At 38.4% G+C, this 57,671-nt stretch carries 44 protein-coding genes, 5 tRNA genes and 1 pseudogene (2 of these 50 running past the window's edge); 26 read left to right on the top strand and 24 right to left on the bottom strand.

Going from position 1 to position 57,671, the window contains the following annotated elements:
- Both J678_RS07995 and J678_RS07990 read left to right on the top strand, forming a co-directional pair.
- A protein-coding gene (locus tag J678_RS07995) for an acyl-CoA dehydrogenase (protein ID WP_017393157.1) crosses the window boundary here: on the top strand, positions 1 to 682 show its final stretch. 1,784 nt of this gene lie to the left of the window's left edge; only the last 682 of its 2,466 coding nucleotides appear in the window; the start codon falls outside the window, past its left edge; the stop codon is at positions 680 to 682.
- Between the two features lie 103 nt (positions 683 to 785).
- Positions 786 to 1,169 carry a carboxymuconolactone decarboxylase family protein gene (locus J678_RS07990; RefSeq protein WP_000043121.1) on the top strand — a complete coding sequence of 128 codons (384 nt, stop codon included), beginning with the start codon at positions 786 to 788 and terminating at the stop codon, positions 1,167 to 1,169.
- Between the two features lie 38 nt (positions 1,170 to 1,207).
- Here J678_RS07990 and J678_RS07985 read toward each other — a convergent pair whose 3' ends face one another.
- A complete protein-coding gene (locus tag J678_RS07985) occupies positions 1,208 to 1,744 on the bottom strand; it encodes a cysteine peptidase family C39 domain-containing protein (protein WP_017393158.1) in 537 nt (178 codons plus the stop codon).
- A 221-nt stretch (positions 1,745 to 1,965) separates the two neighbouring features.
- Between J678_RS07985 and ahcY the strand changes: the two genes are divergently transcribed.
- The 6 genes from ahcY to J678_RS07955 all read left to right on the top strand — a co-directional run bounded on the left by ahcY (position 1,966) and on the right by J678_RS07955 (position 11,820).
- Positions 1,966 to 3,348 carry an adenosylhomocysteinase gene (ahcY, locus tag J678_RS07980; RefSeq protein ID WP_002052729.1) on the top strand — a complete coding sequence of 461 codons (1,383 nt, stop codon included), beginning with the start codon at positions 1,966 to 1,968 and terminating at the stop codon, positions 3,346 to 3,348.
- A gap of 71 nt (positions 3,349 to 3,419) precedes the next feature.
- Entirely contained in the window at positions 3,420 to 4,256 is an 837-nt protein-coding gene (gene metF, locus J678_RS07975) for a methylenetetrahydrofolate reductase [NAD(P)H] (RefSeq protein WP_004707740.1), read from the top strand.
- Positions 4,257 to 4,274: 18 nt separating this feature from the next.
- Positions 4,275 to 4,997 carry a 16S rRNA (uracil(1498)-N(3))-methyltransferase gene (locus J678_RS07970; RefSeq protein WP_017393159.1) on the top strand — a complete coding sequence of 241 codons (723 nt, stop codon included), beginning with the start codon at positions 4,275 to 4,277 and terminating at the stop codon, positions 4,995 to 4,997.
- A gap of 134 nt (positions 4,998 to 5,131) precedes the next feature.
- Entirely contained in the window at positions 5,132 to 7,984 is a 2,853-nt protein-coding gene (locus J678_RS07965) for a putative bifunctional diguanylate cyclase/phosphodiesterase (protein WP_006580666.1), read from the top strand.
- Between the two features lie 236 nt (positions 7,985 to 8,220).
- Positions 8,221 to 10,491: an NADP-dependent malic enzyme gene (locus J678_RS07960; RefSeq protein WP_002052468.1), complete on the top strand. Its 2,271-nt coding sequence runs from the start codon at positions 8,221 to 8,223 to the stop codon at positions 10,489 to 10,491.
- A 90-nt stretch (positions 10,492 to 10,581) separates the two neighbouring features.
- Positions 10,582 to 11,820, top strand: coding sequence for a multifunctional CCA addition/repair protein (locus J678_RS07955; protein ID WP_017393160.1), 1,239 nt, complete (start codon positions 10,582 to 10,584; stop codon positions 11,818 to 11,820).
- A 50-nt stretch (positions 11,821 to 11,870) separates the two neighbouring features.
- Here J678_RS07955 and J678_RS07950 read toward each other — a convergent pair whose 3' ends face one another.
- Positions 11,871 to 13,046 carry a S1C family serine protease gene (locus J678_RS07950; RefSeq protein WP_002052780.1) on the bottom strand — a complete coding sequence of 392 codons (1,176 nt, stop codon included), beginning with the start codon at positions 13,044 to 13,046 and terminating at the stop codon, positions 11,871 to 11,873.
- 193 nt (positions 13,047 to 13,239) lie between these two features.
- On the opposite strand from J678_RS07950, the gene J678_RS07945 reads away from it, so the two are divergent.
- From J678_RS07945 to J678_RS07915, 7 genes are all read left to right on the top strand, one after another.
- On the top strand, positions 13,240 to 13,998 hold the full coding sequence (locus tag J678_RS07945) for a Nif3-like dinuclear metal center hexameric protein (protein WP_004886136.1): 759 nt from the start codon (positions 13,240 to 13,242) through the stop codon (positions 13,996 to 13,998).
- A 147-nt stretch (positions 13,999 to 14,145) separates the two neighbouring features.
- Positions 14,146 to 14,772 carry a superoxide dismutase gene (locus tag J678_RS07940; RefSeq protein ID WP_000208083.1) on the top strand — a complete coding sequence of 209 codons (627 nt, stop codon included), beginning with the start codon at positions 14,146 to 14,148 and terminating at the stop codon, positions 14,770 to 14,772.
- 146 nt (positions 14,773 to 14,918) lie between these two features.
- Positions 14,919 to 14,994 (top strand) — tRNA-Asn (locus J678_RS07935).
- An 8-nt stretch (positions 14,995 to 15,002) separates the two neighbouring features.
- Positions 15,003 to 15,078: transfer RNA gene (locus J678_RS07930), tRNA-Asn, on the top strand.
- Positions 15,079 to 15,259: 181 nt separating this feature from the next.
- Positions 15,260 to 15,335, top strand: a tRNA-Asn gene (locus tag J678_RS07925).
- 181 nt (positions 15,336 to 15,516) lie between these two features.
- A tRNA-Asn gene (locus tag J678_RS07920) sits at positions 15,517 to 15,592 on the top strand.
- 56 nt (positions 15,593 to 15,648) lie between these two features.
- Positions 15,649 to 16,092 (top strand): DUF2726 domain-containing protein, encoded by a 444-nt coding sequence (locus tag J678_RS07915; RefSeq protein ID WP_017393161.1) that lies wholly within the window; start codon positions 15,649 to 15,651, stop codon positions 16,090 to 16,092.
- Positions 16,093 to 16,102: 10 nt separating this feature from the next.
- Here the strand turns inward: J678_RS07915 and J678_RS0103945 are convergent, their stop codons facing one another.
- The 5 genes from J678_RS0103945 to glnA form a co-directional block, all read right to left on the bottom strand.
- Positions 16,103 to 16,303 (bottom strand): hypothetical protein, encoded by a 201-nt coding sequence (locus J678_RS0103945; protein WP_025466124.1) that lies wholly within the window; start codon positions 16,301 to 16,303, stop codon positions 16,103 to 16,105.
- 107 nt (positions 16,304 to 16,410) lie between these two features.
- Complete coding sequence (locus tag J678_RS07910; RefSeq protein WP_017393163.1) at positions 16,411 to 17,868, bottom strand: alpha/beta hydrolase family protein; 1,458 nt, start codon at positions 17,866 to 17,868, stop codon at positions 16,411 to 16,413.
- Positions 17,869 to 17,983: 115 nt separating this feature from the next.
- Positions 17,984 to 18,862 (bottom strand): 4-hydroxybenzoate octaprenyltransferase, encoded by an 879-nt coding sequence (gene ubiA / locus J678_RS07905; protein ID WP_004707723.1) that lies wholly within the window; start codon positions 18,860 to 18,862, stop codon positions 17,984 to 17,986.
- Positions 18,859 to 19,368 carry a chorismate--pyruvate lyase family protein gene (locus tag J678_RS07900; RefSeq protein ID WP_004707720.1) on the bottom strand — a complete coding sequence of 170 codons (510 nt, stop codon included), beginning with the start codon at positions 19,366 to 19,368 and terminating at the stop codon, positions 18,859 to 18,861. Before J678_RS07900 ends, ubiA begins: the two co-directional genes overlap by 4 nt.
- A 125-nt stretch (positions 19,369 to 19,493) precedes the next feature.
- Complete coding sequence (gene glnA / locus J678_RS07895; protein ID WP_002052696.1) at positions 19,494 to 20,909, bottom strand: type I glutamate--ammonia ligase; 1,416 nt, start codon at positions 20,907 to 20,909, stop codon at positions 19,494 to 19,496.
- Positions 20,910 to 21,612: 703 nt separating this feature from the next.
- On the opposite strand from glnA, the pseudogene J678_RS07890 reads away from it, so the two are divergent.
- The 3 genes and pseudogenes from J678_RS07890 (at position 21,613) to J678_RS07880 (ending at position 25,852) form a co-directional block, all read left to right on the top strand.
- Positions 21,613 to 23,174, top strand: a pseudogene (locus tag J678_RS07890) (peptide MFS transporter).
- Positions 23,171 to 24,973, top strand: a complete 1,803-nt coding sequence (locus J678_RS07885) for an aminopeptidase P family protein (protein ID WP_017393165.1) — start codon at positions 23,171 to 23,173, stop codon at positions 24,971 to 24,973. Before J678_RS07890 ends, J678_RS07885 begins: the two are co-directional and overlap by 4 nt.
- Positions 24,974 to 25,267: 294 nt before the next feature.
- The gene (locus J678_RS07880; RefSeq protein ID WP_000925673.1) at positions 25,268 to 25,852 is read left to right on the top strand and encodes an anthranilate synthase component II; all 585 of its coding nucleotides are present in this window, start codon (positions 25,268 to 25,270) and stop codon (positions 25,850 to 25,852) included.
- A gap of 95 nt (positions 25,853 to 25,947) precedes the next feature.
- Here the strand turns inward: J678_RS07880 and J678_RS07875 are convergent, their stop codons facing one another.
- Positions 25,948 to 28,713: a M1 family metallopeptidase gene (locus J678_RS07875; protein ID WP_017393166.1), complete on the bottom strand. Its 2,766-nt coding sequence runs from the start codon at positions 28,711 to 28,713 to the stop codon at positions 25,948 to 25,950.
- A gap of 13 nt (positions 28,714 to 28,726) precedes the next feature.
- On the bottom strand, positions 28,727 to 31,459 hold the full coding sequence (locus J678_RS07870; protein ID WP_017393167.1) for a TonB-dependent receptor plug domain-containing protein: 2,733 nt from the start codon (positions 31,457 to 31,459) through the stop codon (positions 28,727 to 28,729).
- 356 nt (positions 31,460 to 31,815) lie between these two features.
- Between J678_RS07870 and trpD the strand changes: the two genes are divergently transcribed.
- Genes trpD through J678_RS07855 form a run of 3 tightly spaced genes read left to right on the top strand, consistent with a single transcriptional unit; the run spans position 31,816 to position 34,386 of the window.
- A complete protein-coding gene (gene trpD / locus J678_RS07865) occupies positions 31,816 to 32,865 on the top strand; it encodes an anthranilate phosphoribosyltransferase (RefSeq protein WP_009498528.1) in 1,050 nt (349 codons plus the stop codon).
- A 9-nt stretch (positions 32,866 to 32,874) separates the two neighbouring features.
- Positions 32,875 to 33,681 (top strand): indole-3-glycerol phosphate synthase TrpC, encoded by an 807-nt coding sequence (gene trpC, locus J678_RS07860; protein WP_000608301.1) that lies wholly within the window; start codon positions 32,875 to 32,877, stop codon positions 33,679 to 33,681.
- Between the two features lie 9 nt (positions 33,682 to 33,690).
- The gene (locus J678_RS07855; RefSeq protein ID WP_017393168.1) at positions 33,691 to 34,386 is read left to right on the top strand and encodes a Smr/MutS family protein; all 696 of its coding nucleotides are present in this window, start codon (positions 33,691 to 33,693) and stop codon (positions 34,384 to 34,386) included.
- A 10-nt stretch (positions 34,387 to 34,396) separates the two neighbouring features.
- Here J678_RS07855 and xdhC read toward each other — a convergent pair whose 3' ends face one another.
- The 3 genes from xdhC to xdhA are packed head-to-tail and all read right to left on the bottom strand — an operon-like array spanning position 34,397 to position 39,263.
- Entirely contained in the window at positions 34,397 to 35,380 is a 984-nt protein-coding gene (gene xdhC, locus J678_RS07850; protein ID WP_017393169.1) for a xanthine dehydrogenase accessory protein XdhC, read from the bottom strand.
- 6 nt (positions 35,381 to 35,386) lie between these two features.
- Positions 35,387 to 37,762 (bottom strand): xanthine dehydrogenase molybdopterin binding subunit, encoded by a 2,376-nt coding sequence (gene xdhB / locus J678_RS07845; protein WP_017393170.1) that lies wholly within the window; start codon positions 37,760 to 37,762, stop codon positions 35,387 to 35,389.
- 1 nt (position 37,763) lies between these two features.
- Positions 37,764 to 39,263: a xanthine dehydrogenase small subunit gene (gene xdhA, locus J678_RS07840; RefSeq protein WP_017393171.1), complete on the bottom strand. Its 1,500-nt coding sequence runs from the start codon at positions 39,261 to 39,263 to the stop codon at positions 37,764 to 37,766.
- Between the two features lie 261 nt (positions 39,264 to 39,524).
- Between xdhA and folE the strand changes: the two genes are divergently transcribed.
- Entirely contained in the window at positions 39,525 to 40,073 is a 549-nt protein-coding gene (folE, locus tag J678_RS07835; protein ID WP_001187844.1) for a GTP cyclohydrolase I FolE, read from the top strand.
- 156 nt (positions 40,074 to 40,229) lie between these two features.
- Positions 40,230 to 41,381, top strand: coding sequence for an ADC family extended-spectrum class C beta-lactamase (blaADC, locus tag J678_RS07830; protein WP_017393172.1), 1,152 nt, complete (start codon positions 40,230 to 40,232; stop codon positions 41,379 to 41,381).
- A gap of 67 nt (positions 41,382 to 41,448) precedes the next feature.
- Here blaADC and J678_RS07825 read toward each other — a convergent pair whose 3' ends face one another.
- The 4 genes from J678_RS07825 to hemE form a co-directional block, all read right to left on the bottom strand.
- Entirely contained in the window at positions 41,449 to 43,341 is a 1,893-nt protein-coding gene (locus J678_RS07825) for a DUF4105 domain-containing protein (protein ID WP_017393173.1), read from the bottom strand.
- Positions 43,342 to 43,402: 61 nt separating this feature from the next.
- Positions 43,403 to 43,873, bottom strand: a complete 471-nt coding sequence (locus tag J678_RS07820) for a DUF3015 family protein (RefSeq protein ID WP_000914200.1) — start codon at positions 43,871 to 43,873, stop codon at positions 43,403 to 43,405.
- Between the two features lie 143 nt (positions 43,874 to 44,016).
- Positions 44,017 to 44,811, bottom strand: coding sequence for a DUF817 family protein (locus tag J678_RS07815; RefSeq protein WP_031956236.1), 795 nt, complete (start codon positions 44,809 to 44,811; stop codon positions 44,017 to 44,019).
- A 6-nt stretch (positions 44,812 to 44,817) separates the two neighbouring features.
- Complete coding sequence (hemE, locus tag J678_RS07810) at positions 44,818 to 45,891, bottom strand: uroporphyrinogen decarboxylase (RefSeq protein ID WP_017394296.1); 1,074 nt, start codon at positions 45,889 to 45,891, stop codon at positions 44,818 to 44,820.
- A gap of 305 nt (positions 45,892 to 46,196) precedes the next feature.
- Here hemE and J678_RS07805 point away from each other — a divergent pair, with 305 nt between their 5' ends.
- A complete protein-coding gene (locus J678_RS07805; RefSeq protein ID WP_002052477.1) occupies positions 46,197 to 47,453 on the top strand; it encodes a L,D-transpeptidase family protein in 1,257 nt (418 codons plus the stop codon).
- A gap of 186 nt (positions 47,454 to 47,639) precedes the next feature.
- Complete coding sequence (locus tag J678_RS07800; RefSeq protein ID WP_004707698.1) at positions 47,640 to 48,326, top strand: pirin family protein; 687 nt, start codon at positions 47,640 to 47,642, stop codon at positions 48,324 to 48,326.
- Between the two features lie 35 nt (positions 48,327 to 48,361).
- Here the strand turns inward: J678_RS07800 and J678_RS23975 are convergent, their stop codons facing one another.
- Both J678_RS23975 and J678_RS07795 read right to left on the bottom strand, forming a co-directional pair.
- A complete protein-coding gene (locus J678_RS23975) occupies positions 48,362 to 48,598 on the bottom strand; it encodes a hypothetical protein (protein ID WP_079377406.1) in 237 nt (78 codons plus the stop codon).
- Between the two features lie 111 nt (positions 48,599 to 48,709).
- Positions 48,710 to 49,333 carry a helix-turn-helix transcriptional regulator gene (locus J678_RS07795; RefSeq protein WP_017394297.1) on the bottom strand — a complete coding sequence of 208 codons (624 nt, stop codon included), beginning with the start codon at positions 49,331 to 49,333 and terminating at the stop codon, positions 48,710 to 48,712.
- Positions 49,334 to 49,587: 254 nt separating this feature from the next.
- Between J678_RS07795 and J678_RS07790 the strand changes: the two genes are divergently transcribed.
- Entirely contained in the window at positions 49,588 to 50,556 is a 969-nt protein-coding gene (locus J678_RS07790; RefSeq protein ID WP_017394298.1) for a threo-3-hydroxy-L-aspartate ammonia-lyase, read from the top strand.
- Between the two features lie 106 nt (positions 50,557 to 50,662).
- On the opposite strand, the gene J678_RS07785 is transcribed toward J678_RS07790, so the two are convergent.
- The 6 genes from J678_RS07785 to J678_RS07760 all read right to left on the bottom strand — a co-directional run.
- Positions 50,663 to 51,217 (bottom strand): TetR/AcrR family transcriptional regulator, encoded by a 555-nt coding sequence (locus tag J678_RS07785; RefSeq protein ID WP_025466198.1) that lies wholly within the window; start codon positions 51,215 to 51,217, stop codon positions 50,663 to 50,665.
- 1,117 nt (positions 51,218 to 52,334) lie between these two features.
- A complete protein-coding gene (locus J678_RS07780; protein ID WP_017394300.1) occupies positions 52,335 to 53,618 on the bottom strand; it encodes an McrC family protein in 1,284 nt (427 codons plus the stop codon).
- 6 nt (positions 53,619 to 53,624) lie between these two features.
- Positions 53,625 to 56,552: an McrB family protein gene (locus J678_RS07775; RefSeq protein WP_017394301.1), complete on the bottom strand. Its 2,928-nt coding sequence runs from the start codon at positions 56,550 to 56,552 to the stop codon at positions 53,625 to 53,627.
- 335 nt (positions 56,553 to 56,887) lie between these two features.
- Positions 56,888 to 56,964: transfer RNA gene (locus J678_RS07770), tRNA-Val, on the bottom strand.
- A 168-nt stretch (positions 56,965 to 57,132) separates the two neighbouring features.
- The gene (locus J678_RS07765) at positions 57,133 to 57,435 is read right to left on the bottom strand and encodes a YbdD/YjiX family protein (RefSeq protein ID WP_002052430.1); all 303 of its coding nucleotides are present in this window, start codon (positions 57,433 to 57,435) and stop codon (positions 57,133 to 57,135) included.
- 2 nt (positions 57,436 to 57,437) lie between these two features.
- On the bottom strand, positions 57,438 to 57,671 hold the 3' portion of the coding sequence (locus J678_RS07760; RefSeq protein ID WP_032027232.1) for a carbon starvation CstA family protein. It continues 1,863 nt past the right edge of the window; 234 of the gene's 2,097 nt are visible here — the last part of the coding sequence; its start codon lies beyond the right edge, outside the window; the stop codon is at positions 57,438 to 57,440.

The raw sequence follows: 57,671 nt of genomic DNA, 5'->3' as shown, positions 1-57,671 counted from the left end.
CAACTTCGCACTTGTTTCTGATATGTCGCTTGGCTTACTTGCCGGAGATTTAAAACGCAAAGAAATGCTATCAGGACGTTTAGCCGATATACATGCGCATTTATTTATATCTACTGCAATTTTAAAATTTTATGAAGCTGGGCAAAAAACTGAAGCTGAACAACTGCATGCCAAACTAGCACTACAAAAAGCATTCTTGAATATTCAGGAAGCATTTTGGGGGTTATTTGATAACTTCCCAGCCAAGTTTCCAGCAGCACTTGTAAAATGGATATGTTTCCCGTTAGGCCGCGTGATTTCAAAACCTGACGATGAGTTAAAACAACAAGTAGCTGAACTTATGATGGAAGAACATCCTTTTAGAGAGCAACTTAAACACCATGTGTACTATTCAACTGAACCTAATGACGTGACTGGACGTCTGGAACATACATTCCAGATTTTAAGAACCATCGAGCCGCTTTGGGATAAGTTTAAGAAAGCTGAATCTAAAGGAAAATTTACAGGGCTTACTTTTGAAGAGAATATTGCGCAGGCTACAAAAGAAGGCTTTATTTCTGATAGCGAAGCTCAACAATTGTTGCAATACAACGCAATTCGATTTGACAGCATGCTTACCGATGTTTTTGATGAAAAACTCGACAAGGATCTGCCTTTATCAAACCCTCATCAAATAGTGTGACTGATGCCTCCACCAATTCACTATTGCAATCATTTTTGATTCGCATTAATTAATAAATAACCATAAAAGCGTCACTCGACGCTTTTATTTTTAGGAGAAATTAATGTCTAAGCAAGATTACGAAAATGGATTAAAAGTACGCACAGAAGTGATGGGAGAAGCTTTTGTAAAACGTGCACAAGAAAATACGGTACCCTTTACCCAGCCCTTACAAGACTGGATTAATGAACATGCTTGGGGTTCGACTTGGCAGCGTGAAGGTGTGCTACCACGTAAATATCGCTCATTAATCACTCTAGCAATGTTAACTGCGCTTAAATCTCCTACCGAGCTTAAAGGCCATGTCCGTGGTGCACTCAATAATGGTTGTACAGTGGAAGAAATTCAGGAAACTTTATTGCATAGTTTGCCATATTGCGGTGCTCCTGCTACTCAGGAAGCTTTTCGCGCTGCTTTAGAAGTCATTCAAGAATATCAACAACAATAACTTTAATCTGAGCCAGAACTCTACTGGCTCACTTTGATCTAATTTAATGTAGTCGAATAAATATTTAAATTGCGTTCACCAATTATAATAGCCTGACGGCAAATTCCTTCTACATTACGCTGGTTCTCAAAAACTGTTGCCGACATCGGCTCAAAACTATCAAAAAAGCAAATTTCATTTTGATCTATAGAATAAACCAGTGACTGATTACCTACGCCATCTAAAGTGTCGTAGTACACAATCATCATTTTTCCATTATGAATAGTAGCTTGAATATCTTGATAGCTCAAAGCAGATCCTATTGGAATTTTTAGTACCTTTGCTTCTTTATAGCTCATGCGTTCGCTGGGGCTAATATTGGGATCATGATCTGAGTGAAAGGACACATCAAAACGAAATTTTTTTAAAGCAACAGCTAAAGCAATCGTATAGGTACCGTCTTGCTCATATCGGCAAACTTTAATCAACTCGGCAACATCAATTTGTACCCCATAATGCTTTAGTACCATCCAAACTGCGAAAACTCCACTGTTCGCTTCGAGATTTGCCAAAGATTCGGGAATATTTAAGGCCATAATTTAAATCTAAAGTCGTAATTAAGCAGATAATAAACAAAACTGGATTGGCACTAAAAGCTTTTCCAAGTACAATGTTTCGCTAGTCGAGGGATGCTGCGACAAATGATCGGCACTAAAGATCATTTTGCCAGGCTCGACGATCGGTTAAACACTCGTTTTAACCAACAACGGCATCCGCGAACAGAATGATCAATACTATTTTTTCCTAGGAGATCCTGATGAACGCGGTTAATGCTTCATTTACAGATTACAAAGTTGCTGACATCTCACTTGCTGACTACGGTCGTAAAGAAATCAAACTTGCTGAAGCAGAAATGCCAGCTTTGATCGGCTTACGTAAACGCTATGCAGCTTCTAAACCACTTGCTGGCGCAAAAATTCTTGGCTGTATCCACATGACCATTCAAACAGCGGTTCTTATTGAAACGCTTGTTGAATTAGGTGCTGAAGTTCGCTGGACATCTTGCAACATTTTCTCTACTCAAGACCATGCTGCTGCTGCAATTGCTGCTCGCGGTATTCCAGTTTTTGCTTGGAAAGGTGAAACTGAAGAAGAATATGTATGGTGCCTTGAACAACAGATCAATGTAAATGGTCAACCTTGGGATGCCAACATGATTTTGGACGATGGCGGTGACTTAACTGCTCTTGTTCATGAAAAATACCCTGCTCTTTTAGAACGTATTCACGGTATTACCGAAGAAACAACTACAGGTGTTCAACGTCTTATCGAAATGTGGAAAGACGGTTCTTTGAAAGTACCTGCAATTAATGTAAACGACTCTGTTACTAAGTCTAAAAACGACAACAAATATGGCTGCCGTCACTCATTAAATGACGCAATCAAACGTGCTACAGATATGTTGTTATCTGGCCGCCGTGCGCTTGTGATCGGTTACGGTGACGTAGGTAAAGGTTCTGCTCAATCTTTACGTCAAGAAGGCATGATCGTTCGTGTAACTGAAGTTGATCCAATTTGTGCAATGCAAGCATGTATGGATGGTTACGAAGTTGTATCTCCATACAAAAACGGCGTACAAACAGGTAAAAAAGAAGATATTAACCACGATCTTCTTGGCAACACTGACCTTGTTGTAACAACGACTGGTAACTACCACGTGTGTGATGCCGCAATGCTAGACAGCTTAAAAGCTGGTGCAGTTGTATGTAACATCGGTCACTTCGATACAGAAATCGACACAGCTTATTTACGTGGTTATAAGTGGGTTGAAGTTAAGCCACAAGTTCACCAAGTTTATCGTTCAGAAGACGAAAACAACTACCTTATCCTTCTTTCTGAAGGCCGCCTTGTGAACTTAGGTAATGCAACTGGTCACCCATCACGTGTAATGGATGGTTCTTTTGCTAACCAAGTTTTAGGCCAAATTCACTTATTCCAAGAGAAATTTGCTGACCTTCCTGCAAGCGAAAAAGCTGCAAAAATTCGCGTAGAAGTTCTTCCTAAGAAACTTGACGAAGAAGTTGCTGCAGCAATGGTTGCAGGTTTCGGTGGTGTACTTACTCAGTTAACTCAAGAGCAAGCCGATTATTTAGGTGTTGCTGTTGAGGGACCATTCAAATCTGACGCTTACAAATACTAAGAACTTAAGGGCAGACGGTGAACCGACTGCCCTTTTTTCTAAAAATCTTTCGCTGTTTACAAGGATTTGACATGACTAAACGTACACCTATTTCTTTTGAGTTTTTCCCGCCAAAAACTGATGCCGGTGCTGAAAAACTTCGTATTGTTCACCAAGAATTACAGCTATTAAATCCAGAGTTTTTCTCGATTACTTATGGCGCTGGTGGTTCTACTCGCGAACGTACACTTGCCGCTATTGAAGATTTCAACGGTAAAGGCACTCCTGTTGCCCCTCACCTTTCTTGTATTGGTGATGATAAGACGCGTATTGCTGAACTACTCGATTTATATAAAGCTCAAGGCATTGACCGTATTGTCGCTTTACGTGGCGACTTACCATCTGGACAGGTTGGTCTTGGCGAGCTTCCTTATGCTCAAGACTTAGTACGTTTTATTCGTGAGCACTCAGGTGATCATTTTCATATTGAAGTTGCAGCTTACCCAGAAATGCATCCTCAAGCTGAAAGTCTTGATTCAGACATCCAACGTTTTATTGAAAAAGTACAAGCTGGTGCCAATGCTGGAATTACCCAATTCTTCTTTAATCCAGATTCATACTTTTATTTTATGGAGCGTTTGGAAAAAGCTGGAATTAACATTCCGGTAGCTCCTGGTATCATGCCGATTACCAATGCAAGCAACTTAATTCGCTTTGCAGATGGTACTGGTGCTGAAATTCCTCGCTGGATCCGTAAGCAGTTACAAGCCTATGGCGATGACAGTGAAAGTATTAAAGCTTTTGGTCATGAAGTTGTTGTTAAGCTATGCGAACGCCTGATTGCAGGTGGTGCACCAAGCTTGCACTTCTACTCAATGAACCAAGTCGAACCAACTCGTCAACTTGTTGTTGATCTTGGTTTAAATTAATTTTGTAAGGCGTACCCAATGAATCGTTTTTTTATCGAAACTGAACTTACAGTTGGCTCAACAATTCAGCTGACTGAATCGGTATTCCATCATTGGGTACGTGTTTTACGTGCACAAATACAAGAACAAGCGACTCTATTTAATGGGCAAGGCGGAGAATATCTCGCAACATTGACCGAAATTAATAAAAAAAATGCATTTATCACAATTGAGAGTTTTAATCCTACAAACCGTAACGCTCCTTTTAAAGCTATTCTTGGTCAGGTCATGAGTAAAGGTGACCGAATGGATTATGCTATTCAGAAAGCCACTGAACTTGGTGTTAGCAAAATTCAGCTTTTAACCAGTGAACGTTGTGAAATGCGTTTGAAATATGACCGAGACCAAAAAAAATTAGACCATTGGCAAGCTGTTGCGATTGCAGCATGTGAGCAATGTGGACTTAACTTAGTCCCAGAAGTTTTAGCCCCTATTTCGCTTAATGAATGGCTAAGCTCTTCTGAGCTTCCTGCATCTAAATTTGTTTTGGCTCCTGAAAAAGAACAAAAAGATGTATTGTCAGGGATTCAGCCTGACCTTGCCCTATTAATTGGACCAGAGGGTGGTTTAAGCGAAAATGAAATTACGCAAGCGAATCAAGCTGGTTTTATGAACTGGTGTATTGGAGATCGTGTATTACGCACTGAAACTGCACCTGTTGTAGCATTATCTATTTTAAATTATCGGTTTTTATCCATATAAACTAATTGAACATTGATTAAATCAACAATTAAAGTTAACTTACTTTTACTGTATGAATATTAATTTAAATTTTTTTCCACTGATAAATCAGATTCTTTCTGTATAAATGTAAAAAAATAGGATAGAAAAATCTTATGTCTGGCCTTCAGGAAGAATATTTACAGCATCAAACAAAAATTGAACAGCTCCGGCTCTCAATTCAATATATTCGCTGGTATCTGATTAGCCTAATATTACTTTGCCTAATTTCAGCCCTTATTTTCTCTTGTTACTTTACTTCTTACATTACAAAGTTTATTTGGTCAATTGGCTTTACCGTTTTAATTTTTACCTGTCTATTATTTATTCCAAAACTTTTAACACAATATCGCGATATTAATTTTATTAAAAAAACTGATTTGACCCTGCAAGCTATTTGTTTGCTCTCTGGAATTTTAATGGGAATAAATATAATTGTTCTTCATTTTTCGCTTCCAGCTAGCTTAATCTCCGTATCCGATGTTCATATCCTAATCGCCCTATTTATTACTTCAGCACACATTATTGGTCTTACTTTTTTAACTCAGCAGCCCCGATATTTTTATTTACTCTTTATTCCAAGTACAGTTCCACTCCTTATTAGTCAATTTACCCATTCTCAAGTCACCCAACTTCCTTTTTACTTTGCTTATAACTTAGCCTTTGTAGCAACTTTGCTTTGTGCATATGCAACTCAACGTAACTATCAAAAAATTTCTCAACTATTATTTAAAAATAAGCAACTTGTACAAGTCGCAGAACAGCATACTCAATGGGCTGAAGAGTTATGTGTACAGCTCCAACAAGAAGTAAATAAATCCAAAGATATTGAAGCACAGCTTCAATTTAATAATCATTTACTCGAACAAAAAGTACGTGAGAGAACATACGACTTAACCAAAATGAATGAGAGGCTTGAAAGTCATCGTCATAATTTAGCATTTGCCCATGAAACTGCAGGTATTCGACCGTGGGACTGGGATATTGAAAAACAAAAACTAGAAATCACTTTTTTTGATCAACAAAAACAAACGCAAAATACCTCTTTACATCTCAAAGCCATATTAGAGCGTATTCATCCGAATGACCGAAAATTATTTGATGAACGTTTAAAAGAACATTTGGAAGGAAAATCTGATCATTTCAATATTACTTTTCGTATTTTACGTCGTAATGGCTCTTGGCGTTGGATTCATGATGTAGGGCGTGTCATTAGCCGTGATCCTAAAACCAATAAAGCTTTACGCATGGTTGGAATGACCAGAGATATTCATCAGGAAAAAAAAGATCAAGAGCATCTAAGACTCTGCGCTATTGTGCTTGAACAAGCTGCTGAAGGAATTTTCATTCTAGATGAAAAACTTAATTATATTGATGTTAATCCTTATTATGAAAAATTAACTGGTTTTTCAAAATCTGAGTTATTAAATCAGCAGTTATTTAACATCGCAATAAATCAGAAATTGCAGCAACAACAGTTTCATGACTCAATTACCCAACAACTTCTTAAAACTGGTGAATATATGGGCCAGTTTGATGAAAAATTTGCTTCGGGTAAGAGTGTTTATTTATGGCTTCATATTAATGCGGTTAAAGATGAACACAATCAAGTCATTAATTATATTGGTTTTGCACGTGATTTAACTGAGCAAAAACGCCAAGAGCAACATTTATCTTATTTAAAAAATTATGATAGTTTAACTCACCTTCCTAACCGTTTTTATTATTACAATCAATTACATCAATATTTAGTCAATCCCTCTTATAGTTTTAAAAATCTGGCATTAATTCGAATTAATATTGATAGATTTAGAGCATTTAATGAGTTCTTAAATAATGATAGTGGTGACGAACTACTGAAACAATTTGCACAGCGTCTACGTCTCACCAATATTAATGCTATTTTAGTCGCTTATTTAAATGGGGATGATTTTGCGATTATTTATGAAATATCACCGATTCACCCAAATATTGAGCAATATTGCCAAAATATATTACAAGCTTTGAATGCACCTTTTTATATTGATCAGCAGGAATATTTTATTACAGCATCTATTGGAGTCGCTTGTTTTCCAGAACATGGCAGACAAGTTGACCATCTTAACAACCACGCAGAACAAGCATTGTCAGAAGCAAAACGTCTGGGCGGCAATACTATTAGCTATTATTGTAATAAAACAACAAATCCATATAAGACAGCCGATTTAGAACAAGAGCTCCGTAAAGCCATTCAAAATGATGAGTTCGTTGTTTATTACCAACCGAAAATTAATTTAAATGACAAATCAGTTAAGGGTTTTGAAGCTTTAATTCGCTGGCAACATCCTGAAAAAGGACTAGTTATGCCGAATATGTTTATTCCTTTTGCTGAACGTAGTAGCCTTATTTCTGATATCGGTAAAGTCGTTTTAGATAAAGTCGGCAAACAATTACAAGAATGGAAAAAAGCTGGCTATACAGATATCCAAGTCTCGGTAAATATTGTTGCCCAACAAATTCATCGAGGTCTCTTACTTAATGACTTGGATGAGTTTTTAGAACAATATCAGTTAGATGGTTCAAATTTAGAGCTAGAAATTACCGAATCGGCTTTATTAGACAATACTGATAATGTGAAAAAATTATTGCATTCAATTAAAGAACGCAATATTTCAATTGCACTCGATGATTTTGGTACAGGTTATTCATCTCTAGCTTATCTAACAGAGTACCCAATCGATATTTTGAAAATAGATCGAGCCTTTATTTCTAAAATTGGTGATCAAAAACAAGAAGCGATTGTCAATGCTATGATTGCGATGGGCAAAAGTATGGGATTAAAACTGGTTGCTGAAGGTGTTGAAACTGAGGAACAAGTCATTTATCTACAAAAACAACAATGTGATTTTTTACAAGGCTATTTCTTTAGTCGCCCACTCCATCCAAATCAGATTATTCAATATCTACAATCAAATACGTATATTTCATAATTGTTTTAACAGTCTATTTTACATGCGCTGGTTTTTCCAAAAATGAGCGTTTTTGACTGTGAGAAATAAAGAAGTAGTGTTATATTCTTTAGCATTTAGCTCACTACGGGGCTATTGGCAATTCGTCTACTATTCTCTTAATTGGTAAAAATTAAAGCAAAGTAAACGAAATGAGTTGCCTCCCCCTAAATGAGTGATTTGACTAGTTTGCTTTTTTGTATCAAATAGAGACTCAGATGGACGATCAATCTTTAAAACAGGCCGCTTTAAATTACCACGAATATCCAAATCCAGGGAAAATCAGCGTCACGCCTAGTAAGCAACTCGTCAACCAACGAGATTTGGCTCTAGCTTATTCACCAGGGGTTGCTGCTCCATGTTTAGAGATTGAACGTGATCCTTCAGCTGCTGCAAAATACACAGCGCGTGGTAACTTAGTTGCTGTTGTCAGTAACGGTACTGCGGTTCTTGGTTTAGGTAACATCGGTCCATTAGCTTCTAAACCGGTAATGGAAGGTAAAGGCGTTCTGTTTAAAAAGTTCGCTGGTGTTGATGTATTTGATATTGAAATTGCTGAAAACGATCCAGATAAAATCGTTGATATTGTTGCTTCATTAGAACCAACTTTTGGCGGCATTAACCTTGAAGATATCAAAGCACCAGAATGTTTCTATATTGAGAAGAAACTTCGTGAACGCATGAAAATTCCCGTGTTCCATGATGACCAACACGGTACAAGTATTATTGTAGGTTCAGCATTATTAAATGCTCTACAAATCGTTAACAAGAAAATTGAAGAAATCAAAATCGTTGCTTCAGGTGCAGGTGCTGCTGCCCTTTCTTGTTTAGATTTACTTTGCGCGTTAGGCGTAAATAAAGAAAATATCATTGTTGCCGATTCTCGTGGTCTACTTACGACTTCACGTGAAGGCTTAGATGAATCTAAAAAGCGTTATGTACAAGACATTAAAGCGACTCAATTACATGAAGTAATGGCTGGCGCAGATATGTTCTTAGGTCTTTCAGCTGCAGGTATTCTCACCAAAGATATGGTGAAACAAATGGCTGAAAATCCAATTATTTTTGCATTAGCAAACCCAGATCCAGAAATTCTGCCTGAACATGCACATGAAGTACGTCCTGATGTCATTATGGCAACTGGTCGTTCGGACTACCCGAACCAAGTAAACAATGCGTTATGTTTCCCTTATATCTTCCGTGGTGCACTTGACGTAGGTGCGACAACCATTAACGAAGATATGAAAATTGCATGTGTACACGCAATTGCACGTATGGCTCACGTAGAAGCTGACGCAGCTACTTATGGTGAAAAATCTGCTTCATTTGGTCGTGACTACTTAATTCCACGCCCACTTGATCAACGCTTAATTTTAGAAATCGCACCTGCTGTTGCTAAAGCAGCAATGGATTCAGGTGTTGCAACTCGCCCTATCGAAGATTTCTCTGCATATCGTCAAAAACTTTCTGAGTTTGTTTATAACTCAGCATTCTTGATGAAACCAATCTTTGCTCAAGCAAAAACAGATCCTAAACGTATTGCATATGCTGAAGGCGAAGATGAGCGCGTATTACGTGCTGTTCAAATTGCAGTTGATGAAGATTTAGCTAAACCAATTTTAGTTGGTCGTACTGCAGTCATTGAAGCAAACATCAAAAAATTAGGTCTACGTTTACAACACGGTGTAAATATTGAGATTGTAGATCAAGAACAAAACCCGATGTACGAAGAGTTTTGGAAAGACTACTACCAAACAATGCAACGTAAAGGCATTACTGTTGAATATGCTCAACGTGAAGCTCGCCGTCGTTCAACTTTAATTGCATCTCTTCTGGTTAAATTCGGCAAAGCAGATGGTATGTTATGTGGTACGTACAGTAGCTATAACATTCACCTTGACTTTGTGCGTAACGTTATTGGTCTTAAAGAAGGCATGAACAACTTCTTCACGCTCAATGCATTAATGCTTGAAGACCGTAATTTGTTTATTGCTGATACGTATGTAAATACTAACCCGACTGCTGAACAACTTGCTGAAATGACAATTTTAGCAGCTGAAGAAGTACGTCGCTTTGGTATTACACCACGCGTAGCTTTACTTTCTCATTCAAGCTTCGGTAGCGACCAGACTGATTCAAGCGCTCAAAAAATGCGTGAAGTTTATCGTATTTTATCTGAGCAAGCTCCAGAGCTTGAAGTTGAAGGTGAAATGCATGGTGATGCAGCATTAGATGAAAGTATCCGTCAATATGCTTTCCCAGGTTCACGTTTCAAAGGTTCAGCAAACTTGCTTATTATGCCGAACCTAGATGCAGCAAACATTTCATTTAACTTGTTAAAAGCAACTTCTGGTAACAACGTTACAATTGGTCCAATTTTGCTAGGTGCTGCTAAACCAGTTCATATTTTGACACCTACAGCGACGACTCGCCGCCTTATCAATATGACTGCTTTAACTGTTGCTGAAATTCAACAACAAGAAAAGTAATTTAGAAACTGCTTTTTACGAAAAGCTCTCTAATCACTTGAGAAAACCTCTATTCTGTAGCATGATTGCTTGAAGAATAGAGGTTTTTTCATGCAAGTGTATTTAGTAGGCGGTGCCGTCCGAGATTTTTTACTTGGGCATCCCTATCAAGAAAAAGACTATGTTGTTGTCGGTGCAACGCCGGAACACATGCTCGCCCAAGGTTTCCAGCCTGTAGGCAAAGATTTCCCTGTGTTTCTTCATCCTCAAACCAAAGAAGAATACGCACTTGCACGAACCGAACGAAAGTCTGGTCAGGGATATCATGGGTTTCAATTCTTTACTGATACAACCGTAAGTTTAGAAGACGACTTAATTCGCCGTGACTTAACAATTAATGCAATTGCCATGGATCAAGATGGCAAAATATATGATCCATATGGCGGTCAAAGCGACTTAGAAAATAAAATTCTACGTCATGTTTCAGAAGCATTTACTGAGGATCCCCTACGGGTTTTGCGTGTCGCTCGTTTTGCTGCACGATATTTTCCATATGGTTTTCAAATTGCGCCAGAGACTTTGCAACTTATGCAAACCATGGCAGAGTCAGGTGAACTGGATGCATTAACACCAGAGCGTGTTTGGAAAGAGACCTCTCGCGCTTTAATGGAAACTCATGCAGATATTTATTTTCAAACTTTGCGTGATTGTGGCGCATTAAAACATCTTTTCCCTGAAATTGATGCTTTATTTGGTGTACCTCAACGTCCTGAATATCATCCTGAAGTAGATTGTGGCGTTCATACCCTTATGTCATTACAACAAGCTTGTAAATCGAATTACTCACTCGATGTACGTTTTGCTGTTTTAGTGCATGATTTAGGTAAGGCTCTTACTCCAGCCGATGAGCTTCCTCGTCATATCATGCATGAAGAACGTGGAATTAAACCAGTTACTCAATTATGTGAACGTTTAAGAGTCCCAACGCAAACCAAGCAGTTGGCATTATCAGTGTGTAAAGAGCATTTAAAATGCCACCAGATTATGTCATTAAAGCCAGGTACTTTATGGCGTCTATTACAACGCTTAGATGTTTTACGTCGTCCAGAAAGAGTAGAAGCTTTTGTCCAAGCCTGTGAATGTGATGCAAAAGGCAGATTAGGGCTAGAAGATCGTCCGTATCCTCAAGCTCAATATATGCGTGAAGCGATGCAGATTGTTCGCTCTATTAAAGTTCAGGATTTACCAGAGAACATTAAGGGTGCAGAAATTGGTGAAATGCTCATTCAATATCGAATTGAGGCTTTAGCTGAGTTTAAAAATCAACATCAAAGCCTTAGCCACTCTTAATCAGTAGTCATAAAAAAAGCCTCATCTTGAGGCTTTTTTTTATTGAGGTTTTAACGTTTAGGAAGCGGGATATACTGAGATTGAGTATTTTGCGCTTTTCGCTCGCCCACAGTCACAACAAAGTTTTGTTGTTTACCATCTCGTTCAACCAATACATTAATTTCACTATTTGGCGCCTGTAAAGCAACGTAGTTAATCAAATGAGAAGCCGAAGTAATCGGTTCATTATTCACCTGAACAATTTTATCGCCCACTTTAATACCAGCAGAAGCCGCTGGACCATTTTTTAATACATCAGCAACGATTACACCAACTGGTGGTTTTGGTGCCAATACATCGTCTTGTGTAGGTGGTAGTAAACTAATACCTAACCAACCACGAACCACACGGCCATCTTTTAAAATTGAGTTAAGTACTTGTTGACAAACCTTCGCGGGAATAGCGAAACCAATACCTAAAGAACCACCCGATTGTGAAAAAATAGCAGTATTGACGCCAATCAAGTTACCAGCAACGTCAATTAAGGCTCCCCCTGAATTTCCAGGGTTAATTGCTGCATCAGTTTGAATAAAGTCTTCATAGGTATTAATACCTAAATCTGATCGACCTGTCGCTGAAACAATACCTTGAGTTACCGTTTGTCCTACACCAAACGGGTTACCAATTGCTAAAACAACGTCACCCACTTCATTACCACTCAATTTAAATGGCAATACTGGCAGTTTATCTAAATCGATTTTAATAACTGCCAAATCTGTATCTGGGTCAGTCCCCACAATTGTAGCTTCTGCACGACGTCCGTCATGTAAAGCAACTACGATCTGGTCAGCTTGGGCAATCACATGGTTGTTGGTAAGAATATAACCATCAGCACGAACAATAACCCCTGAACCTAAGCTATTTTCATTTTGCTGTTGTTGTTCGGGAACCTGATTTCCAAAAAATTCACGGAAAACCGGATCACTTAATAAAGGATGATTTTGTTTAACTTTCTGGGTCGTAAAAATATTAACAACTGCCGGCGCTGCAACTTTTACCGCAGCACTATAAGATACCACCCCACCCGTTCGAGAAGTATTCACCAGAGGCTCAACTTTCTCAGCAGGCATTTGCACCCCATCAACTGCAACAGTTGGTTTCGGCTGATGGTATTTTTGCCATGCAATAAAACTGGCAATTACAATAATAAGTAACACCCAAGGTAACCATGTAAAGGTGCGGCGCACGTTCATATCCTCTACGCAAAGAAGTTTTTAATTAAATTAATATATTGAACAAAAAGAGTTTTCAGTTAAGCATTTTAAATTAAATATGTCGATATACATAAAAAAGTCAAAAAAGATTTGTCTAGCTTTAGTTACACAACAAAATATGTTTCTATAGCTTTAGCAACTTTTACTACTCAATTCAGGAAATATCATGGCAAATTTGCATGAAATTATTCAGTGGTGCGACCAAACCTTAAAAGCAGCAGAGTTTAAAGATTACGCACCAAATGGCCTGCAAATTGAAGGTTCAACTGAAGTAAAACGTATTGTTTGTGCAGTGACTGCTTCTGAAGATGCAATTGATGCAGCTATTGCTCAAAATGCCGATCTATTACTTGTACACCACGGTTATTTTTGGAAAGGCGAACCGTATCCTATTACTGGTATGCGAGGCAACCGCATTAAAAAACTCATTCAAAATAATATTTCATTAGTCGCTTATCATCTACCTTTAGATGCACACCCATCTTTAGGCAATAATATCGCCATTGCAGAAAAGCTAAACTTGCAAAGCTTAGAACCACTCGATTTAACCGAGAAACACCCAATTGGTAATATTGGTTATTTAGAACAAGCACTTTCTGTAGATGACTTTAAAGCAAAACTACAAAACAGTTTTGATTTTAAAGTGATTCACTTACCAGCCGAGAAGAAAACGATTCAAAAAGTAGGTTTCTGTACAGGCGGCGCTCAAGATTTTATTGCTAAAGCTGCTTTGCAAAATTGTGATGCCTATATTTCAGGGGAAGTCAGTGAACGAACTTTTTACGAAGCAAAAGAATTAGGTGTTCATTATTTTGCCTGTGGTCACCATGCAACCGAACGTTATGGAGTTCAGCGTTTGGCACAAGCCATTTCAAAACAGTTCACAGTTGAATCTGAATATTTTGAATTGAATAATCCGATTTAATTAAGTCTTTTTTTCAATCTGTGTTATGCGTATTAATTAGATCTTTATTGTGTATAGTTCTTTAAAACGATGCCCTATTGTTAACAGAATCATTTACAATAGAGCCACTTAATATTGTATAACCCAGCAAATGCAAGGAATAGGAACATGACAACCATTACTTTACCTGCACTTCCATATGGCTATGATGATTTAGCGCCACATATCAGTAAAGAAACTTTAGAATACCATCACGACAAACACCATAACACCTATGTTGTTAACTTAAACAACTTAATCAAAGGCACTGACCTTGAAGGTAAAACTTTAGAAGAAATCATCAAAGCAACTGCTGGTGACGCATCTAAAGCTGGTATTTTCAACAATGCTGCTCAAGTTTGGAACCACACTTTCTACTGGAACAGCATGAAGCCAAATGGTGGTGGTAAACCTACTGGCGCAATCGCTGCTAAAATCGACGAAGCTTTTGGTAGCTACGAAAAATTTGCAGAAGAATTTACTGCTGCTGCAACAACTCAATTCGGTTCAGGTTGGGCTTGGTTAGTTGCTGATGAAGTAAACGGTAAACTTTCTATTACTAAAACTTCAAATGCAGACACTCCACTTGCACATGGTCAAATTGCTGTATTAACAATTGACGTATGGGAACATGCTTACTACATCGATTTCCGTAACTTACGTCCTAAATACATCGCAACTTTCTTAGAAAGCCTTGTGAACTGGGACTATGCAAATGCAAAACTTGCAGGTCAGCCAGCTGGTGTAGAGAAATAATTTTATTTCTTTATAAAAAACCACCCTCTTTAGGGTGGTTTTTTTATTTTTAAGGCAACAAAAGCATATTAATCAAGCAAACGATTCATTTTCTTTAATATTCTTATTGACGCTTTTAGATTTCATCCATAAAATGCGCATCAGATTCTCCAATAGCTCAGTCGGTAGAGCGACGGACTGTTAATCCGCAGGTCCCTGGTTCGAGCCCAGGTTGGAGAGCCATCTACTAATCTCCCATAGCTCAGTCGGTAGAGCGACGGACTGTTAATCCGCAGGTCCCTGGTTCGAGCCCAGGTGGGAGAGCCAAGATTCTAAAAGCCCGCATTTATTGCGGGTTTTTTCTTTTCTAATCATCTAATAACTTTCTATTATTTTGAATAAAATCAATGTTTCGTGTATTTTTAAGCCAAACGATTAGATATTCTCACTAATTCTGCTATTAAGGCTTGACCCAGCCCCCTTTCCTGCCTAAAATCCTTTTCCAGATTCTCCCATAGCTCAGTCGGTAGAGCGACGGACTGTTAATCCGCAGGTCCCTGGTTCGAGCCCAGGTGGGAGAGCCAAGATTCTAAAAGCCCGCATTTATTGCGGGTTTTTTCTTTTCTAATCATCTAATAACTTTCTATTATTTTGAATAAAATCAATGTTTCGTGTATTTTTAAGCCAAACGATTAGATATTCTCACTAATTCTGCTATTAAGGCTTGACCCAGCCCCCTTTCCTGCCTAAAATCCTTTTCCAGATTCTCCCATAGCTCAGTCGGTAGAGCGACGGACTGTTAATCCGCAGGTCCCTGGTTCGAGCCCAGGTGGGAGAGCCAAGATTCTTAAAAACCCACTCATTACGAGTGGGTTTTTATTTGTATGATGTTGTCACATGTTCGAATCGAGTCACTTATTTTTTATTATTTTAGGTTGCTTAAGCACCTGTATTTTTCTTGTTGTTTGTTTACGTCCCTATTTATTCCCAAAACAAAAATTCTTTGCTCGTCCTGTCATTACTAATTTTGAAACTCAAATGTTTATACGTCTAAAACAGAGTTTCCCAAGTTGCCATGTTTTAGCGCAAGTGGCGTTTAGCGCATTAATCACCAGCAATGACTATAAGGTTCGTAGCCAGTTCAATCGTAAAGTTACCGACTTTGTTTTGCTTAATGACAAAATGGAAGTAATTGCTATTATTGAGTTAGATGACCCTACTCACCTTGAAAAAGCAGAAGAAGACCGTCTACGCGATCAAATGCTGACAGAAGCCGGATATATCGTAAAACGTTATACAAGCATACCGAGCGTACGCCAACTACAAAGAGATATTCATTGAACAGCTAATGCTATTTCTTATCTGAATTTGCAGCCTGTTTTTCAGCTATTCTTTTTTCTATTTCTATACGTTGCTGCTCATATTGTTTTTTATTCTTAGCATCACTCTTTGCAGCCAAGAAAAGTATTCCAATAATTAAAAAAGGAATAAGTAAACCCAACACCATTAATAACCAAGGGACAGATTTTTTTTCAACTGATTGCTGACTCATAAGTGATTTAAACTCGAACATCATTAATTTTAAGCTATGTAACAATATAACAAAAAAGAGCCTATATAAAGGCTCTTTTATTAAGCTAAATGCTAGTTAAATAAAACTTAGAACTTACCTGTACAGTGCGGGCTTTGGCTAGCATCTTTCTGTGCATCAGTTAAAACAATACCGGTACCTGCTGACATATTCGTTTGAATAAAATCTATGGCATTTGCATTTTGACATACGATTGCTTGTGTATGAGTCGCATTCGGTACAATAGTTAAGTTATATCCCTTATCGTACCCAGCTTGAGGGAAAAATTTCAAAGCATTCGCTTTCATATTTGCGAATAAGGCTTGTGTTACTACAGGCAATACTGCTTGATCTTTTTCACCTTGAATAATAAATACAGGTGCTTTAATAACTTTTTCAGCTGTAGCATTCGTTGCAGGTTGAGTCGATGTTAAAAAACTTTGAACTACTTGATCGGTCTTGAATTTATTTAGATCAATACCGTACTGTGAAATTTGATGCGTAGGGTCAGCTAAGAAAGCTAGGATTCCTGCTTTAAATTTCTCTTGTAAACCATTTGCAGTATCAGGTGCAGGATAACTTAGACATGTACCATCATCTCCTGTACGACCATAAGCCAATTCTGCAATATCAGCTGCCCCTGATGTAAAGATTGACTTCAAATCATAATTTGGTTGCTGTGCTTTAATCCCAGCACTTGCAAAAGCAGCATATGCTAACAATTCAGCATATCCTTCTGCAGTTTTATCAATTGTTGGTACAGCAAGCGCCAGTGGATCATTTGGAGACATTTGCCCTGCAGCAATCGCTGCATCAATTTGTCTACGCGCTATAATTGCCTGATCTAGCTTACTAACTGCAAAATTACTATCTTGATTCATTGCAGGATCAATATAAATTTGAATAATTGTGCCCAAGCTTGATGCCGGCGCCCCAGCTACAGCACCTTTATAACTTGTATCTGTATTGGCGAATTCAGCAGTACCTAATGATGCATGTCCACCTTGTGATTGGCCAATTGACATCCAATCGCCTTTCAACTGATTTCCATAATGGTCTTTTGCTGCCTTGACTGCTGCTAATGCGGATTTTGCTTCACTAGATAAGTTTAAGTACGGATGTACACCTGGCGTACCTAAACCCTCATAATCTGGTGCAATAATCACATAACCTGCTGCTAATAAGTTTTCAGCTAAAATTTTAAATCGCGGATTAATTGCATTTTTACTTGGCGCGCAACTATCTCCTACTCCTACAGTTCCATGCTCCCATACAACCACTCGATAACCATCTTTAGGTTGCGAGGCTTTTGGGAACAATACCATAGCAGTAGCAGTGGCTGTTTTTCCCTGCACATTTGTCATGTTATAAGTCATGACTTTAATTGATGAAGCATTATCAACTTTATCTATAGCGTAATTACTTTCAGACAAAAAAGTCTTATTTGAATCTATCCCAGTGTAATCGTCATTGTTGTCATTACATGCTGTAAGAAATAATGCTGAAACCGATAATGTTATAGTTAAAGCGATTTTTGACCGTTTCATAAAATATCCTTTTTATGTTATGTGTTATTTATTCCGCATAATTTTTATGCACAAATATTAAGACATAAAAAAAGTGCTCTGCATAGAACACTTTTCAACCTCATGGTCATTTTTACTATATGAAATTTAAAAATATTCCTAGAAAAATGATTAATCCTACCCAGCGATTGTGACGAAATGCCCAGAAACAAACCTGAGGGTTGCGGTCTTTGGTTTTAATTGTTTGATATATAAAATCGAATGCCACAACAATTAAAGCAACAATTGCCCATGGAAATAAGATATTTTCTAAATACAACGCCGTTCCTATCAAAACAAGACTGGCTGCTTGTAGGAGTGCAATAATCTGGATGTCATATCGACCAAAAAGAATAGCTGTAGATTTCACACCAATCTTTAAATCATATTCACGGTCTGTAATTGCATATTGAGTGTCATAAGCCACTGTCCAAGCCAAATTACCAAAATACAGCAGCCAGCAAGTCAGATCCGGAGTTTTACCTACAGCAGTAAAGGCCATTGGAATTGACCATGAAAATGCTGCTCCTAAAAAAACTTGCGGTAAGTTGGTATAGCGTTTCATAAATGGATAAATAAACGCTAAAAATAACGCGCCAAATGACCAATAAAAAGTTTCTATAGGTAAAAAGAACAAAAGACATGCACTTGCTAAAACAAGACCTAAGAATACATATACTGCTTCCCTCGCACGAATAACACCTGTTGCCAAAGGACGAGTTTTTGTACGCTCTACATGACCATCTACTTTACGATCAGCAAAGTCATTAATCGCACATCCAGCAGCGCGCATAAAAATAACGCCTAAAATCATGACGAATAAAATACCTAAATTCGGTATTCCTTTTGATGCAACCCAAAGTGCCCACATGGTTGGCCAAAACACCAGTTCTGTACCAATTGGCTTATCAAATCGGCATAGATAATAATAAGCTTCTAAACGCTGACGCCATGTTGTACCTGTTGCAGTCGTCATAGTAATTCCTTGTCGTGCTGCTGATATAAAAAAGCTTCAAAAGCCGGTAAGAATGTTTCTTGAACAATAAATTTACACCCATGCCAAGTATAGCAACTTTGTCGCGTCCAACCTTCGGGTAAGCGAATAATACGGCGATCACACAGTGGCGTAGTTCTTTGAAATAAAAAACGACCTATCGGTTTAGAACCAATATGCTGAAATATACGGGCTTTTTTTTGTAAGCTTTGAATTGGAAAAATACTTTTTGCTTTAACCCAAGGTTCCACTTCACAACCATATAAATATGTTTCCCTTACCCATGAAGTGTGGGTATAAGGCATATTCATCCATTGACTGTCTGCAAAAGTTAAACGCTGAAAGTGTTCTTTAAAAGGTTTTACGCTGAACTGTCCACCGCCAAGTTCAGTCAATTGTTGGGTCAGAGAACCAGACGCATACAACCATGTTTTCAATGCAGGATTTAATACTTCTTCCTGTTTAAGTACTGGTTGTCGTTTACGCATAATCTGCTCACATGAAAACTCGCACCTAGTTTACCCCAATTTTTTGATAAAAAACGTAGAGAATTCAATCAACATTCCAAGTAATAAAAAAGCCTGCATAAGCAGGCTTTTTTACGAAATACGTATTACAAGCTGTAGTACATATCGAATTCAACTGGGTGAGTAGTCGTGTTAAGACGACGTACATCTTCAGTTTTAAGTTCAATATATGCATCAAGCATTTCTTTAGTGAACACGCCGCCTTTTAACAAGAATTCGTGATCTGCTTGAAGTGCTTCAAGAGCCATATCTAAGCTATGAGCAACTGTTGGGATTTTTGCTTCTTCTTCTGGAGGAAGATCATACAAGTTCTTGTCAGCAGCTTCGCCCGGATGGATCTTGTTTTGGATACCGTCGATACCAGCCATTAACAATGCAGCGAAACCTAAGTATGGGTTCATCATTGGGTCTGGGAAACGAGCTTCGATACGCTTACCTTTAGGGCTAGAAACGTATGGAATACGGATAGACGCAGAACGGTTACGCGCTGAGTAAGCAAGCATAATTGGTGCTTCGAAGTGAGGAACCAAACGCTTGTATGAGTTTGTAGATGGGTTTGTGATTGCATTCAATGCACGAGCGTGCTTGATGATACCACCGATGAAGTACAACGCCATTTCTGAAAGACCAGCATATTCATCACCAGCAAACAAGTTCTTGCCATCTTTAGAGATAGACATGTGAACGTGCATACCAGAACCGTTATCACCTACCATTGGTTTAGGCATAAACGTAGCTGTTTTTGCATATTGATGTGCAACGTTCCAAACAGCATATTTGAACTGTTGAACTTCGTCAGCTTTACGAACAAGAGTATTGAAGCTCACACCAATTTCTAACTGGCAAGAAGCAACTTCATGGTGATGTACTTCTACACGACCTGGGCCCATGATATCTTCGATTTTTGCACACATTTCTGCACGCATATCTTGTGAAGAATCAACTGGAGGAACTGGGAAGTAACCGCCTTTAACACGTGGACGGTGACCAGAGTTACCAGACTCATAGTCTTTACCAGTAGACCAAGCAGCTTCTTCAGCGATTAATGTATGACGAGCGCCAGACATATCGATGTCCCATTTCACTTCGTCAAATACAAAGAATTCTGGTTCTGGACCGAAGAATGCAGTATCACCGATACCTGTAGATTTTAAGTATTCTTCTGCACGGCGAGCAATCGAACGTGGGTCACGCTCATAACCTTGACCAGTTGAAGGTTCAATAACGTCACAAGTCACAACTACAGTTGGTTCAGCAAAGAACGGGTCGATGAAACCAGTTTCCGCATCTGGACGTAAGATCATGTCAGATGCTTCAATACCTTTCCAACCAGCGATTGAAGAACCATCAAACATTTTACCGTCTTCAAAAGTATCTTCATCAATAGAATCAGCTGGGTAAGTTACGTGCTGTTCTTTACCCTTAGTATCAGTAAAGCGAAAATCGACCCATTTTGCGCCACTTTCTTGTATGAGTTGAAGGACCTTGTTCGCCATGCTCATTTTGCTCCAATGAAATTTTGTTGCACTTGTTAAGTGCGTGTTAGTTGCTGGTATTTATTAAGCAATTCTCATACCAACTTTATAAGACTTACCTAAAACATTGAATTACTTATAAGTATTCATGATTTAGGCCCCTTGTCTTGAACCCATTATACTGTTTGCTTGTGCAAATGCACCATATTCACACATTTTCAAATTATGGCATATTTAAATAGCTTATTATTGCCCTAATTTAGTGCAAAATTGTTGCACTGATATAATCCGCTGCATCAATTTCTAACAGTCGTTCATGATCATAATACTTTCTTATATATAATGTTGAGATTCTTATTAGATTACACAAAAAATATTTATGCTTCTTAAAGCATCCATTCTCACTCATTTTTACGTTGTTTAGATGACTTAATCGCCTTGGTTAAGCCATCCAAGTAAGTTCTTTATTGTTTATTTACAATCTACCAAATAGTTTTCATTTTGATGAATTCTTATAGAGCATTTCAGTACTCGGCAGTTCTTTGATTCTTCAAATGAACGCTCCTTTGTGTTATTCGCTATCTACAAACTCTACTATTCATGTTCTTTTTCATTCACTGTTTTTATACAAGGTAAATTTGCTTTTATTGTTAAAAATAACTAAAAAATAAAAACATAAATTTTGGTTATAAATAAACAAACTAAAAGTTATGTTTATAAAAAACATAAAATCATTCAAGGATTTGAATAATGAAACATGAACTTGAACAGACCGATAAAGCATTTTTCGGTCATCCAAAACCATTAAAAACTTTATTTTTTACAGAACTTTGGGAAAGATTTTCTTATTACGGAATTCGCCCCTTACTTGTTCTTTATATGGTTGCTATGGTGAATGACGGTGGGCTAGCACTTGATCGACCAACTGCCGCAGCTATTGTGGGATTATTTGCAGGCTCAATGTATTTAATGACAGTTTTTGGTGGGTGGATTGCTGATAACTGGTTAGGTCAGGCGCGTGCTGTCTGGTACGGTTCAATTATTATTGCTTTAGGTCACTTATCAATTGCCCTCACCACCATTTTTGATCAATTCTTTTTTTATTTCGGTCTAGTTCTGATTGTTCTTGGCTCTGGTTTATTTAAAACTTGTATTTCAGTAATTGTCGGAACTTTATACAAAGCTCAAGATAGTAGACGAGATGCCGGATTCTCCATTTTTTATATGGGAATTAATATGGGCTCGTTTATTGCCCCGCTCATTACAGGTCTATTAGCTCGCGATTATGGCTGGCATTTAGGCTTTGGTATCGGTGGCCTTGGGATGTTGATAGCGTTGTTAATTTTCCGCTTTTTGGCTATCCCTCAACTTCAAACTTTTAATGAACTGCGTCAAGAATCTAACACCTGTAGCAAACCTGTCGTAGAAAATAAAAATGCACCCAAAATTGTGTTTAGTTTTTTATTTTTGGTTGCAGTAGTTATTGGACTAACTTTCTTTGGCATCATTCACATCAACCCAGTCGTTGTTGCAACCTACTTAACTGTAGGAATTAGCATTGGAATTATTGCTTATTTTGCATACTTATTGCTTTTCCTGAATTTAGAACAAAATGAAAAATTTAAAATAATTATTTGCTTCGTTTTATTAGCAGCATCTGCTCTATTCTGGTCAGCTTTTGAACAAAAACCCACAACTTTTACTTTATTTGCGCAAGATTATACGGACCGTATTGTTTTCGGTTTTGAGGTTCCGACGGTATGGTTTGAATCAATCAATGCTCTTTTTATTATTATCTTTGCTCCAGTTGCAGCTTGGCTATGGGCAAAACTTGGTAAGGCAAATAAAGATCCAAGCTATATCAGCAAATTTATTATTGCGTTGTTATTCGCAGCAGGTGGCTTTTTGCTTATGACTTTAGCCAGTCATTTTGCTATTCATGGTGGGGCAGTTTCACCATTTTGGTTAGTCGGTACATTATTTCTTCTTACCATAGGTGAACTTTGCTTAAGCCCAATTGGCTTATCAACCATGACCAAACTTGCGCCCGATGTTATACGCAGTCAAATTATGGGTTTATGGTTCACTGGTTCAGCTTTAGGCAATCTCATGGCAGGTCTCATTGGCGGACATGTATCGGCAGATGGTATTAATCATTTACCTAGCCTATTTATGCGCTGTGTATTGGCCTTGGTTATTGGCGCAATCGTGTTATTTTTATTAAAGAAACCAATGAATAAATTAATGGGCAAAAGTACCAGCAAAGTTCAACCTGATTTGGAAACGATATGAACAACTTAACTGTTCCAGAAAAACTAGCGAAACTTCGAGAACTCATGACCAATCAAAGTATTGATGCTTTGGTTGTGATGAGTGCAGACCCCCATATGTCTGAATATTTACCAGACTATTGGAAAGCAAGGCAGTGGTTAAGCGGTTTTAGTGGTTCTGTCGGCACTTTAGTTGTGACCCAAAACTTTGCAGGACTCTGGGCCGATGGGCGCTATTGGGTACAAGCCGAACAACAACTCGCTGGAACTGGCTTTCAATTACAAAAACTGACCAGTGATGAGTCTTCAACACATCTCGCCTGGATTGAGAAAAATCTACCAGCTAGTTCGGTCATTTCAGTAAATGGACAAACACTTTCAATCCAGCAGTTTAAAGCGTTGGAAAATACGGCAAATCAACATGGTTTTAAGCTTGAAACACAGCAAGATTTAATCGGCTCGATCTGGTCTAATCGTCCAGAACTTCCTTTAGAACAGATTCATTTAATGCCTGAAGGGTTAAATGCGCTATCTCGTAAAGAAAAAATTCAGGCAATACGCGATGCTTTAAATAGTAAAGCGATTGAAGGACATTTCATTTCATCTTTAGATGATATTGCCTGGGTTTTAAATGCACGCGGACAAGATGTAGAGTACAACCCTGTATTCCTTTCCCATTTATACATCAGTACTCAACAGGCTGTTTTATTCATTGATAGCAACAAAGTCGATTCAACCATTCAACAGGCTTTCAAAGCTGATGGCGTTGAAATTCGTGACTATCAAGATTCAGCTCAGTTTTTAGCAAATATTTCTAATGCATCTGTGCTGTTAGATCCAGCTAAAGTATCGATTTTTCATGAGCAAGCCATCGCAAAAGATATTCGGATTGTTTACGACATCAACCCAAGTACACTTTTTAAATCGCGTAAACATGAAAGCGAAATTGCTCATATCCGCCATGCCATGGTGAAAGATGGTGTTGCCCTTTGCCACTTTTTCCACTGGTTAGAGAAAGCCCTTTATCAAGATCAACGCATTTCAGAACTCACCATTGATGAGAAAATTACAGCCTTCCGCGCTCAGCAAGAGGGTTTTATAGGCCCAAGTTTTTCAACGATTGCTGGCTTTAATGCCAATGGTGCTCTACCCCATTACCGTGCAACTGAAGAGCACTATTCATTTATCGAAGGTGATGGTCTGTTACTGATTGACTCTGGTGGACAATATGTAGACGGCACTACCGACATTACTCGTGTTGTTCCTGTCGGGACTCCAACAGAACAACAAAAACGTGACTATACCTTAGTTCTAAAATGTCATATTGCTTTAGCAAAAACCATTTATCCAGAAGGTTTAGCTGCTCCTCTACTCGATTCAATTTGTCGTCATACTTTATGGCAACATGGTTTAGATTATCGCCACGGCACAGGTCACGGCGTAGGCTTTGCACTTAACGTGCATGAAGGACCACAAGTGCTTTCTTATTACGCGCCTATTCATGCCTACAGCAAATTGCGTGAAGGTATGATTCTTTCTAATGAACCGGGCTTATATCATGAAGGACAATACGGTATTCGTATTGAAAATCTGGTTGCAAACAAACTTCACTCAGGGTTTGAGAAAACTTATGGCGATTTCTTAGAGTTTGAAACGCTGACCCTTTGCCCAATTCATTTAGACTGTATTGTCGTTGACATGCTAACAGATGAAGAAAAAGACTGGTTAAATGGTTATCATCAAACTGTTCAAGAAAGACTGGCTGAACATTTATCTGGCGATGTTTTAGATTGGTTGATTTATAACACACGTAAGATTTAATCTTCTTTTTGTTTAAGGCAGAATAGTTTTTTATTTACAATACAAGCTTATTCTGCCTTATTTGTACTTATCTATAATTTCAAAAAGCCTCACTTCTTAAACCATTTTTTCTGCAAATTTCTAACGAATGAAATAGTTAAACTGGTTACTTCTTTTTTTGCTATATTAGCCCATTAGAAAACGGCTTCTTATTTTTCAAATCTAAAAAGTCTTTTCTGAAAACGGGTATCAATATGGGTAACTATTTTAGTCACTTATTAAATATATTTTAATTATCATGAGGTTAAGTTCATCATGCTTCTAATGATCGACAATTACGACTCTTTTACCTACAACATCGTCCAGTATTTTGGCGAGTTGAATCAGGAAGTAAAAGTAGTTCGCAATGATCAAGTCACATTAGAGGATATTGAACGATGGCAACCTAAATACCTCGTGATTGGTCCTGGTCCTTGCTCTCCAAGTGAAGCTGGTATTTCAATTCCTGCAATTAATCACTTTGCCGGAAAAATTCCATTGCTTGGCGTGTGTTTAGGCCATCAAAGTATTGGGCAAGCTTTTGGCGGGAAAATTGTAAGAGCCAAAACGGTGATGCACGGACGTTTATCTGATATGTACCACAGCAATAAGGGTATTTTCAGTAATCTGCCTAGTCCATTCTCGGCAACTCGTTATCACTCATTGGTGATAGATCAGGAAACACTGCCTGATTGCCTTGAAGTAACATGCTGGACCAATGAAGCAGATGGCTCAATGGAAGAAATTATGGGCGTTAAACATAAGACACTTCCTGTTGAAGGCGTGCAGTTCCATCCTGAATCCATTTTGAGTCAACATGGCCATCAAATCTTTAAAAACTTTTTAGATATCTATGCATAATTCAGTCTCGAATCGACTGTTCTAAGAGTGATTGGATAAGCAATCCTAATAAAAAGCCAACTACGATCAGTTGGCTTTTTTCATGGTTGAATCAATTACAAATTTAACTGTTGCACAATCGATCCATCTTGTTTTGCCACCAAAGATTCGCAGAGTTGAATACGTTCTTTAGTCTGTTTCAATCCTCTTTCCACCCCAACCAACTCTTTAGTTCGTGGTGCAAAAAAGTCATTTAACTGTGCCGCTTGTTGTTGGGTACATGCTGCCCCACTAAACATTGCAGGAAAACGCCCAGCCGAAGACTTACCTAAACGGTCAAACACTGCCTCATGATTTACCTTAAACCAAGACCATAAACCGCCTTGTTCATCTCCATAATTATTGATTGAGTTGACCACGGTACGAACTTCACCAACTTTAACACGCGGGTTTAAAATCAACTGACGGGCTTGTTGGCGTGTTGCTTCTTGATTTGCCGAGCCTAAGGCTGTAAGGATTGCTAGACGCTGTGTCGGCTGAGTCACATGTTGTAACTCTCCAGACAATCGGTCAAAAGCTGGTTGACCTTTTTCTTGTACACGTACAGCTAAAATGGTTGGCAATAATTCAGGTGTTACTTGCGCAAAGTTAAGCTGCTTTTGAGCAAATAGAGCATCTGACTGTTTTAACAGTTGTGTACGAACTTCGGGAACTTGAATATCTAAAGCAAGAAACTTAACCAACTCACTACGCCATAAACTGTCTTCAGCTGATTCACCTGTTTTGCTGACATAACCCAACTGATTTAATTTAGGTAAATATAAATTAGCTAAGGCTTTTCTAAAATGCTCACGTTCAGCTTCTGTTTTTAATACATGACGATGAATGGTACTTAACTGGGAAAACAGCGCTGTACTAATTTGTCGGCTATTCGAATTGGCAAATTTTTTCGCAGCATCTACGACAGCCAACAAATTAATATCACCGTGGTTAAATGCAGCTGAAATTGCATAGGCATAAGCTAACTGTTCAGTGTTAGAAAGCTTTTCTGTAGCGGCAGTCAGACGTGTAAACTCTTTTTGTGGCAAACTAAATTGGTAGTATCCTGCCGCATCTGCATTTGGAATATACCAACTATCAAGGCTGGCACCTTTGAGTTCAATCTTGGCTTCTGCTTGGTCTACCAATTCACATTGCACTTTACTACCTGCATTTGGAACTTCATAACGTACACATAATGGTACACCCCACAGGCTTCTTGCATCACCTTTTGAACCCACAGGTAAGTAACGGCTTTGCTTCACATTTAAAAAGACTTTATTGCCTTCTTGCTGTAATGCGGTGTTAATTAAAGGCACACCTGGTTGATCAAGAAAACTTTTCATCGCTCTAGTAAAGCGCTCACCTTGTCCAGACTGCTCTGCTAAAGCGCTAATTAAATCATTGGCTGTCGCATTACCATATTGGTGCTTATTAATATAATTGCGCACACCTTGTTTGAATTTTTCTTCACCCAAATAGCTTTCAAACATATTTAAAACAGCTGCACCTTTTTGGTAAGTAATACCATCAAAAGCGGTTTGAATATCGGCATTACTTAAAATAGGCTGGCGAATACGGCGTACACTTACCAAGCTATCACTTTTCATCGCATCTGCGGTGTCTGAAATACGCTCTAAATCAGCGTTAAATTCCGGATGTAATTTTTGAGTAATTTTACTTTGCATCCATGTGGCAAACGATTCATTGAGCCACAAATCATCCCACCACGGCATCGTGACGACATCACCAAACCATTGATGTGCGAGCTCATGCGCATTGACATTAAATGAATTCTGTACAAAAGAGACTGGTGAGTCCTTATCTAACAACATTAGATAGTCTCTAAAAGTAATTAGCCCTGGGTTTTCCATTGCTCCGGCAGCAAAGTCTGGTGCTGCAAGCAAGTCGAGCTTGTCAAATGGATAACCAAAGGCAAAATAATCTTCTAGAGTTTTTAAAATGGCTGGAGTTTCAGATAAAGCATGCTGCATTTTTTCAGCTTTAGCATCGGGTGCAATACCACGTAACTGAATCGGCTGTTTACGCCATGAAGTTACTCCAATATCTGGCCCTTTTTGTAATTGCCACGGTCCGACAGCCAATGCAAGTAAATAGGTTGGCAGTGGTTTTGTCTGTGCAAAACTGAGCGTTTTCCAACCTGACTTCTCTGCTTGCTCAGATGTTTGTTGGGTATTGGCAAAACCTGAATATTTGCTTGGAATCGTCAAACGAATATTAAACGGCGTTTTAAAACGTGGCTCATCAAATGACGGGAATGACTGGCGTGCACTAATTGCTTCCATTTGAGTCATCACATAAGGTTTACCCTCAAACTCGATTTTATAAATACCATCAAGTTGCTGGTCATACGCCGCATTAAAATCTAGAACAAGTTGATACTGTCCTGCTGGCAAGGTCTTGGCAAATTTAATTTTACTTACCCCATCTACCTCGGAGGCTTGCTCATATTTTGCTTTGGTTTTAGCACCCTCAGCCGATATGATATTCACATCTTTCACCGTTAAAGACCTACCATGAATCCAGATGTGATCTGTGGCTTGAGCCAGTTTTAAATGAATAGTAGTTTTACCGGTATAGCCTTTTTGTGCGGGATCAATCTTAAAATCTAAATCATAAGATTCGGGTACGACCCACTCGGGTAATTTACCAATCGGGATTTGTTCACTGTTATTAGATGCAAAAATTTGAGTTGCCGATAAAGATAATAATGTTGTAAGTAGCAATCTTTTTTTAAATGAAGGCTTGACCAGCATAAGGGGTTTTATCCTCTGTAGTTTTAAATAAAAAGATGCAGCAAATGCTGTACCACTTCGCTGCATCCATACATCATTCTTAGAATTTATAGTTAAACTCCAACCAACCTTGACGGCCGAATGGTGAATATGATCCTACCGGATAATACGGCCAACCGCCTGTGTCATCTCGTTTCACTTTGTCAAACACGTTATTAATAATGATGGAAGCAGAAGCTTTTGGAGAGATTTGATAAGTACCGCTCCAGTTCACCAAATACGTTGGGCTTAAATAGGCAGTTTGGTTACCATTTGGAATTTTGCCATAACGATTAACTAATACTGTTGATGCCCAATCACCAAAGCTCCAGCTGAGACTGGTATTAAAACGGTCACGCCAATCAGGAATAGTTAAATCTTTTAAATAGTCATCTTTCTCGTGATCTTTTGATTGTTGATATTCATGTTCTAGTACACGGCTATAATTTACCGTCCAGAGAAAGTTACCAAAACTGTCTGTTTTCCAGCGCCATCTACTAGTGAAATCAATCCCGCGGGTATGGTCTGATGCTGCATTAATCGGAACGATATTAATATTCTTAATCACATTTGGATCGACAACTGCATTTGCAGGGTTACGCTCTACACGTGCCAAAGCATCGATACAGGCCGCAGAGTTAATATCTTGGTTGCCTAAACGACAATCTGCTTCCAAACGTAGAATTTTGTCCGCACTTAAATTCGTCACAAGATTATCAATTTTGATATCCCAGTAATCGACGCTGATATCAAATTTATTGGTGGGTGACCAAACAAAACCTGCACCATAAGATTTACCCTCTTCAGGTTTCAGCTCTTTGTTTCCGGTTAAAGTGTAGTTCGCCCCAGGTGCGTAATCTTTAAAGCTACATTTATCTAAAGGTTGTCCCGTTTGGCTACAACGTAAATAATCCGTTGTACTTGGGAAATATCCTTTTTGTTTATTTAAAAACAGATAGTTCATATCTGGTGCACGAAAGCTGGTCGCATAGTTACCGCGCACTAATAAAGTTGGATGTGGTCTAAACTCGAGACCAGAACCGAAAGTTAGCTTATCAATGCTGTTATCTGATAAAGCATAACGGTCATAACGTCCAGACAAGGTTAAATTTAATGGTTTTGCTAAAGGTAAAAATAATTCTGCGCCAAGTGCTTGGCGGGTACGTGTACCTCCATATTCGCCACTAGAGCTTAAATTATAATATTCACCATTTTCGATCGCCTCATCTGGCTTAATCGAGAAGCCTTGACGCCCAATTTCAGCCACAGCCGCAAGTTTGGCAGTTCCTGCAGGTAGCTTAAATACGTCACCATTCGCGCTTAAGGTTAAACTTTGCGCCCACGACTTATCTTTTTCTTTTGTTGTGCCCGAAATGCTTTCAAATTCACTTGCTGTGAGTGGTCGACTTAAACGATCTAAGCGAGGTGAATAAATAGGAATACCATCTGCATCTGTACCAAGTTGCTGACCTAAGAAATATTCATCAACATTCGAACGTAATAAGCCTTGGCGGTGTAGCTGACTAGTATAGATGGAACCATTATAGGCTGCTTCATAACTCCAGCTCGTCTCCCCAATATCGCCTCGAATTCCAAAATTTAAGTTCGAAGAAAGTTCTTTCCATTTTTTATTTATTCGTTCTACCCCACCTAATTCTTCAGGCGCAAAACGACGATTCCAAATTTCATAATTTCCCGAATCTTGATTTAGAAAATAACCACTCGATGCACCTAAAGAGGTCCATATCGGACTACGGGTATTGTTTTCAATTTGATTTGCCCCAATCAAAAAATCTGCAAATAATTGAGTTTTATCATTTAACTCATAGTCTAAACCGAGATAACCATTTTGACTGCGATTTTGAGTTTGAACAGTCCAATAGGTTGGTCGTGCCAAACCACTGGCACAATTGTCCGCCCCTGCTTGTCCTATATTATTGACTGATCCGTTAAATAAACCGTTAAACGCCTGACACCCGCCAATTGAAAGGTATTTACCAGTATCGGCATTTTTACGACCCACAACCGTGTCGGGTTTTTCTCCCAAACGCGTTCGGCTCGACATAAAATCTCGATCAGCTGCCCATATCGGCTCACGGCCGCTGAGTTCAACCCCATAAACGAGACTAAGCTTGTCTAAAGTTTTACTACCACTCAGTTGTAAACGTAAATTTTCACCGCCTTCTTTGGTTCCGCCTGCCTTGATATTAAATTGTGTGCCATCTGTTTTCTTTTTCAGAATAATATTCACCACACCTGCAATTGCATCTGAACCATAAATTGCAGAAGCACCACCGTTTAATATTTCAATCCGATCAATAATGGCAGTTGGAATATTGGCTAAGTTTACGAAATTGACAGAGCCATCATAAGGCACAGGATAGTCTGCAACCCGATGTCCATTAATCAAAGTCAAAGTATGATTAGGTCCTAAGCCTCGTAAACTAATGGCATTAGCCGCAGGCGTAAACGTATTTCCATAATCGGCACCTTGTACGAAACCTGTGTTCTGCGTCAGGTTATTGAGTGCGTCAAATGCATTACTAAAACCTTGTTTTTCAATATCGGCTGCGGTAATGACGGTCACACTGGTCGGGCCATCTTTTTGTGCTTTTGAAATCCGAGAACCTGTCACCGCAACACGAACTACTTTATCTGCTTTAGCTTGGTTTTGTGGTTGCTCTACAGCTTCTTGTGCATAACTTTCTAACGGATGAAACAGTGCAACAAATACGAAAATAAATGAGCGCTTATTTTTTAAAGCCCCTGCATATTTCAAGTTATTTAAATACATATTTATTAGTAGACAAAATAAAGATCGCCCTACTATATCCACTTTTATTTGTTTGATTTATACACATTTTTTCTAGATATATTGATGTTTAAGATATACCAAATGGTTAATTATTTATCATAAAAACTCACAACAAACTAAAACCTTTTTCAATAAATAAATTTTGTTTATGAATAGATTCAAAACCTTCTCTAATCAAAATTTTTAATTCTCTTATCGAACAGCAAAAATCTTTGATTATTTTCTGCTAACATAGCTCCCCTAGCTAGTGAATCATGGAACGCAATAGGCCGAACCTCCCACACTCGATCAACTTCACCTAAAAATTTTAATCATTAATGCTGTAAATCATGACTATGAATATCCAACAGGCGCTTAACCACATTACCAAGAACATTCATTTGACTCAGCCTCAAATGGAAGAAATTATGCGCAGCATCATGCAAGGTGAGGCAACCGAGGCACAAATTGGTGCTTTAATGATGGGCCTACGCATGAAAGGTGAAAGCATTGACGAAATGACAGCTGCTGCACGTGTCATGCGTGAATTTGCGATCAAGATCGATGTGAGTGATATCAAACACTTAGTTGATATTGTGGGAACTGGCGGTGATGGACAAAATTTATTTAACGTCTCTACTGCATCTAGCTTTGTGATTGCAGCAGCAGGTGCCACCATTGCAAAACATGGTAACCGTGGCGTTTCAAGTAAATCGGGTTCATCAGACTTACTTGAGCAAGCAGGTATTCACCTTGATTTAGATATGCAACAAACCGAACGCTGCATCCGTGAAATGGGTGTAGGTTTCTTGTTTGCACCAAACCACCACAAAGCCATGAAATACGCTGCTGGCCCACGTCGTGAACTTGGTATTCGTAGTATTTTTAATTTACTTGGCCCATTGACCAACCCAGCTGGGGTAAAGCGCTTTGTGATTGGTGTGTTTTCAGATGAACTGTGCCGTCCAATTGCAGAAGTGATGAAACAACTCGGTGCTGAACACGTTATGGTTGTTCATTCAAGAGATGGTCTTGATGAAATTAGTCTTGCAGCACCTACCACTGTTGCAGAACTCAAAGATGGCGAAGTTACTGAGTGGACACTTAATCCGGAAGATGTCGGAATTGAGTCACAAACTTTAAATGGTTTAGTGGTTGCTGATGCATCGGCGAGTCTAAAGCTCATTAAAGATGCTTTAAGCAAAAATAAATCCGATATTGGTGAAAAAGCTGCAAACATGATTGCGCTTAATGCGGGCGCAGGTATTTATGTAGCAGGCATTACCAAAACTTATGCTCAGGCTGTTACTTTCGCGCAAGATATTATTTACGGCGGGCAAGCATTAGAGAAAATGAGTGTTTTAGCTGAATTTACTAAAACATTAAAACAATCTCAGGCAGATTAAGGACTTCTCATGATTAATATTCAAAATACCATTTTAGGTAAAATTGTTGACCGTAAACATGAGGAACTTGCTGCGCGTTTAAAACAACGTAATTTGCAAGATGTAGAAGAGCTTGCAAAAGCAGCGTCTCCGGTGCGTGGCTTTGCAAATGCTTTACAACATAAACGTCCGGGTGTGATTGCTGAAATTAAAAAAGCATCTCCATCAAAAGGAATCATTCGCGCAGACTTTAATCCTGCTGAAATTGCTCAGCAATATGAACAAGCTGGAGCAGCATGTTTATCGGTATTGACTGATGTGGATTTCTTTCAGGGTGCAGATGAAAATATTGCGATTGCCCGCAATCATTGTGCCCTACCTGCTTTACGTAAAGACTTTTTGGTCGACCCATATAATGTAGTTGAAGCACGTGCTTTGCATGCTGACTGTATTTTATTAATTGTTGCTTGTTTGTCTGACCAGCAACTCGAAGAAATGTCTAAAACAGCGTTTGAACATCAACTTGATGTATTGGTTGAAGTTCATGACGAAGAAGAGTTAGAGCGTGCCTTAAAACTTTCTGAGCAATGTTTACTAGGTGTGAATAACCGTAATTTAAAAACGTTTGATGTAGATTTAAATACGTCTATCCGCTTGAAAAAATTACTTCCGTCCTCACGTTTACTGATCACTGAAAGTGGCATTGCGACACCAGATGATGTGCGTATGATGCAAGAGCATGATATTCACAGTTTCTTGGTTGGCGAAAGTTTTATGAAACAACCACGTCCAGATCAAGCTTTTACTGCTCTTTTTGGACAACCTCAAACGGTTTAATGAAGATATATGAGTAATAAAGATTCATCGCTTTCTAAAGAGCAACAAAAGTTATTGAAGCAATTTAAAAAGCAAATCTCCAATCCTCATTCAAGCAAAATCGCAAATCAGCCTGAGACGAAAAAATCTCAGGCTGAGACTGAAGAATTGGAAGATACATACCTGTTTCAACAGGCTGTTGCAGGTGTAAAACGCATCAACAATAGTAATATTGCCGATGTAAAAACACCTCGTGCCCAAAAAGTCGATGCACAAACTTTGGCAAAACGTGCAGCTGCCGAAGGTGGTCGTGATACCGAACATGCCGAGCTATCAGATACACAAGCTGCTTTAAATCCGGTCGCAAGCCAAGCAACGTTAAGCTATCGCATTGCGACCCTTCAACATAAGGTTTTTGAAGACTTAAAAGCAGGCAAGATGCGTTGGTTTGAAGCTGTAGATTTACACGGCTGTACCATTGAACAAGCACGTGACGCAGTTTTACAAATCATCCAGATGGCAAAAGATGAAAATCAAAATGTCATCAAAATTGTGCATGGTAAAGGCCCAGAAGCGGTCTTAAAAACCTATGTCAACGGTTGGCTACGTCAGCATCGTGATGTTTTGGCTTTTGTAAGTGCCCCTGAAAACCAAGGTGGCACAGGTGCCGTTCTCGTACTGCTTAAACGTGCAGAAAAAAATCCTAAGTTCGAACAAAAAAAATGATCCTTTGGGATCATTTTTTTACATCAAATACCTGTAATAATTGAGCAACTACTGCAACGGCAATCGTTGCAGGTTGTTTCGATGAAATCCCTTCTATCCCGATCGGGCAAACCAAACGTTGTAATGTTTCCTGAGTATAACCTCGCACCTGCATACGTTTTTCAAAAATGGCCCTTTTACTCTTTGAACCAATCATCCCAACATAAGCAAATGGTTTTGCCGTAGGTTTTAAGGCTGTAAAACACAGTTGCAAATCTAGTTGATGATCGTGCGTTAAAATTAAAACCGCACCTGAACGGTCAAAATGCTCTATCTCGGCGTCTAAGGTATCAGTTGTTATACAGTGCGCCTGTTCCAGTAAATCGGATGGGAAAATATCATCACGCGGATCAATCCATTTCACTCCAACACCAATAGGCAATAAACAACGAACAATTGCTTCACCCACATGCCCTGCACCACAAACCAGTACTTGCATGGCATAAGGCTGAATCTGCTGGCTAAATTGCCATTGCTCACTACTGCCAGAATGAAACTCGAAACTTGGTTGTTGTTCCATCTCTATAGCCTGCCAAGTGGATGCATATTGATGTGAGACGTTACGCCATATATGCTTTCCAGCTCGCCATGCTTGGAAACTTCCAGACAAATCCGACGCAATTTCAGCAGGTAATATTTTTTCAAACAATAACCACATTACTCCGCCACAACACTGCCCAAGCCGAGCACTGAGGTTAAAACGTTCAATATGCCTCACACAAGTTCCCGTTTCACTTAACATTGCTTTAGCAATATCAATTGCCTGAAACTCTAAATGCCCCCCACCGATCGTATCTGACTGCTGCCATTGCTGTTGTAAATTAAACCGCAACAACATCGTTGCACCAACTTCTCGTGGTGTTGAACCATCTGCACGGACCACTGTGACCAATACCATAGGCAACGCATCGGCTTGCCAAGCTACAAAATCAGTCCACCATTGTAAATGTTGCATAATCTTCTACATTCTAGCTTGTGGGCGATCTGCCAAAGCTTGTCCCCGTCCAATAGCAATTGCACGTAAAATTTCTTCGGCAGTTGCCGGAGCATTGAGTACGAGCGGTGCATTTTCTGGAATAGCCGCCTGTACTGCCTGACGAATTGCAGAGAAAACAGATAATGCCAACATAAATGGCGGTTCACCTACCGCTTTAGAGCGATAGATGGTGTCTGCCTGATTTTGATTATTAAACAGTTTGACGTTGAAAATATGAGGTATATCTACACTGGTCGGAATTTTATAAGTTGAAGGTGCATGGGTAAATAAACGGCCTGCGTGTGGACCCTGCGGCTGCCAATACAACTCTTCTGTCGTGAGCCATCCCATCCCTTGAACAAAACCGCCTTCAATTTGCCCAATATCAATTGCAGGGTTAATTGACTGCCCAACGTCATGCAAAATGTCGGTACGTAATACTTTCATTTCCCCAGTTAAGGTATCTATTGCAACCTCACTAACCGCTGCACCATAGGCATAATAGAAAAATGGACGCCCTAAATGGTTGACCTGATCATAGTGAATTTCTGGCGTTTTATAAAAACCACTGTCCCATAGTTGTACACGTGCCATATATGCCCGTTGAACCAAGTCAGGAAATGTCCATGAATGACCATTCCCTGTTGAAACCATACTATCTTCAAACTGGACTTGGTCAGCTTCACTTTGACTTATTTCCGCTGCAAGTTTAGCCAGACGCTCACGAATTTTAATACAGGCATTTTGAACAGCTTTACCATTTAAATCTGCTCCACTCGATGCAGCAGTTGCCGAAGTATTTGGCACACGAGAAGTATCGGTTGCAATTAAACGAACGCTATCGATTGGTAAACCCAACTCATGTGCAGCAACCTGCCGTACTTTGGTATATAGCCCCTGTCCCATTTCTGTACCGCCATGGGTAATAGAGACAGTACCATCCATATACACATAGACCAGTGCACCTGCCTGATTGTAATGCACGGCGTTAAACGAAATACCAAACATTAATGGGGTTAACGCAATACCACGCTTAATGATGTCATTATTCTGATTAAAGGCATGGATGCTCTGTTTGCGTTTCGCGTAATCACTACTTTGCAATAGTTCGGCTACTAATTTTGGCGCAACATTATCACGAACTTCTGCACCATAGTGCATACGGTCACGTCCAGCGCCGGGCTGCTCGGCAAAGAAATTGCGCTGACGAATTTCAATCGGATCGCAACCTAAATAACGAGCAATGTCATCAATAATATTTTCAATCACAAACATGCCTTGCGGTCCACCAAAACCACGATATGCCGTATTGGAAACAGTATTGGTTTTACAACGCAAGTTACGCAGCTCAACTGCATTTAAATAATAAGCGTTACCAATATGGCAAATCGCACGTTCATTCACTGGCCCAGAAAGATCAGCCGAAAAACCGCAGTTTGAAGCCAGTTGCACCTTTAACCCTTGCAAAATACCACTGTCATCAAAAGCCACAGACCATTCATAAGCAAAACCGTGACGTTTACCCGTAGCACTCATGTCATCATCACGATCTAAGCGTAATTTACATGGACGACCTGTTTTTTTCGCTGCCAAAGAGGCAATACATGCCCACTGCGTCGACTGCGACTCTTTACCGCCAAAACCTCCACCCATACGACGGCTTTCCACACTCACCTGATGCATATTCATGCCTAGTGCATGACAAATTAGTAACTGCATTTCGGTTGGATGCTGTGTCGAGCAATAGACTTTTAAGCTCTGATTTTCTTGTGGAATCGCATATGAAATTTGCCCTTCTAGATAAAAATGCTCTTGTCCACCAACCTGAATATTCCCTGAAAGATGATGTGTAGCATTTTCAAAAGCCTGTTCAACGTCACCGTGGCTAAATTCAACAGGCGGTAGCACCCACGATTCTTTTTTAATCGCATCTTGAATCGTTAAAATCGGAGTTTCGGGTACATACTCAATTTTTGCTAAGCGAACTGCCTGACGGGCTTGCTGATAAGTGTCAGCAACAACCACAAACAAGGTTTGTCCATAAAACTCAACCTGCTCCTCTGCAAAAATTGGGTCATCTTTAACAATGGGTCCCCAATTATTTTCAACCTCAATATCCTTTGCCGAAAAAACTGCATGGACACCATCGGCCTGACGTACTGCATCTAAATCAAACTTACTGATTTTACCTTTGGCACAACTTGAAAATCCGACTGCCAAATGCAACGTATTTTCAAGCTCGGGTAAATCATCAATATAAGTTGCCTGCCCCGTCACATGTAAATGCGCGCTCTCGTGTGGAATCGAATCACCTGCTTTAGCGGATTTTTTAGAAATCTTTAAGTCAATATTTTGATTCATGTCAGATCTCCACCATAGCAATCAAGTCATTTACTCGAGTAATTGTCCGAGACAGGACTTTTTCTACATAAAAACGCTGTAAACAGTTTTTTGCGACGTGTAAACGATATGCAGAGCTAGCACGTCCATCATCTAGAGGCTGATAGTCTTGCAACAATGCTTCTTGTGCCTGAACGATCAATTCTGTTGTAAGTTGTTGGCCTTCCAATACGGCTTCTGCATATTTTGCACGTTTGGGAATAGCAGCCATGCCACCAAAAGCAATTTTCACATTGTGAGCGACACCATCATTATCTAGCTCACATGAAATAGCAGCGCATACCGCAGAAATATCTTGCTCAAATCGTTTGGCAATTTTATAGCTGACAAATGTAAAACGCGTCTGTCCGTCACGAAGTGGAATAACAATCGCCTCAACAAACTCACTAAGTCGTAATGCTGTTTTTTGATAATCTAAATAAAAGTCTTCCAAAGCAATTTCACGAGTCTGCTCACCAACGCGCAAAATCAATCGTGTACCTAGCGTAATTAATGCTGGCATTGAATCGCCAATCGGCGAACCATTGGTAATATTTCCACTCAGCGTTCCTGCATTTTTAATCGGCATGGAAGCAAAACGGCGCTGCAATTCTTGAAAGTCGGGATAAAAATCTGAAATTTTAATGAGTGCATCACTTAAACTTACATTTGCTCCAATTGTTAAAGCATGGTCTGTGACTACAATTTTTTTGAGCTCTTCAACCTGACCGATATAAAGCATATCACCCAAATCACGACCCTGTTTTGTGACCCACAAACCGACATCGGTACTCCCTGCAACAATTCGTGCTTGCGGTAACTGTAAACGTAAAGCAGCAAAATCTTGCAAAGTCTTGGGTGCAAAAAATTGCTGCTTTTGATCATTCAAATGCAGTGCGGGTAAAGCTTTGATCTCTTTTAATACATCAATTACTTTTTGACGCTTTAATGCCACACGTGGATAGTCATAAGCTTTTTGTGCTGCATCTAAAATAGGGCGATAACCCGTACAGCGACATAAGTTTCCAGAAAGATAATCACTGATTTTATCTTTGCTTGGGGGCTGTTGTTCATTTTCATACATTGACCATAACGACATGATAAAACCGGGTGTACAAAAACCGCATTGTGAACCATGCATATCGACCATCGCCTGTTGTACCGGATGAAGCGTGCCATCTTGTGCAGGCAATAAGCTATGAAGGTCTTCTACTGTAAATAGCGCTTTGCCATCTAAAGTCGGTAAAAACTGAATACACGCATTCACGCTCCGCAATTGCAAGCTGTCATTGACTAACTCACCAATCACTACTGTGCATGCACCACAATCGCCCTCAGCACAGCCCTCTTTTGTACCAGTCTGTCTGGTTTTACCAGTTTGGGTATATTCTCTTAGAAACTGTAAAACCGTCATTGTGGGTAGAACATTTTCTACTTGCTGCTGACCGCCACGAAAAAAGAAGGTGATTGGACGTTCTGACATGTTTTATCCTTATGTTTTATAATAATGCTTTTGTGCAAATATGATGCCATGAAGCGATCATTTAGAACTTACCTATATTAAACGCACATTTCATATCCAACCACTTGACTCTTAACGATAAAAAACATGAATTTTATTCATCTTTTACTAAGCGTGCGCAAAACCAAAATAAATATAGTGTGAGGATTTATGAACATCACGGCATGTTTCTGATACAATGCCGAGCTTGTCTAATAGAGTAAATTTATACGTCTTATGTCAATGCAGCAATCGTACGCAAATATTCTGACTGCCGTCGGTGAAGATCTTAATCGTCCCGGCCTTAAAGATACGCCTGTGCGTGCGGCTAAAGCTTTTTCATATTTAACTTCTGGCTATAGTAAAACTTTAGAAGAAGTCACCAATAATGCTGTTTTCCCATCAGATAACCATGAAATGGTATTGGTGAAGAATATTGAATTTTATTCGCTCTGCGAACACCATCTCCTCCCATTCTATGGCCGTGTTCATGTTGCCTATTTACCAGAAGGCAAAGTGCTTGGCTTGTCTAAATTTGCACGTATTACCGAGATGTTTGCTCGTCGTTTGCAAATTCAGGAAAACTTAACTCAGCAAATCGCTGAAGCTGTTGCAGAAGTCACTGGCGCTCGTGGTGTTGCTGTAGTCATTGACTCTGCACATATGTGCATGATGATGCGTGGTGTAGGTAAACAGGAATCTACTACTCGTACAGTTTCATTTGTCGGAGATTTTAAAACCGATAAAGAAGCACGCCGTGAATTTTTAAGTGCTGTACCAGAAAGCTACTAATATAGTTTTACTGCAAAAAGCCCGACCATGTTGGGCTTTTTTTATAGCTGAACGCTATAAACCTTCAATCCAACTCTATAAAACATAACAATTAAATTAGATGATTTTTGTTATAAAAGTACGCATCTTTCTTTTTAAATGATTTATGAGCGAATCATGCGATTTAAAAAAATTTCTTACTTACTTTTACCTTCTCTTTTTATTTTTAATACCTCAATTTATGCGGGCAATATTTCTAAAGACCAAGAAATTAAACAATTGGTAGATCAAAATTTTAAGCCCTTATTAGAAAAATATAATGTGCCGGGTATGGCGGTAGGTATTATTCAAAACAATAAAAAATATGAAACGTATTATGGCCTACAATCCGTTCAAGATAAAAAAGCTGTAAATAGCAATACCATTTTTGAGCTAGGTTCTGTCAGTAAGTTATTTACTGCGACGGCAGGTGCTTATGCAAAAAATACAGGAAAAATCTCTTTTGATGATACGCCGGGTAAATACTGGAAAGAGTTAAAAAACACCCCAATTGATCAGGTCAATTTACTTCAACTTGCCACCTATACAAGTGGTAACCTCACCTTGCAATTCCCAGATGAAGTACAAACAGATCAACAGGTTTTAACTTTTTTTAAAGATTGGAAACCTAAAAACCCAATCGGTGAATATAGACAATATTCAAACCCAAGTATTGGCCTATTTGGGGAAATAGTTGGTTTATCAATGAAACAGCCTTTTAGTCAGGTCTTGGAAAAAACGATTTTTCCGGACCTTGGCTTAAAACATAGCTATATCAATGTACCTAAAACTCAGATGCAAAACTATGCATTTGGCTATAACCAAGAAAATCAGCCAATTCGAGTTAACCCTGGCCCACTCGATGCCCCAGCATACGGCGTCAAATCGACCCTACCCGACATGCTGAGCTTTATTCATGCCAACCTGAACCCACAGAAATATCCGGCAAATATTCAACGTGCAATTAATGAGACACATCAAGGTCGCTATCAAGTAAATAGCATGTATCAGGCACTCGGTTGGGAAGAGTTTGCTTATCCAGCAACGTTACAAACTTTATTAGACAGTAATTCAGAACAGATTGTGATGAAACCTAATAAAGTGACTGCTATTTCAAAAGAACCTTCAGTTAAGATGTACCACAAAACTGGTTCAACAAATGGTTTCGGAACCTATGTCGTATTTATTCCTAAAGACAATATTGGTTTAGTCATGTTAACCAATAAACGCATTCCAAATGAAGAACGCATTAAGGCAGCTTATGCTGTGCTAAATGCAATAAAGAAATAATTTTTCCCTAAAACAAAAAGAGAGAAATAGTCTTCATCTATTTCTCTCTTTTTTATGAATATATGATTTAAAAGAACCAAACATATCCAAGACTTGATTTCATCCAGTCCAGATGATTCTGTTTTTCATAATCCCAATTAAGCCGAATAGCATTATTGCTATTAATGGCATATTGCCACTGTGTATTTAAACGTAAGTTCCATTGGTTTTTATCTTCCCAATATGGCAACTCCACTTGCACCACTGAGTTAAACTTTTCAAACCACTGATTCATACACCCTAATGTCGGTCCTACTCCTACACGCCAACCTTTATCTAAATTTGAACCCGCTTGGACGTAAGTTTGTACCTGCCCATAGCAAATATGTTTGCGCTCATAATCTGCAAGACTGTAACCAACCTGAGCATTAAAACTCGCGACGCCATGCTGCTTTTCATCACTATAAACACCGTCATGAACCGCTTCCTGACGCCAACCTAAGTTAAATCCCCAAGTCAGCGGTGTTTTAAATGGTTGAATCGGGTTATAGGAGTTCACCTCTAACAGATCAAGATGCTCAAGTTTTAGATGATCGTTACGCCACTGCGCATTACCATTTAAAAATAATAATTGAGTACCGGCACGGTATCCGCCTTGAGGATCTATTAAGTCATGATAAGCCTGTCTATGACCTATCTCGATAAACTTGTCACCTTGCACTTCGCCCAATTTTAGTGAAACATTACGTGCATTATGCCCTTGTGTTGGCTCGGTAGAAGGTCGTTTCGGTTCTTGGCGCTGTTTATCTAAATCAATCTGACTTCGTAGTGCTAAAAGCTGTCTAAGCTGTGGCTGGGCAAAGCTTTCTTCAACTTTGCGACCAATAAATTGTAGATATAAATCATCGTAAGCCATCTCAAGGATTTTGGCCTGATCTGATGGGCTAAATGATTTAAGTATTTCTGTAGACTGTTGAATTGGCTTCATTGCTACTTGATGAGCAACTTTTGCTAAAGACGCACCATGTTGATGAGCTTGGGCCAATAATTGAGTTTCTAAAGCGGGTCGATAAACAGGAGCTTTGGTGAGTCCTTGTTGTTGCATCGCTTTAATGGTTTCCATTGGAATGGAAGCATAATTAAACTTCTCTTGTAGATGAGACTCAGGTTTAACTAAATCGACTAAGCCCAGTAACCGATAGGCACAGTTGTCACTTACAAAGTAATAAGGAAAGCTCACATGTTGCATTTCCCAAATATGGCTCACCAAAAAACGTGTTTCTTCAGGAGATAGATTTAACTCATATTCCCATAAATCACGGCTTTCAAAATCACCATACTCTTTTACCTTACGATAATAAGGCATAAGTGAGTATTCACCCGGATACTGCCCTGTTAAGCCTTTCCAAGCATATGACCAGTTATCATTGCCTGCGACAGTGGCCGCATAATTTACAGCGTAAGAAACGAGGTTTAACTGCTTTTGATCTTTAGGGTCTAAGCGCAATAAGGTATGTCCAAACATTGAGCTTGGGTTCCCCATAAAATCTGTCGCGTAAATTAAGGTCGCTTTATAAGGCTTAATTTGGCCAATCCAGTTTTCAAACTCAGGACATTTTACTTGCGGCAATTCATTTTCTTGAATGCCTAATTGCTTTATAAGCCACTGACTACGTGCCGGAAATTTACAACGAATTGACTGATTATCTGGCGCAGGTGTAAACAATGCCGCGATATCGGCTTTTAACTCTTCTTTTAAATTATTTTTTCCATTTGCTGCAATAAAATAACCCGAATAACTCACTTCACTCTTCTGGTTTTTATTGGCATACATGAGCCGTTGCCATGTAATGTCTTGGTCTAATTTTTTTTGTTCTGCAACTGACCAGTAGTTTTGAATAGATGGATTTATTTCTGCTGAATACGCAATATTAACTGCCAAGGAGGCAAAAATTAAAACAACTGATTTCATTAAGCTCATCAATTTTTATCATTAAATATAAGAAAAACCCTGCCAAATGACAGGGTTTTCAATTTCAAACTTATACGTAAGCTTTTAAAACTTCATCTTTAGCCATTACGTTTTGTAATGATGCCAATACTTGAAGTGTGTTTTGGTTGTTTGTTGAATAGATTTCACCGAAGTTTGCTTTTGAAACTTTGAAGAAACGGTCTTTGTCTTGTGGTTTAATTTGCATTAACTCAGCAAGTACGTTCAGGCTTTCACCTTGGCCTACAGCCATATCACGCGCTAAAGCTTCCGCATTTTCATTTGTGAAGGTAACAACTTGAGCTGTTACTGTTCCGCCTTGACGGCAACCTAAAGTACCGAAAGTAATACCTAATAATTGGTTAGTAAAAATACCGTTTGTTGTTGCAGCAAGAATTTTAGGCACCACTCCTTTTTGGCCAGCCCATACTTGCGTACCCACACCACAACCTACATCGTTATCAGCCATAGCAACACTTGAACCAGCTGCTAACAAAGCAGCTAAAGCTAATTTTTTTAACATAGATGTATATCTCCAAAATCATTATTGATTGTTTCTTATGTATTGTTATGTGTAACTATTGTTACACCCTTCAAAGATAGCGATATGCTTGTCATTTAGCAATTAAAAATTAAATAATATGATAAAAAGTAAAAAGGAAATTTTTATTTTAAATTCCAATTACCTTGATTATCTCGATGACCTAATATTTTAAGAACTAATACTAAACTTAGTAGTAATAATAAATACCATGAACCAAGTTTACCCCATCCCACCATATGCCAAGCATTAATCTGACTTGGATAAACCCAAATTTTATAAAATGTACTAATATTTTCAGCAACCCAAATTATGAATGCGAATGTCACCAACACAGGGAGCATTGGAGTTTTAAACTTACGTTCATTTATTTGAAAATAAAGTGTAGTTTTCCAGAAAATATAAACACTAACAGCAAATAAAATATAGCGAATATCTGGTATAAAAAATTTACTCATAAAATTAATATATGAGAAAAATGCGAGAAAAAGCATACTTCCAAAACTTGGAAGTTTTTCAAAAGAAACTTGAAATAAACGGATTGAGCGAGCAAAAAAGCTACCTACAGCCGAGTACATAAAGCCTGCAAATAAAGGCACAGTAATAATTTTAAACACGGCAGGCTGCGGATATTGCCATGAAGCAATGCCAGGGTGTGTCAAAAAGATTTCCATGACCATTGCCATGATATGAAATAAAGCAATGACCTTGGCTTCTTGCCAAGACTCAAGCTTTAAATACAACAGGCAAATCTGAATAATAAGCGCATAGATGAGTAAATAATCATAACGATAAAAACCCATATATTCATGGCTTCCCATCGGCGCAGTTAGGGCAAAAGCAATTAAAAGCAAAATACCAAACAAGGCTGCCGAAACAGCCTTGCCAATAAATTGTAAGGTTAAAGAGAGATATTGCACAAAAAACTATCCTAGATATTTAGCACTATACTCATGTACTGTATCTACAAAGATTTTTGGCTGGGCCGGATCTACCCATTGGGTAATGCCATGGCCTAAGTTTGCAACATAGCCTGTCTTCTCACCATTTGCATAAGCATCATCTAGCATGGCTTTCACTGCTTTTTCAATTGAAGCCGCTGAACCATATAAAACAGCCGGATCAAGGTTTCCTTGTAGGGCAACACGGCCTGCTACAGTTGTACGAGCTGTATTTAATGGTGTGGTCCAGTCTAAACCTAATGCATCTGCACCTGTTGTAATCATTGGCTCTAGCCACTGACCACCACCTTTAGTGAATACGATGACAGGAATACGGCGTCCATCTTTTTCACGTTGCAGACCTGCAATAATCTTTTTCATATAGTTCAGCGAGAATTCTACATATTCTCGATGTGCTAAAGCCCCGCCCCAACTATCAAAGATTTGAATGGCCTGAGCGCCTGCATCAATTTGCGCATTTAAGTAGTCAATGACTGAATCTGCTAAATGATCAAGCAACGCATGCAAAACTTCCGGCTGGGCATACATCATTTGCTTGGTAAAACGGAACTCTTTGCTTGAACCACCTTCAACCATATAAGTCGCCAGTGTCCAAGGGCTACCCGAAAAACCAATGAGTGGAACCTGACCACCTAAAGCAGAGCGAATTGTGCTTATTGCGTTCATGACATAATCAAGATCAGATTTAGCATTTAACTTAGGTAAGTTTGCTACATCTTGTTCAGTACGTACCGTTTTATGAAACTTAGGGCCTTCGCCTGTTTCAAAATAAAGGCCTAGTCCTAACGCATCCGGAATCGTTAAAATATCTGAAAATAAAATTGCTGCGTCTAAATCGTAGCGACGCAAAGGTTGTAAAGTTACTTCACAAGCAAACTCTGTATTTTTGCATAAAGATAGAAAGTCACCAGCTTTTGAGCGTGTTTCCCGATATTCAGGCAAATAACGTCCTGCTTGGCGCATCATCCATATTGGAGTGGTATCTACAGGCTCACGTAATAAAGCACGTAAGAAACGATCATTTTTAAGTGTCGTCATTGCCGATCTCTATCTTTTTCATGTGGCAGCATCATATCAAAAAGGTGAATGTTTTTATAATTTCAATTTCATACAAAAAACTTGTCAATCTACTAAAAAATGCATATTTACACAAAAGTCTACTGCAAGAAGCTCGGTTTTCTGCAATACTTGCAACATGTTACATCGGGTTTATTGATCTTCCTTTAATGATTAAATTCACCAATACTTAAATACGCATACATTGCGTTATCGGTGATTTTATAAACTTTAGGATCAGTCTCCTTACCCTATTGCTTATATGAAAATTCTTAAGGTTGAATTACATGTTTGTTCGCTCATTACTCGCTATGAGTTTAAGTTGTATTATTGCTAATGTTGCTTTGGCTGCGTCAACAACTGAGCAACCAGTCACTCCTAAAAAAGTATCTGCTCCTGTAGAAGATCCGATTGATCCGCTTGCTGTAGATGCTGCTTCAACTGTTAAAGCCCAAACTCAAGCTCAAGCCCAGACACAGATTACAGCTCAAGAACAAAATGACTTAAATCGAGCGTCTACAACATTACAAAATTTACAAAAAGCTGAAGATCCAAATGCCGATTCAGGTATTGCTGCTTCAGAACCAACAGCGCCAGCTAAAACAACAACAGCATCTAAGACTGCTACTTCTGCTCCAGCCGTTTCATGGACATTAGATGGCTTAAACAATGCTGAGTGGTACGAAAATATTGGTAAAGGTCAATTACCAGTTTATGCACGTGCCCATGTCATGCTAAACAATGCGCATGCTTCACCGGGTGCAATTGATGGCATGAGCGGTAAAAACACGCTTAAAGCAATTGCATCTTTCCAGCAAATGAATGGTTTATCACCTACTGGTGAACTTACTAAAGAAACTTGGGATGCACTTGTTGCAAAACAAACAAAACCAGCATTTATTGAATACACCATTACTGATGCAGACCTCAAAGGTCCGTATGCTGAGTCAATTCCTTCTGACTATGCATTACAAGCCAAAATGAAAGGTTTGTATTACACTCGCGTGAGTGAAATGTTGGGCGAGAAGTTCCATATTGATGAAGGTTTCTTAAAGAAACTAAACCCGAAAGCAACCTTCAAAAAAGTTGGTGAGAAAATTATTGTTCCTAATGTACGCAATGACTTACCAGAAGACATTCATTTAATTATTGCGCATAAAGGTGCTAAACAGTTGTATCTGTTTAATAGCCGCAATCAAATGATTGCCTCATTTCCTGCAACAATTGGCAGTACTGATACGCCATCTCCGACCGGTACTTATAAGGTAGTTGGTGTTGCGCGTAACCCTTGGTATAGCTATTCACCTTCGAACTTCGTACAAGGTAAAAACTTAAAACCACTTTCTTTACCACCAGGTCCTAACGCTCCTGTAGGTAACATCTGGATTGGTTTAAGTAAAAAATCATTCGGTATTCACGGTACACCAAACCCGTCTTTAATTTCTAAAACTGCTTCACACGGTTGTATCCGTTTAACAAACTGGGATGCTAACGATTTAGGTAATAAAGTACGTTCAGGTGTCACTGTTAAATTCTTAGAATAATCTTTTAAAAGAAAAAGCCTGCTTTATGCAGGCTTTTTTTATATCTAAAATTTAAAACGAAAATTTCTAGATGTCTTGATCATATTAAAAACGCAACAATATGTTGCATCTACTCTATTTTTAGCTTGTTTCTACAGGTTTAACATAGTCCTCAAGAGATCAATAATAATTTGAGGAGATCAAGTCATGAATGCTTATTTGCATCGTAGTGAAGATCGTGGTCATGTTAAAGCAGGTTGGTTAGAGTCTTACCATAGCTTTTCATTTGGTAACTGGTATAACCCTAAATATATGGGTGTAAGTGCATTACGCGTGATTAATGACGACCAAATTGATGCCCATAACGGTTTCGGCACTCACTCTCATGACAACATGGAAATTTTAACATGTGTGCTCGATGGTGCAATTTCACACCGTGACACGATGGGAAATGAAGGCCAAATTAAGGCAGGTGAATGGCAACTTATGAGCGCTGGTACAGGCGTGGCTCATAGTGAAATTAATAACACTGATACACCCGTACATCTATTACAAATCTGGATTATTCCAGACGTAAAAGAAGCCGAGCCAAATTACCAACAAATTAGTTTGGACCCACGTAAAGATCCAAATAAATGGCATTTAATTGCAGGTCCCGATGCAAATGCTCCAATGCACATCCGCCAAAACGCAGAGGTCAAATCTGCTGTATTGGAAAAAGGAAATGAACTTCCTGTTGAAACATCAAAACGCGTAAATTACGTTCATGTCATTTCAGGTGTAATTCGTATTGGTGATCAAGAAGTTAAAGCGGGTGATGCTTTAGTGTTTGAAGATAACGCCGTGATTCATGCACTTGAAGACAGCCAATTCATTTGGTTTGATTTACCTTAAATAACTAAAAGCCCTTTTATATGAAAGGGCTTTTTTTAATCGCTTCCTCCCCCCCCATCGCAACTCCCTGAGTCTGAAGACGATGAACAATCATTTGAATAATTAGAGCTATGATGATGACTAGAACTATTATCGTGTAAATGATGTGTTGAAGATGAATAATCATGATCACTCGATGGTGAATAACTTTTTAAATTTCTGAGTAGCGCGATTAAACAGATCAGTCCAATACTCGAAAAAATGGCTATAAATATAATAATAAATAACTTCAAATAACGACCTCCTTGATTAGGCTATAGAGATACTTATTGTGTTCCTATTCATTTATTTAAATGAGCTATGTTGAATAAACAAGTTGTTTTTTGATAGATAAGATCAATCTATTAAGTATCTTTTACATACAAATAGGCACTCGCTCTTGATATACCTAAATGTTGTGCCACTGTCTCGACAGCCTTTTTAATATCTAACAAACCGTTATTTTTTAACTCATGTACTAATTGTTTACGCTCATTGAGTTTTAACATACGCGGTGTCGTAGCATGCTTTGAGGCAAATTGGTCAATATATCTTCGAATTGCCTCTGTACCATTTGGTTCTAAATTTTCAATAATGTTGTCAGTTTCAATTTTAGTAAACTGCTCTAAAGCGCTTTGCATCCCCCTAAATAGGGTTAAATCAATATTCATACATAAAGCGGCTACATACTGGCCTTCTTCATCTTTAATTCCAATAGACGTACTTTTGGCGGGCCGACCATCAGCAAACTGGTTTGCATAGTTTGAAATGAGGTTTGGAAACTCTGGAGACATGATTCTAGCCAGCCCTAACTCGGTTGCCGGATCTCCAATTTTTCGACCAGATAAATTGTTATGTATAGAGAGTATGGCATGCTCAGGATTTGTTAAGTCATGGACAACGACCTCACAAAAAGGAAATAGCGTTTCACTTAACCCCTTCGCGATGGTATCTAGTTGAGTGAGCAAATGTTTATCACGATTTCCCAAGGTATTTCCTCCAAATGACTTACTTACTATTTCAAACTTTAGAATGAAGCATGTAATAGTAATTTAGACTTTTTATCTAATTTTAAACTTAATGTAAATCAAAATCTTATATCTCATTGTTATCACATTAGAAAATAAAATTAGACATTTTATCTAAACATATATATTTTATCTAAACAAGGCTACTATCTTGTGTATTCCTTGAGCAATACCAAATCTTGCATCCGAAAACATGAATAGAATTAGGTTTAATTATGAAAAATTTAACCCTTCCCACTTATGAAGATGTCGCAGCCACTGCTGAACGTATAAAAGGTTTTGCAAATAAGACTCCTGTTTTAACTTCACGTACTGTGAACAATGAATTAAAAGCAGAAGTATTCTTTAAATGTGAGAATTTTCAGCGAGTTGGTGCTTTCAAATTTCGTGGTGCAATAAATGCGCTTTTGCAATTTAATGAAGCTCAGAAGAAAGCTGGCGTGGTCGCTTTCTCTTCGGGAAATCATGCACAAGCGATTGCGCTCGCATCAAAAATTCTTGGTATTCCAGCAACAATCATCATGCCTAAAGATGCCCCTGCTGCAAAAATGGCAGCGACCCGAGAGTACGGCGGCAATATTGTTGAATTTGACCGTTATACCGAAGATCGGGAAAAAATTGGTAAAGAGATTGCCGAAAAAAATGGCCTGACACTCATTCCATCTTATGACCATCCGCATGTGATTGCGGGTCAAGGAACTGCTGCAAAAGAGTTATTTGAAGAAGTCGGCGAATTAGATTACCTGTTTGTATGTTTAGGTGGTGGCGGTTTATTGGCAGGGTCTGCCCTCTCTGCTCGCCAGCTTTCTCCGAACTGTAAAATATATGGCGTTGAACCTGCTTTAGGAAATGATGGGCAAATGTCTTTTAGAAAGGGAGAAATTGTTCATATTGATACACCACAAACCATTGCCGATGGTGCTCAAACGCAATATTTAGGCAAATTAACATTCCCTATTATTCAACAAAAAGTTGATGATATTTTGACAGTCACAGACGAGGACCTTGTTAGCTGTATGAAGTTTTTTGCTGAAAGAATGAAAATAGTCGTTGAACCAACAGGATGTCTTGGTTTTGCTGCTGCGCGTAATTTAAAGCATGAGTTAAAAGGCAAACGTATAGGCATCATTATTAGTGGTGGCAACGTTGATATTTCTAAATATGTAGAGTTTTTATCTGCTTAATAAAAGTCGATGTCTATCTATGATGTTAGGTAAAGCTTCATAGATAGACATCCAATCTGTACCAACTTTTCGATTTATTTCGTCTTAATTTAAATAAAATTTAGTGTTAAATCAGTCCTCGCAGAAAATACTCAAGCATCTTCTCTTTTTGAGTTGTCTTATCTGAACTTAAAAGCTGAATAATGGCGCCCTCAATCATATATAAAAAGAGTTTGGCATCGGTAAAAGAAGCATCGGTTTTAAGTAATCTAAGCTGACTATAAATTTCATTGGTCAGCCATGTTCTGTATCTCACCGCGGTTTTATAAGCTTTTGGATAACTATTTTTAGTTTCAAAAATAGCCTTAAATAATAAGTAGTACGGGCCTTCTAAGTCGGTATGTAGAACATACAACTTCTTGAGTTTATCGATTGTGCTTGTGTCATGGTCATACTCGACCAGTGCAACCACTTGGCCTTGGAGGCGTTCTTTTTGTACGATTAAACAGATTTCGATGAAGCGTTCTTTAGAGTGAAAATAATTATAAAACGTCATTTTATTCACTTCGGTTTCTTTCACAATTTTGTCGACACCGACCATGTGAAACCCACCGTGATGGAACAGATTTATTCCTTTTTTTACAACTTCTAAAGCACGTGTTGGGAGAATAAAATTTGGCATAGTTTTACCGTTATAAAAATAAATTTTTGTTGTATATAAATGAGATAAAAAAGCCTGTGCCCTTTCTAGAAGAAAAAAAGGGCACAGCAAAGCCCCTAAAGACTGTGCTTGGCACATCTCGAGTTTTAGTGTTGATGCAAATTTTTTGAGCCGTAATGACTTAAAGCCTGAAAACCCTATAGGTCATCAAGCTGCTTTAAATTTTTAAGTGGTGTCGTTATAGCTTTTGGCAACGGCTGCCAAGAAATAATGGATGTGCAAAGCCAACTCCTTTTTAATGGGAGTTCTGCCAGACATTTATAGAATTATGGTGGCAGAACGGAAGAAGGTTGACAGACTAGTAATAACTCAAACTAGCACACCCGAAGGTGTCCCTCTCCCGTCCTACCGCTACGGGAGGGAACGAGTGGTCCACCACACAAGACTATTCCTCAGAAGGAATGACTCTGATGCGGGAGTTATTATTCAGCCTGTCAAAGCCGGCTGGCAATGTGGCCAGCAGGCAAAGGATAAGCTTGACATTTATTGCAGTCAAGCACACAAAATGACATTTGCTTTAATTTAGATCATTAAAAAGTAAGAATAAATAATGGATAAGTGATTGTTAAATGAGGGGTTTATAAAAATTAAAGAATCTAAAATTCAAAATTGATGTTTTAAACTGAAAAATCAGTCGAATATTTTAATAAAATACTATAAAAATATGAAATAAGGTATTTATTATCTCCTTTAACTTAATTTTATTTTTGCCCATATAAAATGTTTTTTGAATACAATTTAAGATATTTTGAAAAATCCATTTTAATATTTTCGAGTTTTAAAGCTAATATAGAATACACCTTTCTTAATTTTTAGAAATTGATCAACTACAATTTTTCTTTAGTACATACAATTTTATTCATTTAAATAAAAGTTATTAAATTTAATGCACTTATGTAATTTTCTTATAAAACTAAAATATCATCGATTGCATTCATATTATTGTTACCCAAATATGCGTCGTTGCTTTATTAATACAAATTCCGTATGATGTATGATTAAGCACATAAATTCGCACCTAATCATTAAATACCTGATTTTAAATACAAAATATTGTACTAAACACACAACCTTCACCTTAAATAATTTTGAAATTTTGTGGTTCATCTAAGTTAAATGGCACCACTCGAAGTTTTGCACCTTCTGTATGCCTAAAGTCAAAATCATCCAAAGGTCGTGTGAACTTTTCTGCTCGGTATGGATAAACCAATATCACTTCACTTTCATGTTTCAAATAATAGTGGCTGTACGCAAACATCTGTTGAATATCGTTATCTTTTAAACCATACCGTCCACTACGATCATTTTGATCTATCAGCTTCCACTTGGTATCCATAACAATGCTTTTCGCATTGGCTTGAGAGCGATCAATAAAAATATCAGGCTTTAACTTAAATATCTTACTGGTTTCATGCTCACAAATATGTTCCGTCGCATGCTGTGTTTTGATCTGATATTCAGGCAATCCGAGGCGCAAATGATAAGCCACAAAATGCTCAAACAGCTTTTCCATAGGAAATAACAAACTCATACCCCGCCATTCACCTTGTGTAGATACAGGCATGTACTCACCTAAAATCAGCTCCGTCCAAGGTTTGATCTCAGCGTATAGTGCTAGCAACCGCCCGGTTTGCCATTGTCTCAAATCCTGCTGAATCTTTTGGCTTCGTGGTATTTCACTCGTCATCAAGCGCAATTCTTGAGCTAATTTCCAGTTACTTGCATCTTTAGTCTTTTTACAGATGATCTCCAAGGCTGTACGAATCAACCTATTCTCAGGTCGATTGACTTCATATACATCATGTTCAATTGGGAAGATATGCTTCTTCGCAGGAGACTGACGCATGTATTTCACATACTGCAATTGCCCACGTAAAAACTTTTGTTCCTCTTGGACACGATTATAGTCAAAACGTAGACCACGTTGAACCAAACGCTCGAATGCAGCGAGGAACTGGGTAATAATCCATTCATGTAAAGGCTGTTTAAAACGATTTAAATTAGCACTCCCTGCTTCTCTATAAGGTAAATGCAAAGATACACCCAGCATTTTTTGCAAGAGTTTGCGTTCTTCTAAAATAATCTCTTGATCACTTGTCCCATTGAGCTCCACATGCTTCGGTAATATTTCTATACGTGTACCACACGGCGTTTCAATCACACCGACATATTGATCTAGCTTCAGCTTTCTTCGCCCTGCAAGTTCAAATACTTTCGCGCCGTGCTTAGAAAAGGATGACGAAAGCTCGCATAAATGCTCAAACGCTTTTTCAGGAATATAAGCATGTGCCAAGCTAGACTTTGGACAACCTTCGTAAGCAACGCTTAGGAAGGCATATTCTCGGACAGTAAAATCAGACATAAGGATTTAGACCTTTGAACCGAGTATAGAAATAAATGCATCTATAGATTTAAATGCTTCATCATTGATTTTCCAAATTTTCTTTTGTTCAGAATAATGCATATCCTGTTCTGTATTGGGTGGAAATAACCCTGCCGTATTAATGTTTTTATCCTCAACAACCATACCATTATTGAAGAATACTAAATTAATCTTTGCCCAGTCATCGAAGAAGTATTCTTGTAATTGAGGAATAATTTTCTGTTTAAATATCGCGACTAAATGCTCTCGAGTTTGTTGTTTCTTCAAACTCATAAAGTTGGCATGACCAATACAATGATCTCGATCCAATAACACTTCGACACGGTGGTTTATTACCTTTAATAGCTCACCAATATTTAGACCTTCTACTTCTAAATCATCTAATAACTCTGGCTTTGGTGGCATTTCAATAAAGGTAAAACGACGGCGCAAAGCAATGTCTAAACCTGTTAAAGATCTATCAGATGAATTCATTGTGCCAATGATGTAGACATTACTTGGTACAGAAAACTCTTCTTTTGAGTATGGCAATGTTACTGATAGTTCTTCCTCAGCACCTTGACGTTTAGAGTCTTCAATTAAAGTAATGAGTTCACCAAAGATACGTGCAATATTGCCTCGGTTGATTTCATCGATGATGAGAACATAAGGTTTTATTTTTTCATTAGTATCTGAATATTGAACTTCTGAACGTAGAGACTTTGCAATTGCCCATTCATAGCTCTTTTGATCCACAATTATTTCATTTTGTGTTTTCAAGTAATTACGAATATGCCTAAAAGATAATGGAATATTACTACCCGAAGATGTAAGAGCAAATAACGTCCCTGCTGAATTACTTGATACTTTAATTTCTGCACCACGTTTAGTATAAAACTTCTTTTCCTCAGTTTTAGCCTGAGTAATGAGCTTATCAATCGCACTATTTATACTCGCTTCAATCGGTGCTAAGACATTATTTTGGTTCGCATCTATTTCTGTTTGTGCATCCTCACAAACCTCCTTAAATACACCTGGTTTTACTTCATAGCGTAACTGCCCCGAGCCATCGGTTTCCGCTCGAATCCCTTCTATAAAATCTTCATAGCTAAAACTTTGGTGGAATGTGACAAATTTAATGCGCCCTTCATTTTTATATTTATCAAACAAGTCTTTTAGGCTTGTTCTACCACCTAGTTGCCTTTCTAGTTTTTCAATTTCTGTTAAATCTTTGTCTTCTAAAATTGCTAAAGCATGGTTAATAGTATTGTATGTTTTACCCGTACCTGCAGCACCAAATAAAATACGGTTTAAAGGTTGTTGAGCCATGACTTCTTCCATTAATTCTTCAATTTGCTGTTTATTTTGTTTGTTATCCAAATAGGCTTTTCTGACCCTCGCAAAAAGTTTTTCCACATATGGGAAAAATGCTTTTTCGCCCCGATCTTCCAATAAAATTGGTAAAAACTCTGGTAGTGGTAATTTTGGATATAAGTGGTCATAACCAATACGTTTAGAATTGACCTTACTTACAATCGGGATAATGCAAGGATCATTAAAATCTTGATATAAGAATGCAATCATCCATTTGAGACCTTTAGAAAACTGAATTTGATCAATTGCGTTTAAGTCACGGCGCTGAACAGCATCTACAATATCAAGTATTTCCTGTTTGAGGGTTTCAAATGCTAACCCTGCATCATTCCCTAGTCGTTTATGCCATGAATATGGCTTCTCATTATGATATTTATCATCCTTTCCTAAGCTGATTGGCTCCCAGATATCAAAATAGTTGGCAAAGGTAGGATTACCTTGTGTTGGATCAAAACTGTCAATCTGAGCAATGAAACAGTCTTTATTTTGGGCTTGATGATAATCTTGTATAGATAAATTCTTTAAACCTTCAATTGGCCAAAGCGTTAAAAATTGCTGTACCTTTTTCTCAAGCGCTGTGGTCTGCTCATCACTTTGTTCATACCAATCACAAAGCTTTTCTAAATCATCAAGTGTACCCACAATAATAGAATACGTTTTATTACCCAGCATCAATGATTTGGCATGTGTGGACAAATGATGATTTCGAGTATCGGCTTCTAAATAGGCTTTTTTAATTGGTAATTTAAGTTCTATCGGTGGTTCTGCATCACAGAAAATTACAGGCGTTTTTGCTTTAGGATCTAATGCTAACTCTCGACCTTGAGATGTTTTAAACGCTGCTATATGTTTCGTGCTTGTATATGTATTTGGATATCTCTCATTCAGATAATCGACTGCATTTTTTGAATTAAAATTTGTCGCTACTTTCTCAGCATATATGTCCCACAAAAACATATTTAACCAAAATATATCTGTTTGACCTGATTCAAGTTCTACCTTTAATATCTCTCTAATTTTCTGAACTAAATATACATTCTTTACATACCAATTTTTCTCTCTGATTTCTTGAGGAAAATCTATGATTTGTTGAGTTGTTACATACTCAACGAATTGATGAAATTTATTACGATCAACAATTGTTGAAACATCTAAAGTACATGAAGCACATGCTCGATTGAATAATAAAGGTCGCTGAGTACTACCCAACTGAGTGAGTAATTGACCACCATAACTATTCAACGCTTTATATGTCTCTTCGTTAGGTTGTTGAATAAGTTTTTCTACAACATTAAGAAATTCCACATCCTGAATGATCTTATCAAATACTTCGTTTGCGAGATTTGATTGTCCTTTAGATGCAACCCCATTTGCATCATTTTTCAAAAGTTCACTTAAAAAATCAAAATCATTTTGGGCACTTAACTTATAACCATTATTCAGCTTTTGTTTTATTTCCTGTACCTTATTGAAGGTATTTTCATAATCTTTACGCCACCCCTTTCCATCACCAAATTCAATATAGTCATTAAACCATTGTTTAATTATTGCTGTGTTCACTTAAGCCTCTATATGTATTTCTATTTCGTATGTATGACAAAAATGAGAAGCTGAGTATCGGCTTGCCAACCTGCGCGTACCAGTTGTAAATCAATTAATTCAACTGATTGTCAAAATTTCTTGTACTGAGTTTATCGCCCAATAATTTGATGCGATGCATCTTGTTCTCGACCAAACTAAGATATGTTCATGTTGTCGCAGATTTGTCATAAATGGTATGAAAATAATGCCATTTTTTGCCAAAATTTCCAACTCTGCCAAGTTCTGAGTGCAATAAACAGGCATAAAAAAAGACTTATAAGCTACTAAATTGCTTATAAGTCTTTTATAAATTTTGGTAGGTATATCCAGACTCGAACTGGAGACCTCTACGATGTCAACGTAGCGCTCTAACCAACTGAGCTATACACCTAGAATGGAAAGCATCATATTCATTTTTCAAAAGCAAAACAAGAGATTTGCCATTGAAAAAAATACAAATGAGCAGACTTTGAGCAAACTCTTTTTCATTTCCCAAAAAGTAAAACGGTACATGGTTCAACCACATACCGTCTTTGGTTAGCCAAATATCAAGCTCAACTTAACATGGACATTTCTTCAAAGTACCCCCTGCCGATGGATAACGCACATCAACACAATGTCGATAGAAAGTCTTTGCATCCATAGGTGTTAAATCTGGATGATGGGCTTTCATATGCTCCAAATATGTTTGATAGTCCGGCACACCAACCATCAATCGGAAGCTTTGCTGTAAACGTTGCCACAAGGTTGCTATACGCGACCAGTTCTTTGGAGAAAGTAATAGCTCTTTTTGCGAGAGCACTGTCATTTTGATGATTTTCGCAATAATGACAGTTCCATTTTTTGCAAATTTAAAATTCATCTTTACTCTCCTCGAGTGGTAACCACTTCAGGATCGGCATATACCGCAGGTGCTTCATTTACAGTCGGTTTTGGACTCGCTAAAGCACGGCGAACAATACCAATTGAGGCAATAATCATGACAATCGAAACAATCATAAAGAAGCCACAAAGCGCAGCATTAATCTGATTCGACATCACAATGTTTTGCATCTCAGCAATAGTTTTGGCTGGTTTAATAATTTCACCACGAGAAAT

The organism is Acinetobacter sp. 1424608, assembly GCF_000588255.1.
In the GTDB taxonomy this organism is placed as follows: Bacteria; Pseudomonadota; Gammaproteobacteria; order Pseudomonadales; family Moraxellaceae; genus Acinetobacter; species Acinetobacter nosocomialis.
The sequence above is the reverse complement of the archived record's forward strand: the minus strand, read 5'-3'. Positions and strand labels throughout refer to the sequence as shown.

Bases quoted from the DNA above. Each gene is read 5' to 3' on its own strand.
- J678_RS07990 (WP_000043121.1), top strand. From the start codon at position 786: ATGTCTAAGCAAGATTACGAAAATGGATTAAAAGTACGCACAGAAGTG.
- J678_RS07985 (WP_017393158.1), bottom strand. From the start codon at position 1,744: ATGGCCTTAAATATTCCCGAATCTTTGGCAAATCTCGAAGCGAACAGT.
- ahcY (WP_002052729.1), top strand. From the start codon at position 1,966: ATGAACGCGGTTAATGCTTCATTTACAGATTACAAAGTTGCTGACATC.
- metF (WP_004707740.1), top strand. From the start codon at position 3,420: ATGACTAAACGTACACCTATTTCTTTTGAGTTTTTCCCGCCAAAAACT.
- J678_RS07970 (WP_017393159.1), top strand. From the start codon at position 4,275: ATGAATCGTTTTTTTATCGAAACTGAACTTACAGTTGGCTCAACAATT.
- J678_RS07965 (WP_006580666.1), top strand. From the start codon at position 5,132: ATGTCTGGCCTTCAGGAAGAATATTTACAGCATCAAACAAAAATTGAA.
- J678_RS07960 (WP_002052468.1), top strand. From the start codon at position 8,221: ATGGACGATCAATCTTTAAAACAGGCCGCTTTAAATTACCACGAATAT.
- J678_RS07955 (WP_017393160.1), top strand. From the start codon at position 10,582: ATGCAAGTGTATTTAGTAGGCGGTGCCGTCCGAGATTTTTTACTTGGG.
- J678_RS07945 (WP_004886136.1), top strand. From the start codon at position 13,240: ATGGCAAATTTGCATGAAATTATTCAGTGGTGCGACCAAACCTTAAAA.
- J678_RS07940 (WP_000208083.1), top strand. From the start codon at position 14,146: ATGACAACCATTACTTTACCTGCACTTCCATATGGCTATGATGATTTA.
- J678_RS07915 (WP_017393161.1), top strand. From the start codon at position 15,649: ATGTTCGAATCGAGTCACTTATTTTTTATTATTTTAGGTTGCTTAAGC.
- J678_RS0103945 (WP_025466124.1), bottom strand. From the start codon at position 16,303: ATGAGTCAGCAATCAGTTGAAAAAAAATCTGTCCCTTGGTTATTAATG.
- J678_RS07910 (WP_017393163.1), bottom strand. From the start codon at position 17,868: ATGAAACGGTCAAAAATCGCTTTAACTATAACATTATCGGTTTCAGCA.
- ubiA (WP_004707723.1), bottom strand. From the start codon at position 18,862: ATGACGACTGCAACAGGTACAACATGGCGTCAGCGTTTAGAAGCTTAT.
- J678_RS07900 (WP_004707720.1), bottom strand. From the start codon at position 19,368: ATGCGTAAACGACAACCAGTACTTAAACAGGAAGAAGTATTAAATCCT.
- glnA (WP_002052696.1), bottom strand. From the start codon at position 20,909: ATGAGCATGGCGAACAAGGTCCTTCAACTCATACAAGAAAGTGGCGCA.
- J678_RS07885 (WP_017393165.1), top strand. From the start codon at position 23,171: ATGAACAACTTAACTGTTCCAGAAAAACTAGCGAAACTTCGAGAACTC.
- J678_RS07880 (WP_000925673.1), top strand. From the start codon at position 25,268: ATGCTTCTAATGATCGACAATTACGACTCTTTTACCTACAACATCGTC.
- J678_RS07875 (WP_017393166.1), bottom strand. From the start codon at position 28,713: ATGCAGCGAAGTGGTACAGCATTTGCTGCATCTTTTTATTTAAAACTA.
- J678_RS07870 (WP_017393167.1), bottom strand. From the start codon at position 31,459: ATGTATTTAAATAACTTGAAATATGCAGGGGCTTTAAAAAATAAGCGC.
- trpD (WP_009498528.1), top strand. From the start codon at position 31,816: ATGAATATCCAACAGGCGCTTAACCACATTACCAAGAACATTCATTTG.
- trpC (WP_000608301.1), top strand. From the start codon at position 32,875: ATGATTAATATTCAAAATACCATTTTAGGTAAAATTGTTGACCGTAAA.
- J678_RS07855 (WP_017393168.1), top strand. From the start codon at position 33,691: ATGAGTAATAAAGATTCATCGCTTTCTAAAGAGCAACAAAAGTTATTG.
- xdhC (WP_017393169.1), bottom strand. From the start codon at position 35,380: ATGCAACATTTACAATGGTGGACTGATTTTGTAGCTTGGCAAGCCGAT.
- xdhB (WP_017393170.1), bottom strand. From the start codon at position 37,762: ATGAATCAAAATATTGACTTAAAGATTTCTAAAAAATCCGCTAAAGCA.
- xdhA (WP_017393171.1), bottom strand. From the start codon at position 39,263: ATGTCAGAACGTCCAATCACCTTCTTTTTTCGTGGCGGTCAGCAGCAA.
- folE (WP_001187844.1), top strand. From the start codon at position 39,525: ATGCAGCAATCGTACGCAAATATTCTGACTGCCGTCGGTGAAGATCTT.
- blaADC (WP_017393172.1), top strand. From the start codon at position 40,230: ATGCGATTTAAAAAAATTTCTTACTTACTTTTACCTTCTCTTTTTATT.
- J678_RS07825 (WP_017393173.1), bottom strand. From the start codon at position 43,341: ATGAGCTTAATGAAATCAGTTGTTTTAATTTTTGCCTCCTTGGCAGTT.
- J678_RS07820 (WP_000914200.1), bottom strand. From the start codon at position 43,873: ATGTTAAAAAAATTAGCTTTAGCTGCTTTGTTAGCAGCTGGTTCAAGT.
- hemE (WP_017394296.1), bottom strand. From the start codon at position 45,891: ATGACGACACTTAAAAATGATCGTTTCTTACGTGCTTTATTACGTGAG.
- J678_RS07805 (WP_002052477.1), top strand. From the start codon at position 46,197: ATGTTTGTTCGCTCATTACTCGCTATGAGTTTAAGTTGTATTATTGCT.
- J678_RS07800 (WP_004707698.1), top strand. From the start codon at position 47,640: ATGAATGCTTATTTGCATCGTAGTGAAGATCGTGGTCATGTTAAAGCA.
- J678_RS07790 (WP_017394298.1), top strand. From the start codon at position 49,588: ATGAAAAATTTAACCCTTCCCACTTATGAAGATGTCGCAGCCACTGCT.
- J678_RS07785 (WP_025466198.1), bottom strand. From the start codon at position 51,217: ATGCCAAATTTTATTCTCCCAACACGTGCTTTAGAAGTTGTAAAAAAA.
- J678_RS07780 (WP_017394300.1), bottom strand. From the start codon at position 53,618: ATGTCTGATTTTACTGTCCGAGAATATGCCTTCCTAAGCGTTGCTTAC.
- J678_RS07765 (WP_002052430.1), bottom strand. From the start codon at position 57,435: ATGAATTTTAAATTTGCAAAAAATGGAACTGTCATTATTGCGAAAATC.